Origin of the sequence: Virgibacillus sp. Bac330 (genome assembly GCF_003667845.1) — a bacterium.
GTDB lineage: Bacteria > Bacillota > Bacilli > Bacillales > Amphibacillaceae > Virgibacillus > Virgibacillus chiguensis.
In genome coordinates this window covers 2018499-2076169 of sequence record NZ_CP033048.1, presented here as the reverse complement: position 1 = coordinate 2076169, position 57671 = coordinate 2018499, and the positions used below count along the sequence as shown (strand labels likewise).

Sequence of the window (57671 nt, the reverse complement as noted above, 5' to 3'; positions counted from 1 at the left end):
GCGGGCAGAACGTCAAGGCTTAATCGTCTGGTTCCAGCATATGAAGAACTTAAAGCAAATTAAGCGATATGGACATTTGCTGTATAGTTCTAAAAAAATGAAATATGCGGTTATATATGTAAATCAACAAGAAGTAGAAAAAGTGGAAAAAAAACTACTGAAGCTAGCATTTGTTTCTAAGGTGGACAGGTCATATAAGCCGTTTGTAGAAACAAACTTTGAAAATGCTAAACCAGATAAAGCAAAACAATACGATTATAAAATGGGGATTTAAAAAAGAAAAAACCTGCAGAAATAGTTCTACAGGTCCCTTTGTTTCCTAGTAAAGAAAACAAAAAGGCAAAGGGAGAGGAGAAACCGGAAGAAGAACTTATGGGGAAGTGTAAGTCTTCTCCGTTTAATGAAACAGCCAAAGTTATTTATAGCTGATTCATTACATTAGTATGGACGTTTCTTTGAATAATATACATGATGCGGATTATTTTTAGGTTTCCCTGTTATTGTTTTTCGTTTTCCTATTTTTATGTTAGGATAAATGTCGAATAATGGTAAAGTGGAGGTGAAGCAATGCGAATAATTGCTGGAGAGCATAAAGGAAGGCAATTAAAGGCAGTTCCAGGCCGTATGACTCGTCCAACAACCGATAAAGTGAAGGAAGCCGTTTTTCAAATTATGGGTCCCTTTTTTGATGGTGGTAATGCACTAGACTTATTTGCTGGAAGTGGCGGTTTAGGAATAGAAGCATTGAGTAGAGGGATAGATCGAACGATTTTTGTGGATAAATCACCACAAGCGATACATATCATAAATGAAAATCTACAGAAATTGGATCTCGTTAGTCGATCTGAAGTGTTTCGTGCGGATGCATTTCGAGCTTTACATGCAGCTGCTAAGCGTCAGTTGTCTTTCCAGTTAGTCCTATTAGATCCTCCTTATGGGAAGGTAAAGCTTGAAGAATTGTTACAAAAAATGTTGGACTTGAACTTGATAACTACGAATACATGGGTATATTGTGAGCATGATCTATCCGAGCAATTACCTGTTGCACATCCTCGTCTTGCCATTGTCAAACAAGCGAGTTATGGAGGTACGATTTGTACGACCATCTACAAAAGTTAAATAGAAGGGAGCGCTTATCTTGACTAGATTGGCGATTTGTCCGGGAAGTTTTGATCCCGTAACCTATGGACATCTAGATATTATTCAGCGTGGCGCTAAAATTTTTGATCATGTTATCGTCACTGTATTTAATAATCAATCAAAAGACCCATTATTTACGGTGAAAGAAAGAATAGAACTGTTGAAAGCTTGTACAAGCGATTTACCCAATGTAACTGTAGATTCATCTAGTAGTTTACTTATGGATTATGCAAAATCCAAAAATGCTCAAGCTGTTATTCGTGGCTTGCGTGCTGTTAGTGATTTTGAATATGAAATGCAAATTACGTCAATGAATAGGCAGCTGTATGCAGACATAGAAACTTTTTTTATGATGACGAATAATCAGTATTCTTTTCTAAGCTCCAGTATAGTTAAAGAAGTTGCTAAATACCGTGCAAATGTTAGTGATATGGTTCCTAACGTTGTTGAGGAAGCTTTAGCTCGTAAATTTAAATAAAATTGCAATATTTAATATATGATAGGGTTACGAGTAACAAATACATAATGGTATCAGTATGAAATTTTCGAGGAGTATGTAATATAGAAAAATATACCATTTCACGCGTTTATGAAGCAACTAAATCATTTTCACTATATGTGATTTTCAGGGGATATAAGGTGCTGTAAGGTCCACTTCGAGAATGGAGAGATGAGCTTAGGCGAGTATAAATAAAGAGATAGCAGCACCGAATCCTTTTTTTCGCTGTAGATAATTGAAAAATCTAGGACTATTGTCAAAATCAATTTTTTGTCGTCTAGGATATTATCAAATTTAGCAGCTGTTGATAAACTTACTAAGTTATTTAGCCACGTCCAGCGCCCAGCAACTAGGCGACTTCACTCCATTGCTCTAAGCTAAGTCATCATCGGTTCGTTCTAAATAGGAAGGTCGACTAAAGACGGGCTTGCCGGAGGGCGAAGGCATACTCCTGTTGCAGGAGCATAATTCCTAAAACTTTTGTTGACTCGTTCCACTCGCTACGTTGTTAAACGGGCGCCCCGAGCCTTTGTTCAGACTACTACAATCCGCGTGATAATAGAAGCCGTAAAATGCAATCTTTTCTCCCACTGGAAGACTGTTTACACTATCCTGCTTCCAATCAGTTTTGTCTTCGGTTATATAAGAGGAACAGCGAAAATCCAATAAAAACGATTGTTACTAACGGCCCAATGGCTACTAATTTTTCCAAAATTACACTCCATGTATTCTCAGGCACATCAAGATGTACAGGTACTACGTGCATATCAAAAACTTTTCGGTCAATATATAAAGGTTTATACAGAAGAATCGTTAATATGCTTGCAAATAGACCGTGAAGAATACGGGCAAAAAAATATGGGGCAAATCGGATATCTGTTTTAGCAAGAATGCTCGCTACTTGAGCTTGGACAGAAAATCCATTAAAGCCAAGTATAAAACTGACAAAAACTGCTTGTAAAAATAATGTATCTTGAACAACCGAGATACTCTGAACACCGATGGTAATTTCAAACAGACCGGAAAGTATAGGTAAACCAAAATCGCTTGATATAGAAAAGAAAGTTAATAAATCTCCTAAAAACTGACCGATAAAAGCAGAAATGCCTGTTAAAAAAAGTAATTTCGTCAATACAGAGAATAATACAATGAATCCACCAACCATTACTAACGTTTTTACAGAATGAACCACTGCATCACCTAGAACTTCTCCCAATGGACGCTTATCTTCCAATCTTGTACGATGCATAGCGGAAAAAGCTTTACGTATAGAATAGTTGGGCGTTTCATCTATCCTTTCTTGTTGGGACCGGTCCTTCCTTTTTCCATAAAAACGCATGCAAATTCCGACAAATGTATTACCCAAATAATGGCATACTGCAAGTAAAATGCCTAAAGAAGCATTTTGAAAAAAACCTACAGAAATAGCAGCGAAAATAAATAGTGGACTTGACGCATTTGTAAAAGCTACTAATCTCTCGGCTTCAATTCTTGTTAATTGTTGTTCTTCCCTTAAACGAGTAGCTATCTTGGCTCCTGTCGGGTAGCCGCTAGCCATGCCCATAAACCAACCGAAACTGCCTGTACCAGGTACGTTAAACAAAGGGCGCATAACGGGCTCGAATAAAACACCTATGAATTGAACGACACCAAAACTAATTAGCAGTTCAGCGATGATGAAAAATGGAAGTAGCGAAGGGAACACGACCTCCCACCAAAGATTTAATCCGCGAATACTTGCTTCCAATGATTGATCTGGAAATCTTATTAAAGATATAGCAATAAATATAGTGGTCATAGAATAAAGGATTGTTTTTAATATTTGTGTCAAAAGTAGTGCCTCCCACCATTTTTTCCTTACTCTGTACTTATTTAAAGGTTAGTAGTAAAATTGGAATATCGTTTCTTGTGTAAATATGTTCACTCGGTTTTTTGTACTATATATAAAGCAGAAAGTTTTAAGGGTAGTAATATAAGAAAAACGGTAGCTTCCTTCATAAAGAATTAGCGGTAAGAAAGTTTATCAAATACGAGTATACTTAAATATACGCTTTAGTATCATGGTTTTATGCCAATACTTTCATAAGTAATGCAATATTTCCTTTGAAAATTGTTTTTAAAAGTTGGGGTAAAGATTTGAGTTTTTCGTTGAGCGATTATCTTGCATTTAAGGAGAAAACCTATGGAAAAGAATTGCAGCATGTTGTGATATAACGCATACATATTTGGAGTGGATGTTAGATATCACTATATTAGGGTAAGAATTCGTATGCGGAGGGAAGACAATGAAAAAAAAGTATATTATACATATATTGTTGGTTGTCGTAGCAGTATATTTTTTAGCAATATTTCAATTACCGTATTATATTTACAAACCTGGCGGAGCTGATGCCCTCAACCCGATTGTTAAAGTTGAAGATGGTTTTGCTAGTGAAGGAGATATGCATTTAGTAACAGTTAGTGGTGCTAAAGCCACCCCTATGCAGTTTCTTTTGGCGAAAATATTACCTCATCATGATGTGCTACCGATTGATGAAGTATTTCCTGAAGGGATCACAGATGATGAATATATGCACGTACAGTTACAAATGATGGAAAATTCTCAAGAGGCTTCCACGGTGGTAGCCTACCAATCAGCGGATAAGGATATTTCCATTGATTTTAACGGGGTATATGTTGCAATGGTTGTAGAAAACATGCCGGCAGAAGGTAAATTAGAGTTGGGCGATCGCATTATAGGGATAGACGATAAGAAGGTGAACCAAGCTGATGATTTGCTCGATTATATTGAAACGAAGCAAGTTGGTGACAGTATAACTGTGAAATTTGTCCGGGAAGAAAAAACGATGACGGAATCAATTACTTTAGAAGCATTAAAAGATTTAGATAATAAACCTGGCATTGGCATTCAATTAGTAACAGATCGTGCTGTTTCTGTTGATCCAGAAGTGAAATTCTCTAGTGGCCAGATTGGTGGTCCTAGTGCCGGTTTAATGTTTGCATTGGAAATTTATGATCAATTGACAGAAGAGGACATTACACACGGTTATGAAATTGCAGGTACTGGAGAAATTGATTATGATGGCAATGTGTATCGCATTGGTGGCATTGATAAAAAAGTAGTTGCTGCAGATAGGGAAGGGGTAGATGTATTCTTTGCTCCTAACGAACAAGGAAAAGAAGGGTCCAATTATCAAATTGCTTTAGAAAAAGCAAAAGAAATTGAAACGGATATGGAAATTGTTCCAGTAGACACGTTTGCGGACGCGATTACTTATTTAAAAGGATTAGAATAGTGAAAAGACCTGCCCCGAGTATGTTTGAAGGGTAGGTCTTTTGTTTTCTTTAAGAAATTCCCACGAAAAGTTCTGCTATAAAAATTTGGTGATAAGCCAAGTTTTTCTAATCTTAGCTACATAGAGGGGAGCGCTCTTGCTTGAGCAAGTTTAGTTTTATCGCTATGGGCAAAATACTATAATAGGCGTTGCTTGCTTTTTCTTCCATTTGTAGCATTGGATGCATGTTTCGGCTCATTTGATGGATAATAGGCGTTACCAAGGTCTTTTTTCGCTCATGCAAGTATTTTTGTCCTTGTTTCGTAAAACCGAGAATACGTACATACGGTATGGCAGTTAAATCATATAACGCTTCTATGTCACTTTTTTTTGTGTTGGTTAAGATATGTACACACATGCGTTGTAAACGTGTCCATGTATACCTTTTTGTTTTTAGCTTTTCCATCCAATCTTGAAATGTATGGGCATGTTTCGCGGTTTTTTTAATGCGATACTCTAACCCCTCGTCTACGCCTTGGATCAAAGAAAGTTCCTGAGCGCTCATCGTTGAAGCACGATAGTGAAGCAAAGGAAAATATGCTTCCCATGTATGCCAAGTAGAAGCTGTTCGTTTATAAGTAATTAACTGTTCATACATTGTTTGTGGGATGGCATTGCGAATAGATGCAGTAATCGAATCTTCTTTTTGTATCGCTTCTCGAATACTCGTAGCACTTGCAATGGATCCATGAATGGTTTTATCATGATAACCACTTTGCGTTCGTTGAATGGTCAGTGGTTGAATAGGTAAATGATAGTCATAAATTGTTTTCAAATAGCTAAAGCCTAGTATATTGTTTGGTTGAGTTAAATTCATAGAGGAAAGCCCAATTATTTCATACGCGTTTTTGCTTGCTTCAGGAAAAGCTAACCCTCTATTCAAATTCTGTTTAAGTGCAACTTGGTATGTATCCATATTTTTCGTTAGCTTTTGGTAACTTTCTTTGAAATGGTTAATGTCTCCTGATTCACTGCCAAAACAAATACTGGAAACTTGTAGCGCATGTAGTGCAAGAACTGCTCCTTTCGCGAACAACTCACTGCTTTGAACGGCGAAAGTGTAAGGAAGTTCAATTACAATATCAACGCCTTCTTTTAGAGCAGCTTTTGCTCGATGAAATTTATCTATCATTGCTGGCTCTCCACGTTGTAAGAACGAGCCACTCATAACAGCGATGATACAATCTGTTTTAGCTCGTTTTTTTGCATGTTGTACGTGATAAACATGTCCATTATGGAAAGGATTGTACTCAACAATTAATCCGCATGCGTTCATTTTATCAACTCCTACAATAGTTCTTAATTATCTGTTTAAATACGTACAAAATACATTATCAACCATTTGTTTTGTTGATAAAATCTTAAAGGATCTAAGTTTCTTTTAATTTTATCAGAATAAGATGATATGTGCATGTATGAAATCAGTGAATTAGAAAAGCTAACTGAACATAAGAATTTCACGATATGAAAATATTTTCTTGGTCGGATATGAAGACTAATGTCTAGCGGAAAAAGAGAAGGTGCTTCATTATAAAACGTATGCTTAGCTGGCACGCATATTTTGACAGGGGCCTTCTCATAAGGTTATATGAATGAAACAGAAACAAAGGAATATCAGGTTCTAGGTTTGTAGAACGTGATAGAAAAAGCAGACCAGCAATCGCGCAGTAGCTGTTAGGGTATGGGTTATTTAGAGCAAATATAGCACACTTGGTATGGTTAAGCTAGCTGCATTTTGCATGCATGGTTTTTCTTATACTATAAACCCAAAAAAACGTATACTTTACTATAACGCAAAACAATTGGTTTAAAACTAATTAGAGAAAAAATTGATACATACAGTTTCAATGATAAGTGTGTGTCTCGTTTATCTATATGTTATAGTGGAATAGAATTGGGTAAGATAGGAAATGTGTAAAGAGAATATGTTGACAAAATCATGTTTTTCTTTTAAAATTACTCTTGTTGCCTTGAGGTGAGAACTATGAAATTTGCGTTAGCTCAATTAAAGAAGAATGCTTATAAGGAACCTTTTACTTTTTCAGAAACGGAAGATGTTTCCGAATTGGAAGAGATGAACAACGATATTCGTCATATTGGCGAAGTAGAAGTTCAAGGAACGTGTTTTTTTCAAGGAGATAATATTATTTTTTCCTTACGTATTCATGGTGAAATGGTGCTTCCGTGTGCCCGAACGTTAGAAGATGTTCATTATCCGTTTGCTATCCAAACAGATGAAGTATTTACAACGTCGTTATATAGATCGGAAGCTGAAATCGAAGCTGAAATTCACCCAATTGATGGCGAGGTGCTTGATTTAACCCCGTTAATTAAGGAAAATATCTTGCTAGAGGTTCCGTATCGCGTATTTTCAGAGGAAGAAAACAGTCGACTTGATTATTTAACAGAAGGTAAAGGCTGGCAATTTACTTCTGAACAAAATAACGCAAAATCAATAGATGAGCGTTTTAGGAAATTGGAATCATTGTTTAATAAGGATGAGAAGAACGATTAAGTTTATCTTATCTTTCTATGAAGGAGGTGTAAGTCATGGCAGTACCTAAAAGAAGAACTTCAAAAAAGGTGAAAAACCAACGTCGTACACATAAAAAATTACATGTGCCTGGCATGGTAGAATGTTCAAATTGTGGGGAGTTGACGAAACCGCACTACGTTTGTAAAGCATGTGGTCACTACGATGGTAAAGAAGTAGTCAGCCAATAATAAATGTAATTCTAGCATGTTGAGTCAAAGATCTGAGAAACTTTATAATTCTTGGATCTTTTTCATTTCATATGCATTGTAAGATTAGGGCAGGTCACAAACGTGGCTTGCCTTTTATTCTAGCTGGAATATAATAAACGTATCTGTTACATGTTATTTGTTCCACTATAGGAACGTATAAAAATTTTTTGGTCGGTTATAGTGTAAGAAAAATAAAATCTTTCACCATTAGACTTGGGGAGAATCAAAGTTCTCTAATATTTTCATGTGCCTAGTTTATTATCTGATGGAATGGATTATAACTTTTGTAATTTGTAGCTTCACTTGCGCAGAAATGATCTTTTGGAGAAGATTACGGATAATTTTTAAAGAAAAACTCAAACCTTTTATTCTACCACTCCTAGTTTTTGCATACATTGATAGCAAATGTATAAGGAGGGGTGTTATGAATGTTACAAGACAAGACGCATGGACGAAAGATGAGGATGTCCTATTAGCAGAAACCGTTCTACGTTATATAAAAGAAGGAAAGACCCAGTTGGAAGCATTTAGAGAAGTAGCTCATAGACTGTCTAGAACTCCTGCAGCCTGTGGATTTAGATGGAATGCAACGATTCGAAAACAATATCAAAATGAGGTTCAACGAGCAAAAGAGGAGCGTAAGAGTGAAAATATTAATTATAGCTGGCCTGTTCCAGAATCAGGAAGCCAAGATCCGCTTCAAACTGTCATTTCGCTATTAGAAAGAATTAAAGCTGGGAATGAACAAATTGCATCGGAGCATCTGAATGAACATGAATTACATCTAAAAAAACTACAGAAAGAAAACGAGGAATTAAAATATATTTTGCTTCGCTATGACAAGGCATGGCAAGAGATGGCTACCTTATTGAAATCTGTTGTTACTGAAAAGCCTAACCAAGAATGAATGGCCTCTATTTGGCATTATCTATATTCCATTATGTACAACTGGAAAAAGGAACGAAAGACATGAATGCAAGATAATTCATGTCTCAAGTTCTTTACTAGCACTATAGGAAAGTATAAAGGTTTTAGGGTCTATAGTATAAGAAAAACTACAGCTTCCGCCATAAAGATGTGGCGGTAAGCCGCGTTTTTCTAAGCTTCATCTTGCTCCTTTGTGTGGTTTTCTTTCACACCTACTGGCATCCAAATCAGTGGGTTTTCTCCCAAATCTCGTTCCATTTTGTACTGTGCCTTTTGAAAGCCCATTTTTTCCCAAAAAGCATAAGAGTTAATTCTAGGGTTTGTCTTTATTGGTAATTGATAACTTTTCGCAAAATCTACTAACGCTTTGCCATATCCTTTTCCTTGGTATTCTGGAAGAACTTCTAATTTCCACAAAGTTAGATAATCTTGAGGTGGGGCAAAATAAAAGTCATACTTTCGATTGACTTTATAGAGGCTCATACGAGCAATTAAACTGTCGCCAATATAAATTCCGTAAAAAGGTGAATCACTTTGGTTTTCCACCAAATTATTCTCCAGATCTTCTAACATAGATAATTCTTGATTACCGTACTCTTTAAAATGTTTAAACTTCTCCAATGTTTTATAATTGATCAAAAGCTTTTCAACTTTCACTTTGTCCATCTTTCTACCCCCTTGCAAATAAAATAATTCTCTTGTCACACTATATAAAAGTTTAAAACTTGCACTATAGTATAAGGAAAACCTACAAGTTCCACCATGATGCCTTGGCTTAAACCCGGTTTTTCGAAGAATTATTTTTGCTTTTCTATGAATTTATTATAATATAAAAAAAGCAAAGATGAAAATAAAGTGAAGCGCATTCATATTTGTTGAACACATTTCTGTTCTTATTTATAGAAAAAAGGTGAATTAAAGTATTTCTATTAGTATAATAACAGCAGCGGTATATTGGAGGAAAAGATATTATGATGATTGGAATTATATATATTATTGCTTTTTTTATTTCTCTACCTTTTTTAGCGACATGGATTGTGTATGTTTGTAGTTATAAGTTAACAGAGCAAAAAATCAAATCTTTTCACCTGGCAGTATATGTAACTACTCCTTTATACTTAGTAGCTGTAACATTAATGATAGACATGGTTATAGGCATATCGTTGACGGGTGCTATTGTTATTCTTTTGCTACTCCTTTTGGTGGGTGTGCTTATTTTTCAGTGGAGGAAGGGAACGGAAGTCCTTTTAGGTAAGGCTATTAGATTAGTGTGGCGGCTGATGTTTTTACTGTTTATTACGTTATATGGACTGTTAATTGTTACAGGGATCATACAACGTATCTTTTTTTCTGTGTAGGAAATAATGATTTTTTAAGTTGATACTATTAGAAAAACTTGACTATCGCCAAGTTTTATGGCATTGAAACGTCATCGTCTTGCTTATACTGTTAACCATAGAAGTCCTATATTTTCTATGGCTTCTTCAAATAGACTTCTGAAGCAAGCTCGAACAGATCGCATGAAATTTTTAAAATTATTATGTACAATACATGGAGGAGATTACATATAAAGGAGCTTGAATCGATGCGGATCGAACCTATAAATTTAAAGCAACAAAGTAATTTAATGAAAGATTATCGTAATAATGAGGCGAGTATTCATTCGTTTTTTGATTACGCTGCATTCGGTGAATGGAAGCATAGGTATCATGATCTGCAAAAAAACGTTTTTAAGCGTCAGGAGTTATGTGATGTTTTACAGTCCATAAACAAACAATGGCAAGCCCCTGAAAGCACGCAAAAAAACATTCAAAGATTACGCCAGTCACAAGCTGTGACCGTTATCGGTGGGCAGCAAGCAGGTCTCCTAACAGGGCCGCTATATACGATTAATAAACTGATTTCAATTATTCAGCTAGCAAGGGAACAGGAAGTGGCGTTAGGCGTACCAGTCATACCTGTTTTTTGGATAGCAGGGGAAGATCATGATTTTGCAGAAGTGAATCATGTTTATATGTGTAAAGACCATCAAATGCAAAAACACATATTAAAGCAACAAGTGCACACCAAAACATCTTTGACGGATATGGAAATGGATCACGAGAAGCTGAAGCAGTGGCTAGATAAATTATTTGAACAATTAGGCGAGACGAATTATACAAAAACGTTGTACCATGAAATAAATAGCTGTTTATCATCTTCTAATACATTTGTTGATTTCTTTGCTAAACTTATTTTCTGCCTATTTCCTAAAGAGGGGGTAGTACTAATCGATTCTGGAAATAAGTCTGTACGCCAGTTAGAAAGTGATTACTTTGTGGAAATGGTGGAAAATCAACCAGAGATAAGTAAAGCGGTGTGCGATTCCTTAGATCAATTACACTCTTTAGGCTACACCGTAGATCTACCTGCGACACCTGTAGATGGCCATTTGTTCTATTATGAGAATGGTGAGCGCATATTGCTGCAACGATCGAAGGAAAAAGGATGGACGAACAAACAGAACAGTATATATTTTACAACGGAACAACTAAAGCAAATTGCTAAAGATACGCCAGAAAAATTAAATAATAATGTAGTTACTCGCCCCTTAATGCAAGAAAAATTATTTCCCAACCTTGCATTTATAGCAGGACCTGGTGAAATCAGTTATTGGTCTACATTGAAGGCAGCGTTTCATCACTTGCAAATGAAAATGCCGCCAGTGGTACCTAGGTTATCTTTATCCATTATTGATCGTACGACTGATAAATTATTATCCCATTGTCAACTAAGTGCAGAACAAGTGATTAATGAAGGTGTGAGTGAAGCAAAAGAGAAGTGGCTAGCAACAACATCGTACCCTTCCATAAAAAAAATTACTCAGGAAGTACAAGAACAAATAACTAAAGTCCATGCCCCCGTGCGTCATCTAGCTGCTTCTATGAGGAGTGATTTAGGGGCATTAGCAGATAAAAACTTGGACTATATTCAAAATCATATCCAATACTTAGAAAAACGTTTAATAAAGGAACTGCAATTACAGTATCAAAATGATTTAGCCACATTTGATTTACTGGAAAGTACGCTCCATCCAGAAAATGGATTACAAGAACGTATATGGAATCCTCTTCCGTGGTTAAATATGTATGGTATCTCATTCGCGAATCGATTGTTACAGCATACATATTCATTCAACAATTCCCACTATCTTATTTACCTTTAAGTTATTCATTCAAGGAGTTAAAGATAAGTTTACATTTTTGTTATTGAGAGGGGCTTGTTCTTAGCTTTGGAGGGCCGTTTTCTCCCACTTGAAATAAATTGTATAAAAAAGGCTGTCATTATGATTATGGCAGTCTTTTCTTTTTTAATTTAAATAGGTACAAATACCTATTTTCAAGCCAACTAAAGCAATAATGAAAAAATTGGTGGTGAATAGTGGGGGGATGTGGTAATATAGGGTATACGAAGGTGGGGCGGACTATATGTTTATGGGTGAATTCCAACATAACATTGATGCAAAAGGAAGAATAATTGTCCCTTCCAAGTTTCGAGACCAGCTTGGAGATAGCTTTGTTGTGACCCGAGGGCTCGATCAATGTTTGTTTGTTTACCCCATGGAAGAATGGAACATATTGGAAGGAAAGTTAAAAAAACTCCCACTAACGAAAAAAGATGCCAGAGCGTTTACAAGGTTCTTCTTTTCTGGCGCGGTTGAATGTGAGATTGATAAACAGGGAAGAATAAATATTCCACAATCATTACGAAACTATGCAGGCATTGAAAAAGAATGTGTTGTTATTGGTGTTTCGAATCGCATAGAAATATGGTCCAGTGAGCAGTGGGAATCTTATGTTACAGACTCTGAAGAATCTTTCGCTGAAATCGCTGAGAACTTAATGGATTTTGATATCTAAAGCATTGTGTTAGTTTTTTAGCAATAAATTGGACTAACCCACTAACTTGCTTGAAAAGGAACAGGGTGTTTATATGTTTGAACATAAAAGTGTGTTAAAAAATGAGACCATAGAAGGGCTTGCCATCAAACCAGATGGGGTGTATGTAGATTGTACACTAGGTGGCGGTGGACATGCAGAAGTGATAGCGTCCATGTTAAATGAAGATGGTTTGTTACTTGGTTTTGATCAAGATATCCATGCATTACAGGCGGCAAAAATTCGTTTGCAGCCTTATAAGGATCGGATAAGATTTATTCACGCTAATTTTAGTGAACTAGAGGTTGCATTATCAAAGGAGAATATTCACAAAGTAGATGGCGTTTTATTTGATTTGGGTGTATCTTCACCACAGCTCGATAAAGGAGATCGTGGTTTTAGTTATCAACATAACGCGAAGTTAGACATGCGGATGAATCAACAGCAAAAGCTAGACGCCTATTTTGTAGTTAATTACTGGGATTATCAAGCTTTAGTGAAGATTTTTTTTCAATACGGAGAGGAAAAGTTTTCTAAGCAAATCGCCCGAAAAATAGAAGAACATAGAAAGAAAGCGCCAATTGAGACGACATATCAATTAGTAGAAATAATTAAAGAAGCGATTCCTGCCCCTGCACGACGTAAAGGCGGCCATCCAGCTAAACGGGTGTTCCAAGCATTAAGAATTGCCGTCAATGATGAACTAGGTGTATTTAATGATGCGCTTCATCAAGCAGCAAAAGCAACAGGAATAAACGGACGAATAGCAGTTATCACTTTCCATTCTTTAGAGGATAGACTTTGTAAGCAAGCTTTTAAAAAATGGAGTACAGACAAAGAAACTCCACGTAATTTACCAGTATTACCAAAAGAAAATGAAGCCCCTTTTCGTTTAGTTACAAGAAAACCAATTGTTGCAACAGAGAATGAGCTGGATGTAAATAGAAGATCACGATCTGCTAAGCTTCGCGTTGCTGAAAAAGTAGCAGAATGGAGAGACGATTTTACTTATAAAGAAGGGTGGAGAAAATAATGAGTGCAAATCATGCAAGAAGCTGGGAGCAACTAAAACCGCAAAAGACCCAGGAACAATCGGTTCCAGTAAAAGTTACCAAGCAAGGTTGGATAACAAAAGGTGAAAAAATTATTTACAGTCTTATTGGGCTAATCATTATAGCGGCCAGTATCTACATGGTTTCATTTACTTCATCCACAGACTCGATTAATCGCGAGATGCAAGAGCTAGAGAATAAAGTGAAAGTACAACAATCTGAAAATGATTTATTAAAAGATGAAATTAATTCGTTGAGCCGACCAGAGCGAATCATCGACATTGCTAAGAAAAACGGTTTTCAAGTTCAGGATGCAAAAGTGAAGCAAGCAAAATCTATCGATGAATAATTATTCAAGGAGAATAGATAGGTTATGAGGAAAAACAAAACAACGCATTTTATGGCAGGTATTTTTATCATTCTTTTTGTGGGGATATTTTTAACATTATCAGGAAGATTTCTTTATATACAAGCTACTGCAGAAATTGATGGGGTTTCTTTAGAAGCATGGGCTGACAAGCAACGAACAACATCGTATGAACTCCCAGCAGAGCGCGGGAAGATCTTTGATAACAACGGAATGACACTTGCCTACGATCAAACAAGCTACAGAATGTACGCAATAGTCGATGAAACATATTCTGATGGGGCAGAAGAACCAAGACATGTTAAACAAGTAGAGAAAACAGCAGAAAAATTAGCTCCTCTATTAGATATGGAGGAAAAAGACATATTAGGTCGCTTGCAGGAAGGGATAGATAACAATCGCTTCCAAGTTGAATTTGGTAAGAAAGGTAGAGATTTGTCTTTACAAAAGAAAGAGGAAATTGAGGAACTTCATTTACCAGGGATTCTTTTTAGGGAAGAGTCTGTTCGCTCATACCCGAATGGTACCTTTGCTTCCCAAATAATTGGTTTTGCGAAAGAGATGGAAGTAAAGGATCAGAAAGAAAGTACTACAAAGCAAAAAATGCAAGGTGTTACGGGAATTGAGAAAGAAATGGATAAACATTTAAGTGGAGAAGATGGTTATATTGCTTTTCAACGTGATAAATATAATAAAAAACTACTTGATCCGAAAGAAATAGTAAAGAAAAATGAGGACGGCGGAAATATCTATTTAACGATTGACCAAAAAATACAGACTTTATTAGAAGATACCTTAACTCAAGTCGAAAAGAAATACGAACCTGAACGTATTTCGGCAGTAGTGATGAATCCTAAAACTGGAGAGGTTATAGCAATGGGAAATCGTCCAAGTTATAACCCGAATAATCCCGAAAATGTAGAAAATTGGTATAATGATGTTGTATCGACACCATTTGAGCCTGGATCTACAATGAAAATGTTTACTTGGGCGGCTGCGATAGAAGAAGGCGTTTATAATGGAACGGAAGCATATAAGTCAGGTCGCTATCAACCCAATGAGCAAATAACACCTATTCGTGATCATAATGGTGGAAACGGTTGGGGGGCTATTTCATACAATGAAGGTTTTGAGCGTTCTTCTAATGTTGCCGCGTCTAAACTTGTATGGGAAAAAATTGGATCTGATAAATATCTTGAGTATTTAAAAGCCTTTCATTTCGATCAAAAGACAAATATTGATCTACCAAATGAAGTGATTGGAAAAATATTATATAATTGGCCAGCAGAAAAGTTAACTACAGCATTTGGTCAAGGTACAACCATGACTCCTATTCAGCAAATGACGGCGGCTACTGCTATTGCCAACGATGGGAGAATGTTAAAACCTTATATTATTAATAAGATTACAAACCCTAATACAGAGAAGCCAACAAAAGAAAAAAAACCGGATGTGGTTGGTGAACCCATTTCTAAAAAAACGTCCCAACAAGTGCTGAAGCTTTTAGATCAAGCAGTTAATGGGGAACACGCAACAGGTAAAGATTACCAATTAGAAAGCTATAAAGTTGGTGGAAAAACAGGAACAGCGCAAATTCCTAATCCTAAAGGTGGATATTTAACAGGTAGAGAAAATTATATTTTTTCCTTTTTAGGAATGGCGCCCATTGATGATCCTCAATTAATGATGTATGTATCTGTTAAACAACCAAAGCTAGGTGAAAAAGAAGATGGATCTTTGGAAAGGGGTTCTGACCCGGTAGCATTTATTTTTAAAAATGTCATGGAAAATGGCTTGCATTATTTAAATATCGATCCAGATAAACAAGAATCAGATCAAATAAAACATATAAAAATCCCAGAACTCGTAGGGAAGAGTTCAGAAACGCTAAAACAAGAATTGATGAAAAAGGGATTACGTGTAACGTCAGTTGGTAAAGGTAAAGTCGTTTCAAGTAATGTACAAAAAGGAGATCGAGTGTTGCCGAATGATCATATTATTATGATTACGGAAAAGCCTAAGATGCCAAGCATAATCGGCTGGTCACTTCGCGATGCTCTAAAACTGTCTAGTTTGTTAGAATTAAAGACAGAAACGTTTGGTGATGGTTATGTGAAAACGCAAAGTATTAAAGCGGGAACAGCTGTTAAATCAAAAGACTACCTTGGTATAGAGCTGGAGCCACCAAACAATAAAAAAAATAAAGATTAGTGAGCGGATCTTCTTCCTATACGTTATAGAAACCGACAAATAACAAAGGAACAGTGTTCTAATCCTCTTTTATTATTCATATAGTGGATACAAGCATGTCTTTAAAAAGGAGATGTAGTATGAAACGTGTATCTGCTGTGACTACAAAAAAGAGGATTGTCACTGTTTTTCTTATTGGAATATTGGTGTTTGTTATTATCGATATTCGTTTAGGTTATGTCCAATTTGTAATTGGCGATGAGTTGATGGGACAAGCTACAGAATTATGGACGCGAGATATTGAATTTGAACCAGAAAGAGGAAAAATTCTTGATCATAATGGAGATGTACTAGCCGAAAATGTAACAGCTCCATCTGTGGTTGTTGTTCCTAGACAGATAGATGACGCTGAAAAAACAGCTCAAAAACTAGCCTCTATTTTAGAAATGTCAGAGGATGAAGCGTTTGAGTATGTTACGAAGAATGCTTCAAGTGTAAATATTCACCCAGAAGGTAGAAAAATTAACGAAAAACAAGAGCTAGCAATTAGAACATTAGATATGAATGGCGTATATTTATCAAAAGATTCAAAACGTCATTATCCGTTTGGAGATGATTTATCTCATGTGCTCGGTTTCGCAGGGATAGATAATCAAGGTCTAATGGGCTTGGAATTATTTTATGATGAACAACTTAGCGGTAAAAAAGGTAGTTTATCATTTTATTCTGATGCTAAAGGTAGAAGACTGGAACGCTTAGCAGATATATATTCCGAACCAGAAGATGGGCTTGATTTAAAAACAACGATTGATACACGCGTGCAAACGATTATGGAAAGAGAATTGGATTTAGTTGCCTCAAAATATAACCCAGATGGTGCGGTGGCCATTGCTGTTAATCCGAAGACTGGTGGTGTACTTGGGATGACATCTAGGCCAAACTTTCATCCGGAAAACTATCAGGAAGTGGACTCGGATATTTTTGACCGTAATTTACCAATCTGGAGTACGTACGAGCCTGGGTCTACATTTAAAATTATTACACTTGCTGCTGCATTAGAGGAAGAAGTGGTTGATTTAAATAAAGACCATTACCATGATGATGGCGATATCTCTGTGGGAGGTTCGAAATTACATTGTTGGAAAAGTGGGGGGCATGGACACCAAAGCTATTTAGAAGTAGTGCAAAACTCGTGTAACCCAGGATTTGTGAGTCTTGGTCAAATGCTAGGAAAAGATAAACTATTTTCGTATATTGATCTGTTTGGTTTTGGAAAGAAAACAGGAATTGATTTGCAAGGAGAGGGTACTGGGATTTTATTTAAACCTGAAAATGTTGGGCCGGTTGAATTAGCTACTACAGCTTTCGGTCAAGGTGTTTCGGTAACACCAATTCAGCAAGTAATGGCTGTATCTGCAGCGGTGAATGGAGGATTCTTATATGAGCCGTATATTGCAGAGGAATGGATTAATTCAACGAATCAGTCTGTCCAAAAGCAAGTTAAACCGACCATGAAAAGGAGAGTTATTTCTGAAGATACTTCCAATGAAATACGTCATGCTTTGGAAAGTGTAGTAGCTCAAGGAACTGGTCGTCCTGCATATGTCGATGGTTATAGAATAGGTGGAAAAACCGGAACAGCGCAAAAAGTTGGTCCGGATGGAAGATATATGGAAAATAACTATGTCGTTTCTTTTATCGGTTTTGCCCCAGCTGATGATCCTGAAATTGTTGTATATGTTGCTGTAGATAATCCAAAAAATGCAGTGCAATTTGGTGGGGTGGTGGCTGCTCCTGTGGTAGGGACAATTATTGGAGATAGCCTAAGGGCAATGGATGTAAAACCGCGAACAGAAGGTCTTGAAAAGGATTATCAATGGCCAGAACAGCCCAAAATTGAGGTGCCCGATGTAAAGGGAATGAAGAAGAAAGATTTGCAGGAATATATGACCAATTTATCCATTGAAACAAGTGGTGATGGCGACTATATTGTAGACCAAGCGCCTAAACCAGGGACGAAAGTGGAGCAAGGGTCAAAAATTAGAGTTTATTTAGCAGAAAATAATCGTTAAACACATTTAAATTTGCTATAATAGATAGGCGAAAAAGAAAGAGGGTGTTTCCACCCTCTTAAAAGTCATTTACAAGAAGAATGTTATAATAAGATAATTTAATGAAGAATGGGATGTTACGAATGAACTTAGAGCAATTATTAAGGAGTATACCTTTTTATCACACAACAGACCATATGGAAAATCTAACCGTTAACCATATTGTTATGGATTCACGTAAGGTAGAGCCTGGAGATGTATTTATATGTATATCTGGATATACGGTGGATGGTCATGATTTTGTCCCTCAAGCCGAAGCTAATGGCGCAGTAGCTATTATAGCAGAGAAATCTGTGAACACGGAGCTACCAACTATAGTAGTTCCAGATACACAACGAGCTCTATCCATGCTTGCTGTGAGATTTTACGATAATCCGACTGACAAGCTTGCCCTAATTGGTGTAACGGGAACGAATGGTAAAACAACAGTAACCTATTTACTAGAAACAATATTTCAGTTAGCAAAACAAAGAACAGGTGTTATTGGTACGATACATACGAAAATTGGCGATGAGACGTATCCGGTAGTTAACACCACTCCTGATGCGCTTTTTTTGCAACAGACATTTCACAAAATGGTTCAACAGAATGTAGATAAAGCAATTATGGAAGTATCTTCTCATGCACTTGTTCAAGGGAGAGTACATGGTTGTAATTATGATATTGCTGTGTTTACGAATCTTTCTCAGGATCACTTAGATTTTCATAAAGATATGGACGATTATTTGCGAGCTAAGAGCCTTTTGTTTGCACAAATGGGTAACAATTATAATCATACTAAACATAAATACGCCATTATTAATCAGGATGAAGCGGCGAGCGAGTTTCTAAAACAAAGTACAGCTCAACAAGTGCTAACGTATGGCATACATCGAGCTTCCCAGGTGATGGCGCAAGATATTGAACTAGGTGCTGCTGGAACCCATTTTCATTTAATCACTCCAGTAGGTAATATACGAATTAAAAGCAAATTAATGGGAATGTTTAACGTTTATAACATGTTAGCAGCTTCTGCTACAGCGATAGCTTCTAATATCCCTTTGGATACGATCCAACAAGCGTTCAAGCAAATTGAAGGCATTAATGGACGCTTTGAGCCCGTAAATGCAGGACAGTCTTTTGCTGTTATTGTAGATTATGCACATACACCTGATTCGCTAGAGAACGTATTACAGACGGTGAAGGAGTTTGCTAAAAATCGTGTTTTTGTCGTCGTTGGTTGTGGTGGTGACAGGGATCGAACGAAGCGCCCTTTAATGGCTGAAATAGCAGTGAAGTATGCTGATAAGCCGATCTTTACTTCTGATAACCCGAGAACAGAAGATCCATTAGCTATTCTTGAAGATATGACAAGTGGATTAGATCAAGATACAGCATTTGAGGTTATTGCTGATCGAAAAGTTGCTATTCAGGAAGCGATAAAGCAAGCAACAGAAGGTGACGTAATTATCATTGCGGGAAAAGGACATGAAACGTATCAGCAAATAGGCCATACAAAATATGATTTTGACGATCGTGAAGTTGCTCGTCAAGCCATTCTATCTAAGGAGCATGCCTAATGTTTACGGTGAATTGGCTTACTCATGTGTTTTTGGATTATAAAGGAAGTGTGAATCAACAAACGATTCATGGCGTTTATACCGACAGTCGTACAGAAATGACCAATGGTTTATTCGTACCGATCAGTGGTGAAAATTTTGATGGTCATGATTATGTATTGCAAGCAGTAGATAATGGAGCTATTGCTGTTTTATGGAGTAAGCAAAAAGAGCTTCCTGAAGCTCTATCTTCTTCATTAATGGTCTTCTATGTAGAAGATACGTTGGCTGCTTTACAAAAACTGGCTACTGCCTATCGCGAGAAAATCAACCCAGTTGTGATTGGTATTACGGGATCAAATGGTAAAACATCTACGAAGGATATGGTTGCAGCTATTATGCAAACGACCTATCGGACTCATTATACGCAAGGGAACCTTAATAATCATATCGGTGTCCCACTGACCATCTTATCAATGAAGCCAGATACCGAAGTTTTAGTTGTTGAAATGGGAATGAATCATGCTGGGGAAATAAAAGTATTAACCAATATAGCTAAACCAGATTATGCAATAATTACTAATGTTGGTGAATCTCATATTGAGTTTCTAGGTTCTAGAGAAAATATAGCGAAGGCTAAATTAGAAATTTTACTTGGCTTAAGCGATAAAGGAGCGTTTATTATAGATGGTGATGAACCTTTATTGCAGCATTGTCATGGTCAAAAAAGGTTGATTACTTGTGGTTTTGCAGAACATAACATATATCAAATAACAAAGGTCCATATACAAGACAACGCAACATCGTTTATAATAAACAAAGCTACGCCATATACGATTCCGTTTTTAGGAAAACACCATGCTAAAAATGCTACGCTAGCAATTTCAGTTGGAATTTGTATGAACATCGATGTAGAACAGATTCAATTGGCTTTTTATCATATTCAAAAGACAGGGATGCGCTTTGAAAAGATAAAGGGAAAAAACGGTGTGACATTAATTAATGATGCTTATAATGCTTCGGCAACTTCTATGAAGGCTGCCATTGAAGTAATAAAACAGCTTGAAGATTATTCTGAAAAAATTCTTGTTTTAGGGGATATTTTAGAATTAGGAGCACATACAGAGGCGATTCATAGATCTGTAGCTACTGTTATCGAAAATCCAATTACAAATGTCTACACATATGGTGAAGCTTCTAAATATATTACAGACGCAGTGATAGAACAAGGAAGCAATATTTCTGCTGCACATTATACGAATAAGACTGAATTGCTTCATGATATAAAACCCCATTTACATGAAGAGGCAATTATCTTATTTAAAGCATCGAGAGGCCTAAAATTTGAATCGATTTTAGCTGAATTAAAACGATAGTCAATGAATTGATGGACGGTTTCTAACGAAGGAGGAAAAGTAATGAATATCACTATGTTAATGGTAACTATTTTAATAGCGTTTTTAATTACCGTCCTTTTATCTCCTATTTTTATTCCATTTTTGCGTAGATTGAAGTTTGGGCAAAGTATTAGAGAAGAAGGACCTAAATCCCATCTAAAAAAAACCGGGACGCCAACAATGGGAGGGATTATGATTGTATTCAGTATTGTTATCACCTCTCTCATTATGAGTTGGAAAATAAATCCAGTTGGAGTTAGCTATGAAATGTGGATTTTGTTGTTCGTGTTAGTAGGATACGGGCTACTTGGATTTTTGGATGATTTTATAAAAATAATGAAAAAAAGAAATCTCGGATTAACTTCCAAACAAAAATTACTTGGGCAACTTATTATTGCGCTGGTTGTTTATTTTGTCTTAAAAGCACAAGGTTTTCCTACTTATATATCTGTACCCGGAACGACCTTCCAATTAGAGCTTGGCTGGGCATATGCTCTTTTAATTATAGTTATGCTTGTTGGAGCATCTAATGCAGTAAATTTAACAGATGGATTAGACGGTTTGCTAGCTGGTACTGCTGCCATTGCGTTTGGAGCATTTGCCGTGTTAGCATTGTATGGATATCCTCAAAGTGAGGTAGCAATCTTTGCGCTTGCCATCGTTGGTGCTTTACTTGGTTTTTTAGTATTTAATGCGCACCCTGCGAAGGTCTTTATGGGCGATACCGGCTCTTTAGCTTTAGGTGGAGCAATTGCGATTATTGCTATTTTAACTAAACTTGAAATTATTTTAGTTATTATTGGCGGCGTGTTCGTTATTGAAACATTATCTGTTATCATACAAGTTATATCGTTTAAAACAACTGGAAAAAGAGTTTTTAAAATGAGCCCATTACATCATCATTATGAGCTTTTGGGATGGTCAGAATGGCGAGTAGTTACAACCTTTTGGCTAGTAGGGCTTGTTTTTGCTGCGTTAGGAATTTATATTGAGGTGGGTATAAGTTGAAAAAATTAATACATTTCCCCTACGAGTCTATTCTAGTATTGGGGCTAGCGAAAAGCGGTACGGCAGCCGCAACTACATTACTCGAACAGGGAAAAAAAGTGCGAATAAATGATCAAAATGCAAAAGAATCGGATGCGAATGTAAAACAATTAAAAGAGATGGGGGCAGAGTTAATTCTTGGCTCCCATCCTATTCGTGTTCTAGACGGGATAGAGGTCATCGTTAAAAACCCCGGTATTTCCTATGATAACCCTATTGTTACAGCAGCGCAACAAAGGGGGATACCTGTAATAACTGAAATTGAAATAGCCGGTCAATTGGCAAGCGGACCAATTATTGGAATAACAGGCTCTAATGGCAAAACAACGACAACGACTTTGACTACTGAAATGCTAAAGCAAAGTGAGAAACCTGTTAAAGTTGCAGGGAATATTGGCATTGTTGCAACTGATGTGGCAAAAAATTTGCACCCAAATGAGAATCTTGTGCTAGAGCTATCTTCTTTTCAATTAATGGGTGTCGACCAGTTTAAACCGAAAATCGCTGTACTACTTAATATATTTAAAGCTCATTTAGATTATCACAAAACATGGGAAAACTATAAACAAGCAAAATATAATATTTTTAAAAACCAAAAGAAAGATGATTTTCTTGTTTATAACGCAGAAGATAAAAGTTTAATAGAGGCTATTAAACTTTCAAAAGCGCAAAAAATACCTTTTTCTGTTAAAAGAAAACAGAGCGACGGGGCTTGGCTTGACAACGAAGCGATCTATTTTAAAGAAGAAAAAATAATGGAACGTAAAGATATTGTCTTATTAGGATCGCATAATTACGAGAATATTTTAGCTAGTGTAGCAGCTGCTAAGTTAAGTGGAGCAACAAATGAAGGAATTCAAAAAGTGTTAAGTATGTTTACAGGTGTGAAACACAGGTTACAATTTGTAGAAAATCACTGTGAGCGATTGTTTTATAATGATTCAAAAGCTACCAATTGTCTAGCTACACAAAAAGCTTTATCAGCCTTTAATCAACCTATTATTCTACTTGCAGGAGGATTAGATCGTGGTAACGGTTTTGACGAACTCCTACCATATATGAAGCATGTGAAAGCAATGGTACTATTTGGAGAAACTGCTTCAAAACTAGAAAATTTGGGAATGAAAGCGCAAATTTCTAATATTCGTATAACTAAAAATGTGCAAACAGCAGTACAGGAAGCTTATGAAATATCTGAACCAAATGATGTCATATTGTTATCGCCTGCTTGTGCAAGCTGGGATCAATATCGCACGTTTGAAGAAAGAGGAGACATGTTTATACAAGCCGTGCATACATTAGTATAGGGGCTTGTTTAATAGATAATAAAAGGATGTAAGAAATTAGAAGTTATTTCAATGTGGAAATGTTTGTTTACGTATTGAGAAGTTAGGTTGCTTACCAGTAATTATCGAATGATGCAGGAAACTACTTACCTTGGCATATGTTATTGTCCACTCCGAAGCCTTTGGTAAATGAAAATACTTACTGGTTGATGGTTCTTTTTACAAACACGAACAAAAATGATCTTAGACGCATTTCTATGATTGATGCATCCTTTTTAAACACCTCCTGGTAATATTCAAAAGTGGGGTGTTATTTTTGTTACAAAAAACAAACCGTTCAACAAATGCTTCACCAGATTATATTTTAATGGGAGTTATTATTGGGTTGCTCGTAATTGGTGTTGTAATGGTTTATAGTTCATCTTACGTTTGGTCAGCGTATAAGTTTTCTGATTCCCTTTATTATGTAAAACGACAACTGTTATTCGCGGGTACTGGAGTAATAGCTATGTTGCTTATTATGAATGTTCCTTATACAACATGGAAAAAGTATGCGAAGTTGATTTTACTAGTTTGTTTCTGTTTATTATTTCTTGTTTTAATACCTGGCATTGGTATGGTAAGGGGAGGAGCGCAAAGTTGGATTGGAATTGGGGCATTTAGTATTCAACCGTCCGAATTTATGAAATTAGGTTTGATTATTTTCCTAGCTTCCCACTTAGCCAAGTATCAAAAATATATTACATCGCTTAAAAAGGGTTTTTTACCTTCGATTCTATTAATATTTACTGCTTTTGGTTTAATTATGTTACAGCCGGATTTAGGAACAGGTATGGTATTAGTATTAACTTGTATGGTGATGGTCTTTACTGCAGGAGCTAGATTATCTCATTTTTTTGGTTTAGGAGCTCTAGGGTTAGTGGGTTTTGTTGGTTTGATTGCTTCTGCGCCATATAGAATTAGTAGGATTACAGCTTTTTTGAACCCATGGGAGGATCCACTCGGAGATGGTTTTCAAATTATTCAATCATTATATGCGATCGGTCCAGGTGGTTTATTAGGGTTAGGATTTGGTAATAGTTTACAAAAATATTTTTATTTGCCAGAGCCCCAAACGGATTTTATCTTTGCTATCTTGGGTGAAGAATTAGGATTTATTGGCGGTACGGTTGTGATTTTATTATTTCTTTTGTTATTTTGGAGAGGAATCAAAATATCTTTAGAAGCACCAGATAGTTTTGCCCGTCTATTAGCCTTAGGCATCGTGTCCATGCTAGCAATCCAAGCAATGATTAATATTAGTGTTGTCATTGGGCTAATTCCTGTAACTGGAATTACTTTACCATTTTTGAGTTATGGAGGATCTTCCTTAACATTAATTCTTTGCTCTGCAGGTATTTTGTTAAATATTAGTAAGTATACAAAAATATAAACATGTCATCCTTCACCCTAAATCTATCATAGTAATAACTTGTTAATATATGGTACGCATATGCATGAAGACATATTATTAAGAAACCTCAGATGATTACATTTGGGGTTTTTATGTATATTATAGGAAACGATAAAATTTAGCGTTATAGTACATGCCAAGTTTTTTCTAAGTTTAAAATAGCATAAAAGGGGTAACGCTACAATGCAGGAATAAAATATGTAAGTTCTCCGGTAGTATTTTTTGGACTATAGCAGGACAAGATATTGAAATAAAAAACTTTACAATTCCCTAAGTCTCACTACATTTTTCCATGGATTATATGATATACTCATAGTAACAAGTTGAAATGGCATGTACATGCCATTTCTTGTTGTTAATTTAGGGATAAAGGAAGAAATAGAGATGGCTCAGAAGAAAGTCGTTTCAATTGAAGATCGAATTCCAAAATTAAAACAAGCAAGGAAAAAAAAGGCAAACCGCAGGCTGTTATTTTACCTGTCTATTTTTTTCATTTTAATTTCAATTATTGTTTATTTACAATCGCCGTTAAGTTATATACGTACGATTCAAGTAGAGGGCAATTCTTTTTTACAGGATAATGAAATTGTAAAGCAAGCGAATTTAACCGATAATAAAAACATATGGACAATTGATACTGATGCGGTAGAGTCGATATTAAATGATAGCCCAATTATTGCTTCTGCAAAGGTAAGTAGAAAATTACCTTGGACCGTTTCCATCACGGTTGAAGAATACGAACTTGTTGGCTACACACAAAAAGAATCGACTTACTATCCAGTATTAGGTAATGGAACAACACTTCAAAGTATGGCAAAAAAAACGTATAATGGAGATGCTCCACTATTAAAGGGATTTAATAAGGAAACGTATTTACATAGGTTAACGAATGAAATGGAAAAACTACCTGAAACGATTCGAAATCTAATTTCGGAAGTGCATTGGACACCAGAAAAAGATAATAACGATAAGATGCGGTTATATATGAATGATGGTTTTATCGTTGATGCCCGCATTCCAAACTTCGCTGATAGTATGGAAATATACCCTTCCATCGTGTCACAACTAGATGAAGAAAGTGAAGGAATTATTCATATTGGGGTTGGTGCATATTTCGAGTCATTTCACAATGGAAAGAAGGGACAAGAGGCTGAGAAGGGGGATTAGCGTTTTGTTTTTGCAATAAGAAACCATCATTTAAGGGTTCTTAACTTAAGAAGAATGTTTCTCAGTCAAGTGTTTTATAAAATTATCCTTTTTTATAAATCAATTTTTTCTAAACGACATATTTTGAATCTGTTTTACGAATAATTATATTGGCGTTTCTTATACGATTAAAAAATGTAGCGAACTTTATATTTTAGCATCCAAGAATAAGGAACTTAACATCTTCATTTTTGTTCATAAATGAAGAATAGGAGAAAAAAAGAGTCAGTTAAAATAGTGTTTAAATGTTGTTTGGTTTATTCAATTACTATGAAGTGATGCTTTTGTATATTAGAGTTCTCAAGCAGCTTAGAGATAAGTTATAGTGTATTTTTCATTTACAATCCATTTGTACGGCTGCCAATACTTCATTGCAATGGATAACTGCCTTATTAGAAAAACATGACTTTAAAGCCGTCGTTTTGCTTAAACCATAAATTCTAGAAATCATTACTTTCCTATAGTGTAAAAAAAGTACTAAAAAATAAAGGGAATTACTAGTTTTATGTGGAATAAATTTATATATTACGTTTTGTGCGTGTATTATAGGAAATGATAAATCTAAGAACAATACATCTGTCGCTAAAAAAGTATAGTAGATAAAAATATATTATGGAGAGAAGTTTGCTTTTGTGCAGCTTTTGAATTTGGGAGGTGCCTTGTTTTGAACAACAGTGATATTTTAGTAAGCCTAGATATAGGTACATCAAAAATAAAAGTAATTATCGGTGAAGTTTTAAATGATTCATTAAATATTATTGGTGTAGGTACTGCTAAATCGAATGGTATGAAAAAAGGAGCTATCATAGATATAGATCAAACGGTACATTCCATTCGTAATGCGGTAGAACAAGCAGAAAGAATGGTTGGTATGAAAATTGAACGCGTAGTTGTAGGAGTGAATGGGAATCACATTCAATTGCAACCATGCCACGGAGTTGTAGCAGTTCAAAGCGAAAATCGTGAAATAACGGATGAAGATGTTACAAGGGTAATTGATGGTGCGCAAGTAATGTCTATTCCTCCAGAAAGAGAAATCATTGATGTGATTCCTAAACAATTTATTGTCGATGGGTTAGATGAAATTAATGATCCTAGAGGGATGATTGGTGTACGTTTAGAAATGGAAGGGACTATCATTACTTGTTCAAAAACTATTTTGCACAATATCTTAAAATGTGTAGAACGTGCTAACCTCGAAGTAGCGGACATCTGCCTTCAACCGCTTGCCGCCGGAACAATTGCTTTATCGAAAGATGAAAAAAGCATGGGAGTCGCTTTAATAGATGTAGGCGGCGGTTGCTCCACAGTTTCCATCTTCGAAAATGACCATCTGGTTTCATCTAGTGTTATACAATTAGGCGGAAACAATATCACAAAAGATCTATCCATTGGATTACGTACGTCGACAGAAGAAGCTGAAGATGTAAAATTAAATTTTGGACATGCATTCTATGATGATGCATTGGAGGAAGAAGTATTCGATGTATCTATTATCGGTAGTAATTCTAAGCAAACGTCGAATCAATTAGAAATAGCAGATATAATTGAGGCAAGGATGGAAGAAATTTACGCCTTTGCTGAGAAAGAGATACGACAAATGGGTTATCAGGAATTACCTGGGGGTTATGTATTAACTGGTGGAACGATGGCAATGCCTGGTGTGCTTGAGTTGGCTGAAGACGTATTTCGTTCTAATGTTCGAATTGCTATCCCCGATTACATAGGTGTGCGGGAGCCACAATTCACTCCAGGCGTTGGTATCTTGCAATTTGCTTATTGGAATGCGAAAATACAGGGAAAAGATTTATTTCCAACTGTTATGTCACAAGATCCAGACGCTCAACCAAAACGTATAAAGAAACAAGCGAAAGCAAATGAAACGAAAGAACCAAAGAAAAAAGAAGCTAAAATTGCTAATTTGTTTAAGTATTTTTTTGATTAAAGTAGATCCTTTCTTTTATTATATGAAAGTTTTCTATTAATATACGAAAAATAACCTCTATTCAATTAGCTTATAGAACGTTTGTAATTTTGCACATTAGGAGGAACGAACTATGTTAGAATTTGATATGAATATGGAAGAATTAGCTACAATAAAAGTAATTGGAGTAGGTGGCGGAGGTAACAATGCTGTCAATCGTATGATTGAGCATGGTGTAGAAGGTGTAGAATTTATAGCAGTAAATACAGATGCGCAAGCATTGAACCTTTCTAAAGCTGAATTAAAGATTCAAATAGGCGAAAAATTGACAAGAGGTTTGGGTGCTGGAGCTAATCCAGAAGTTGGAAAAAAAGCAGCTGAAGAAAGTAAAGAGCAGCTGGAAGAAGTTTTACAAGGTGCAGATATGATCTTCGTTACTGCTGGTATGGGTGGGGGAACGGGAACAGGTGCAGCACCTGTTATAGCACAAATTGCTAAAGATTTGGGTGCCTTAACAGTCGGTGTAGTTACTCGACCATTTTCCTTTGAAGGAAGAAGACGCTCCACCCAAGCTATTTCGGGGATCGATGCGTTAAAAGGAAGCGTTGATACGCTAATTGTCATTCCAAACGACCGTTTGTTGGAAATAGTAGATAAAAATACACCGATGTTGGAGGCTTTCCGTGAAGCTGATAATGTATTACGTCAAGGTGTACAAGGCATATCTGATTTAATTGCCAAACCAGGGTTAATTAACGTCGATTTTGCTGACGTCAAAACAATTATGTATGATAAAGGTTCTGCTTTAATGGGAATTGGAGTCGCAACAGGTGAAACTCGAGCGACAGAAGCAGCTAAAAAAGCTATATCTTCACCATTACTTGAAACTTCCATCGATGGTGCACATGGTATTTTAATGAACATTACCGGTGGAACAAATTTAAGTTTATATGAAGTGCAAGAAGCTGCGGACTTAGTGACTTCTGCTGCAGATAATGAAGTGAACGTAATATTTGGTTCTGTTATTAATGAGAATTTAAAAGACGAAATTATAGTCACTGTAATTGCTACAGGTTTTGATGAATCTGTTCAAAAATCAGAACAACCTGCTAGACAGCAACGATCTGCACAGCAACAACATGCATCGACGCGTACACATGATACAGTTTCAAGAAGGGAAAGAGAAAGAGAGCCTGAACCTCAACAGCAACAGCGCCCTGCTCAAGAAGAGGATACATTAGATATTCCCACCTTCTTGCGAAACCGAAACCGAAATAGAAACCGTTAAAAGTGAAAAATAGTCCAAAAAAATCTTAGGGATATTCCCTAAGATTTTTTTAGGTTTATAGGAAATTATAATAGCAGCTGTGGACAACTTACTAATTTATTTAGCTACGTCCGGCTCCAGCGCCCAGCAATTAGGCGAATTCACGCCATTGCCCTACGCTAAGTCATCATCGGTTCGTTCTAAATAGGAAGGCCGACTAAAGACGGGCTTGCCGCCCTACGCCGGCATACTCCTGTTGCAGGAGCATGATTCCTAAAACTTTCGTTGATTCGTTCCACTCGCTACGTTGCTGAACGGGCGCCGAGCCTTTGTGCTATGTAGTATAAAAGAAAAAACAAAGGTTTTCTAACAATAGGAAGTTCTTTACATCTACAATTGGCATAAAATGAAGCTATACACATAAATGACAAACCTTCTAATAACTCGAGAAAATTAGTCAAATATACGATACAGAATATGACAGACTTTTCTTGTCTGCTTCGCTATACTATAATCACTATAATTTAACTCGCCTATAAGGTGCTGTAAGTCTTCTGCTTCAAGAATTGAAGATGTGAGATGAACAAGTCTAAACGGGCGGGACATAACAGCCTAGTTTACCGATTTTTTCAAAGGCCTTTATGTCCTATTCTTGGGCTACTAACAATCTGTGGGGAAAAGAAATCTTCACGAATTGAAGCTTTACTTTATGGCAAGCTTTTACTATTAAAAGCTAGAAAATGATGATTCCTGATAATTGAAGGGAAGTCAATATGACTATTTACTTGGATGCAGTTTGGGCGTTGAACTTTTTATTGGATTTTATGCTGCTAATGCTTACTCAAGCATTGGCTAGAGATGATACGAAAAAGCTTCGTTTAGCTATTGGAGCGTTCGTTGCATCCTTGACCGTACCTATTTCTATCTATTTTCCTGAATCTATTGCTACTAGTGTACCAGGGAAAATAGTAGCATCTGCTATTATTATTGTTGTTGCCTTTGGCTACAGAAATAAGTATCGATGGGTAAAGCTATTTGCATTATTTTACTTTGTAAGCTTTTCGATAGGAGGTGGTTTAACGGCTATCCACTTTTTACTCCAACAGCCATTTCATATGCATACAAATGGCTTTTTAACGTATAACAGTGGTTTCGGTGATCCGATAAGTTGGTTGTTTATAGTAATTGGTTTTCCAATAGTGTGGCTGTTTACAAAATTCCGTTTGGACAAGCACGTACAAGAAAAAATTCGTTATGACCAAATTTTACCAGTAACTATTGAAATGAAAGGAAAAAGTTATTCAACAACAGGATTTATTGATAGTGGAAATCAATTAACCGATCCAATCACTAAAAAACCAGTTGTCCTATGTGATGAAGTTTTTTTAAAGCAATGGTTTTCTGAACAGACTTGGGCCGATCTCGAGCGTTGCTATCATACTTTTCAAATGGAAGCATTACCAGCGGAGTGGGAGAAATATTTACAAATAGTACCTTATCAAGGTGTAGAAGGAAATAATATGTTTCTATTTACGCTACGTCCCGAACGAATCATTATTTACTATGAAGAAGAACGAATTACAACAAGAAAAGCGTTAATCGGGATTCAGTTTGGAGAATTAACAAAAGATGCAAGTTATCATTGTTTATTACATCCGAGAATGATTCAAACATCTACCATTCATAGTGCATAAAGGAGAGATAAATGTTGAGAATTTCTAAATTGCGTCTTCGTTTATGGTGGCTTAAATTATTAGTAAAGCTACGTATAAAATCAGAAGAGATTTATTACATTGGTGGTAGTGAAGCACTCCCTCCACCTTTGTCTAAAGAGGAGGAGCAGGAATTATTAGCTTTATTGCCTAAAGGGGATAAATCGGCTAGAGCCATCTTAATAGAGCGTAATTTGCGTTTAGTTGTTTATATAGCTAGAAAATTTGAAAACACGGGAATTAATATTGAAGATTTAATTAGCATAGGTACAATCGGTCTTATTAAAGCTGTTAATACCTTTAACCCAGAAAAAAAGATAAAATTGGCAACGTATGCATCGCGCTGTATTGAAAATGAAATTCTCATGTATTTACGACGAAATAATAAATTAAAATCAGAAGTTTCTTTTGATGAGCCATTAAATATAGATTGGGACGGAAATGAATTATTGCTTTCTGATGTTTTAGGGACGGATGAAGATATTATAACCCGAGATTTAGAAACGAATGTAGATAAACATTTGTTAAAAAACGCCTTATCACAGCTTAACCCTCGTGAAAAACAAATTATGGAATTGCGTTTTGGACTCATTGGTGAAGAAGAAAAAACACAAAAAGATGTAGCCAATATGTTAGGAATTTCCCAATCCTATATATCTCGGTTGGAGAAAAAAATAATTCGACGATTAAAAAAAGAATTTAATAAAATGGTTTAACCTTGTGCTGGTAAGTTTTCATGTTTTTTTCATCATGATTTTAAGATAACGCATTGCATAAAAACCCTCTATTACGGAGATACTGTCCATGAACAGCATCACCAACTGGGAGGGTTGAACATAAATGACGAGACATAAGGTTGAAATATGTGGTGTTGATACATCCAAATTACCCGTATTAAAGAACGAAGAAATGCGGAAGCTGTTTAAAAGAATGCAGGAGGAAGATGATTTAGCTGCTCGTGAAGAGTTGGTAAATGGAAATCTAAGACTAGTTCTAAGTGTAATACAGCGGTTTAACAATCGAGGAGAATACGTTGATGATTTATTTCAAGTAGGCTGCATCGGATTAATGAAATCCATTGATAATTTTGATTTATCCCATAATGTTAGATTTTCCACTTATGCTGTTCCGATGATTATTGGGGAAATCAGAAGATACTTACGAGATAATAATCCTATTCGTGTATCAAGATCCTTACGTGATATTGCGTATAAAGCATTGCAGGTGAGAGAAAATTTAATAAGCAAGACTTCAAAAGAACCAACTCCAATGGAAATAGCAGCAGAATTGGGGATTCCCCACGGAGAAGTCGTTTTTGCTTTAGATGCGATTCAAGACCCTGTATCTTTGTTTGAACCAATATATAATGATGGTGGGGATCCTATCTATGTCATGGACCAAATAAGTGATGACAAGGAAAAAGATTCCACCTGGTTGGACAAATTATCTTTAAAGGAAGGGATGCACCAATTAAATGATCGAGAAAAAATGATTTTAAACAAGCGCTTTTTTCAAGGAAAGACGCAAATGGAAGTTGCTGATGAAATAGGAATCTCACAAGCCCAAGTGTCTCGGTTGGAAAAGGCAGCTATTAAACAAATGAACAATGAAATGTTTGAATAGAACTGTTCTGTTCTTTTAGCGAGAATGAGGTTTCGAACTGTGATGATTTGTTAGTTCAAAAGAAAGGTTTAACCCAAAAGTCCTCCTCATCAATTTGAACATTCTGCTGTTGACGCGATTTAACGATGCTCATTATCAGCTTATGAAGGGGCTTGCGGTAACTTTATAATATTAAAAAAGTAGAAGAAGAGATAACTTGAGCTCTCTTCTATTTTTTGTATGATATAGCTTTTTCCCTAAAGGCTTGGCAATAAACCAATTCTTTCTCAAGTGGTAGATTTCATTCTCATTCAGTAATAAATGTATAGATTTAAATAAGAAATAAAGAAAGAATGCATTGATTTAGCATATATATAAATATCAGAGGTTGTTCAAAGAACTGATGAAAAAAAGCATGTTGAGAGAGGTGGAAAGATGGTTAGGTTATCGGAACTGCAAGTGAAAGAGGTTATTATTATGGATAGCGGAAGGAAACTTGGTCATATACATGATTTAGAAATAGATACAAAGTTGGGGAAAATAGCTGCTATTATTGTTATTCCAAGGGATAAGAAAAGCGGTCTATTTGGAAAATCGGAGGAGTTAGTGATTGACTGGCAACAAATAATTCGGATCGGTACCGATGTTATTCTTGTAAAAGAAGCGGAAAAGCCAGCATTATATTATAATTCAAGCACATAAACTTAAAATAGAAAACGTTTTTCTTGCACTATAGGAAAGTACAAGATTTTTGGTTATAGTATAAGAAAAAAGCTTTTTCCATAAGACTTGGCAACAAGCCAAGTTTTTTAACCCCTTCATACAGTTAAAATAACATAAGACGTTAAAAAATAATTGCAATGTATGATAAAATATGATCAGGACTTATAGGAGGTGCTGTATTGAGCGACGTCTTTCATTCATTGCAAACAACGTATTTACATATAGAGAAATGGCAACGATTAAACAAAAAAATTGTAGCTGGATTTACAACTAAAAAAGCTGGTGTTAGTGATGGGAGCTATTCTTCCTTAAATGTCGGCTTCCATGTAGACGATTTGTCAAAGAATGTATTATTGAATAGGGAACGTATTGCACGTCATGTTCAATTTCCTTTGGAGAACTGGGTATGTGGCGAGCAAGTACATCAAACGAATATTCATTTTGTTCAACCATCAGATAAGGGAAAAGGGGCTCAAAATTATCATTCTGCCATAAAGGGAGTTGACGGTCTCATTACTAATCACTCTAATATCATGTTAACGGCTTTTTTTGCAGACTGTGTCCCACTATATTTTTATGATCCTGTAACATCTTTTATTGGAATTGCTCATGCTGGATGGAAAGGAACGGTCCACCAAATGGCCAAGCATATGGTCGAAAAGTTACAACGATATGGAGTTGAGATAGAAAATTTACTTGTTACCGTAGGACCATGCATTTCGAAAATGTGTTATGAAGTGGATGCACATGTAGTAAAACAAATCCCCACCATGTTTAAAGCGAACGTAGTGGATACAAAAGCAGGAAACCGTTACTTTTTAGATTTGAAACAATTAAATGTGGATATCCTTTTACAAGCAGGGGTATTACGTAATAATATAGATGTAACAAATTACTGCACATATCGCGATGAAACACTTTTTTTCTCACATCGCAGAGATCATGGGAAAACAGGGCGAATGTTAGGTTTTATTGGCTTTTTACCATGGCTACATGAGGGGAGAGAATAAGAAACAATGGACGTAGCAAGCAATTTACAAACAATTCAGAAGAATATTGCGCATGCTTGTCAGGCATGTCAGCGAAAAAAAGAGGATATTACCATCATAGCAGTGACGAAATATGTTACAATAGAGCGAACTGAAGAAACGCTACAAGCAGGGATTACGGATTTGGGAGAAAACCGTTTGGAAGGCTTTTTAGAAAAATATAACCATTTCCATGATCGAGCGAATTGGCATTTCATTGGAACGTTACAGTCAAGAAAAGTGAAAGATGTCATTAACCATATTGATGTATTGCATTCGTTAGATCGGATTTCTTTAGCGAAAGAAATTGAGAAACGGGCTAATAAACAGATTGACTGCTTTATTCAAGTAAACGTTAGTGGAGAAGAATCAAAACATGGTGTACGTCCTGAAGCATTATTCTCCTTTATTGAAAAATTAAAAACGTATTCCAAAATACGGGTAATTGGTTTAATGACTATGGCGCCACATATTAAAGATGAGGCAAGATTGAGAAGTATTTTTCGTCATTTAGCTACATTACGCAATGACATTCACATGCAAAATTTGATACACGCTCCTTGTAACTTTTTGTCTATGGGGATGAGTAATGATTATACAATTGCTGTGGAAGAAGGTGCTACTCACATACGAGTTGGTACAAATTTAGTGGGGTGAGGTAATGAGTATAAAAAATAAGCTGAAGAATTATTTCACAATGGAAGATGAATATGAATACGAATATGTAGATGCTGACCAGTTTGAAGCTGAGCAAGCACTACCAAAAGAAAAACATAAAAACGTAGTAAATCTTACAAGTGTAAATAATCCAACTTCTAAAGTTGTTTTATGTGAGCCAAGAACGTATAGCGAGGCACAGGAAATTGCTGATAATATTGTGAACCGTCGTGCAGTGGTAATTAATTTACAACGCATGGAGAACCAACAGGCAATGCGCATCGTCGATTTTTTAAGTGGAACGGTGTATGCTGTTAACGGGGACATTCAAAAACTCGGAGCTAAAACATTCTTATGTACGCCTGATAATGTGAATGTTACTGGTTCCATTACAGATACACTTGAAGAAGAATACGGTAAAGGATGGTAATGGATACATGCAAGAAATTTTTCAAATAATAAATATGGCTTTTACGGTTTATACATTTGCATTAATTATTTATATATTCATGTCCTGGTTTCCAGGCGCTCGTGAATCGGCATTCGGTGAAGTTTTGACTAAAATTTGTGAACCATATTTAGAAGTGTTTCGTAAATTTATACCACCACTTGGAATGATAGATCTTTCTCCCATTGTTGCGATCATTGTTTTAAAATTTGCTCAAGGTGGTTTACAGCAATTGTATTGGATGTTAATTTAAGCGTACTTGAAATGGTGAATGTAACCTGAAAGTGGAAATGCGACTGTTTTTTGTGAACTATTTTTATGATATTTGTTTAGGAGTTTCGATGATGGAATTATATCAACATTTTCGTAAAGAGGAAGAAGCTTTTATTGATCAGATTCTGTCTTGGAAAGAGCAAGTAGAACGAACGTATCAACCTAAGTTGACTAACTTCCTTGATCCTCGAGAGCAACAGCTAGTTACCATGCTTATTTCAACGAAGGATAGTGATGTTAACCTGCTGTTTAATGGTGGGTATAAATTTGCGGAGCGCAAGCGGGCTGTGATTGCTCCATTATATGAAGATATACAAGCAGTGGATACGGGATTAACCTTACTTGAAGGTCATTTTCCAGACAAATTCATACATTTATCCCATCGCGATGTAATGGGAGCTTGCCTGTCGCTCGGCTTAAAACGGCAGATACTAGGGGATATTGTTGTAGACAATGGGCTTGTTCAATTGGTAGTTGCTTCAGAAATAGCCCTTTATGTAAAGTCTCACTTAACTAAGATAAAGCATGCCTCTGTTAAGTTGGAAGAACGCCCCTTAAATGAATGGAACATAAGAGAACCTATTTGGCTGGAACAAGAAACAACTGTTTCTTCATTAAGACTCGATGTTGTGGTGAAGGAAGCTTATCGCTTATCGAGAAAAGAAGCGACTGAATATATTAAAAAGCTATTGGTTAAAGTAAATTATAAACTTGTAGATGATGTGTCATTTACGCTCCAAGCAGGAGATGTCCTTTCATTGCGGGGAAAAGGCAGGAGTAAATTAGTACATGTGCGAGGCCGATCAAAAAAAGACAAGCAAAAAATTACATTAGCACGATTAAAATGAGATACAAACTCTTGATTTCTATGTAAGATGTTATGCTAAATCCTTTTATTATGCCATTAAATATAGAAATAAGTGTAGCTTTCTATAAAATTTTGCAGGAATTAAGTAGTTTTTGTTGAAATGAATAGTGTATAATAAACATTAGTGAACGAAAGATCATGGATGAAGTGAAGTTCAATTTTTATTTGAACAAACCGTTATTATAGCAATGTACATTGTGTGAATGGTAAATGAGATATAGTAAAATAGGAGGTGGCAATTGTGCCATTAACACCACTCGATATTCATAACAAAGAATTCACTAAAAAGTGGAAAGGTTATGATGAAGATGAAGTAAATGAATTTCTTGATCAAGTGATAAAAGATTATGAAATGGTAATAAGAGAAAAAAACGATCTGCAAGAACAAGTAAATCAATTGAATCAAAAAATAGGTCATTTTACCAACATTGAGGAGACGCTTAATAAATCTATTCTAATTGCGCAAGAAACCGCAGAAGAACTAAAAGGAAATGCTTCAAAAGAATCTAAGTTGATTATTAAAGAGGCAGAAAAAAATGCAGATCGAATTATTAATGAGGCGTTAACAAAGTCTCGTCGTATTTCTATGGATGTAGAAGAATTAAAAAAACAGGCAAAAGTATTTCGAACCCGTCTGAAAATGCTTGTAGAAGCGCAGTTAGATATGATTGAAACAGATGATTGGGATCAATTATTTGATGCAGAGCTAGGAGAGGATCTTGAATTGGAAGAAAGCGAAACGTAAATCTTGACGATTTTTTAATTTTTACATATAATTCATACACAGAACTGTTTTCTGTTCGATGAAGTGCTTATTATATAATAAACTTAAAAATGAATAAAACAAAGCATGGAAAGAGAGAGTATAAAAGCATGAACTGATTTAGCGAGTCAGCGGATGGTGGGAGCCTGATACAGTCGGACTTTTAGAAAATCACTCTTGAGTTGTCGTTATGAACAAATAGTAATAATGACCGGTTATTCCCGTTATCGATGTCGAGTGAATATGGAGAGATTTCCCATATTTATAAGGGTGGTACCGCGAGTCTTCTCGTCCCTTGAGGGATTGAGAGGATTTTTTTGTACAATAAAGCAGTAAAATTCTAGAAACTATAATAGAAGTAAACGCGGTTTTATAAGCCAAGTTTGTCTAGTATTATTCTTCGACAACGGGTCACGGAATGATTTTATAATTTAACGTTTAAGCATTTAATAACAACACCTTTAAAGGAGGAAGGCAATAATGGAATATAAAGATACATTATTAATGCCGAAAACCGCGTTTCCAATGCGTGGTAATTTACCAAATAAAGAACCAAACCGACAAACAGAGTGGGACGAAAACAAACTATATGAAAAAAGCTTGGAACGGACAAAAGGACGCCCAACGTTTATTTTGCATGATGGACCACCATATGCGAATGGGGATTTGCATATCGGTCATGCATTGAACAAAATTTTAAAAGATTTTATTATTAGATATAAGTCTATGAGTGGCTATTACGCTCCATATGTTCCTGGATGGGATACACATGGTTTACCTATTGAAACAGCATTGACAAAGAAGAAAAAAATCAATCGTAAAGCGTTAAGCATTGCTGAATTTCGTAAGCTCTGTGAAGAATATGCATTAAAGCAGTTGGATAATCAGCGTAATCAATTTAAAACATTAGGAATTCGTGGGGATTGGAACAATCCATATATTACGTTAACAAAGGATTATGAAGCAGCACAAATAAAAGTGTTTGGAGAGATGGCTAAAAAAGGCTACATTTATAAAGGACTTAAGCCGGTTTATTGGTCACCTTCTTCGGAGTCTGCTTTAGCTGAAGCTGAGATAGAATACCATGATAAACGATCTCCATCTATTTACGTTGCCTTTGAAGTAACGGATGGGAAAGGATTGCTAAATGCAGGAGATAAGTTGATTATTTGGACAACTACGCCTTGGACGATTCCTGCTAACTTAGGAATTAGTTTACATCCAGAATTGGAGTACATTGTTGTAGCAGTAGATAAAGAAAGGTATGTTATCGCACATGCATTGTTAGAAACCGTAGCTGAAGAGCTAGAGTGGGAAGCTTATCAAATAGAAAAAACATTTCGTGGTGAGCAAGCGGAACATATCTTAACGAAACATCCGTTTTACGATCGATCCTCGCTTGTAATGCTCGGTGATCACGTTACTACGGATGCCGGAACAGGCTGTGTACACACTGCTCCAGGTCATGGGGAAGATGACTTTTATGTAGCTAAAAAGTACGGTATTGATGCTTTATGCCCTGTTGATGAAAAAGGGGTGTTTACAGATGAAGCACCTGGATTTACTGGGATTTTCTATGATGAAGCAAATAAACTAATTACGGAAAAATTAGAAGAAACTGGGTCTTTGTTAAAATTACAATTTATTACTCATTCTTATCCGCATGACTGGCGGACAAAGAAACCAACTATTTTTCGGGCAACGTCACAATGGTTTGCGTCCATTAAAGATTTTCGCCAAACTATTTTAGAAGAAATTAAAAATATTCAATGGTACCCACAGTGGGGAGAAACGAGATTATATAACATGGTAAGAGATCGTGAAGATTGGTGTATATCCAGACAACGTACTTGGGGTGTTCCAATTCCGGTTTTTTATGGGGAAGATCGTACACCAATTATCACAGACGAAACGATCAGCCATGTATCCGAACTGTTTAAAGAGTATGGGTCAAATATTTGGTTTGAGTGGGAAGCGAAAGATTTATTACCAAAAGGGTTCACCTCAGAGCATAGTCCAAACGGTATTTTTACAAAGGAAATGGATATTATGGACGTTTGGTTTGACTCTGGTTCTTCTCATGAAGCTGTATTAATTGGTAGAGATGATCATCATCGACCAGCAGATGTATATTTAGAAGGAAGCGATCAGTATCGTGGATGGTTTAACTCATCCTTATCTACTTCTGTAGCCGTAACAGGTAAAACGCCATATAAATCGGTAATTAGTCACGGCTTTGCACTTGATGGTGATGGTCGTAAAATGAGTAAATCTTTAGGAAATGTCATCCAACCTACTAAAGTGCAGAAACAGCTTGGTGCTGATATTTTACGTCTGTGGGTTTCATCTGTAGATTATCAAGCAGACGTTCGTATTTCAGATGACATTTTAAAACAAATTTCAGAAGCATATCGTAAAATTCGTAATACGATTCGGTTTATGCTTGCAAACCTTAGTGATTTTCAACCATCGACGGATCGTGTTCCTTATGCTGATTTGGAAGAAGTAGATCAATACATGCTACATCGGTTGAAGAAATTAGTAGCCGGCGTAAGGAAAAATTATGACAACTATGAGTTTTCACCAATCTTCCATCAAATTCATAATTTCTGTGCTGTTGATTTAAGCTCATTTTACTTGGATTTTGCTAAAGATATACTGTACATTGAACAAGCAGATAATAAGCGTAGACGAAGTATTCAAACAGGTTATTATGAAGTTTTAACAGCGATTGTCAAGTTATTGACACCTATCATTCCACATACTGCAGAAGAAGTGTGGGAGTATATTCCTGAAACAGAAGCAGATTGGGTTCAGTTAACAGATATGCCGGAACCAAATGAAATGAATGAATGGAATGAAGTAGCTGAAAAATGGGATCATTTTATGCTTGTTCGTGATGATGTGTTGAAAGCTTTAGAAGCAGCAAGAAATGAAAAAGTGATTGGTAAATCATTAGAAGCTAAGTTAACGATCATTCCAAAAGATGTGCAAACAAAAGAAGTATTACAAGCGATGGACCATCTTCACCAATATTTTATTGTTTCAGAAGTAAACCTAGCGGAAACAAGCGAGCATGCTAAGGTGTATACGCATGTCGATGTATATGTAGAGAAGCATCCTGGAGACAAATGTGAGCGCTGCTGGGTCGCCTCCAGTACCGTTGGAGAAGACGCAGAACACCCAACACTTTGTACCCGTTGTGCAGATGTAGTAAAAAACCTTACATCCCTTTAAATATGAAAAAGGTTAAACTCCTTCTTGGGGGTTTAACCTTTTTTACACCAGTATGAAAGTCGTAAATATATTGCTATTTTTGCTTGTAACGTTTACCATTAAACTAAAGTTTGAAAACAAAATTTCGGAGGAAAGAACATGTATTGGTATTATATGATTGCACTATTAATTATTGTACTTGATCAGGCTAGTAAATGGCTAATAGTGACGAGAATGGAACTGGGAGAGCAGATCACCCTGATAGAGAATTTCTTCTACATTACTTCCCATCGTAATACAGGGGCTGCTTGGGGAATACTAGAAGGACAAATGACCTTCTTCTATATTGTTACGGTGATTGTTGTAGCTGTTGTTGTCTATTACATACAAGCATATGCAAAAGAGAGTAAACTATTAGGAATTGCATTAAGTTTTGTGTTGGGAGGCGCGATTGGTAACTTTATTGATCGCTTGTTTCGCAAAGAAGTAGTTGATTTTTTTGATTCTATTATCTTTGGTTATGATTTCCCAATTTTTAATATAGCAGATGCCAGTTTAGTCGTAGGCGTTTTTTTCATAATTATTACCATGTTTCTTGATGAACGAAAGAAAGGGAAAATCGCATCATGACAAAGAATAAATATATAGTTGGTGAACATGAGCATAAGACACGCGTTGATAAGTTGTTAGCAGAGCAAAATAATAATGTTTCTCGTTCGCGTGTACAATCATGGATTGAAGAAGCTTATGTTAAAGTAAATGGTGAATGTGTAAAACCAAATTATAAATGTCAGCAAGGTGATCGGATTGAATGGATGGTTCCAGAGACACAACCTTTATTATTAATACCCGAAGCCATTGATTTGGATATTGTTTATGAAGATAAGGATATTTTAGTCGTAAATAAACCTAAGGGGATGGTTGTCCATCCTTCTGCTGGTCATCAGAGTGGGACGTTAGTACATGCTTTACTTTATCATTGTACTGATTTATCTGGAATAAATGGAGTAGAAAGGCCCGGTATTGTTCACCGGCTTGACAAGGATACGAGTGGGTTACTTGTAGTAGCAAAGCATGATGAGGCACATCAACAATTGGCTAATCAGTTAGTTCAAAAAACAATGAAGCGAACATATCAAGCCATTGTGCACGGTCAAATTCCTCATGAAAAAGGATTAATAGAAGCTCCCATTGGCAGAGACCCGAAAGATAGGCAAAAAATGGCTGTTGTTGACAATGGTAAGCAAGCTATTACGCATTTCCGCGTCCTTCAACCTTACCAAGATTTTTCTCATGTGGAATGTCAATTAGAGACAGGAAGAACGCATCAAATACGTGTTCATATGAAGTATATTGGTTATCCGATTGTAGGAGATCCAAAATATGGACCAAGAAAAACATTGCCTACAAATGGGCAAGTATTGCATGCGAAAGAGCTACGCTTTAACCATCCAATCAATAATGAAGAAATGCATTTTACTACAGAGTTACCGACTTATTTTCATGATTTGCTTGTTTATATTCAAAAAATGTATTGACAAATGAAACGTAATTTGCCATACTTACAAGGAAGAATTAAATAGCTCCTTTAAACATAGTCCAGTGAGGCTAAAAAGGTTACGGAATGACTCTAAAACAGTATGCCCTTTTTCCTCATGGATAAAAGGGCTTTTTGTATGTCGTCTACTCGGAGCATATTGAGTCCCGAATGAGAAAAGCAGTATGGAGTGGAAACAACTATTTAAAATGGGACGGTGATAAAAATGAAGAAAAAAGCAGATTTACTTGATGCATCAGCAATTAATCGAGCGTTAACGAGAATTGCCCATGAAATATTAGAAAAAAATAAGGGCGGAGAAGATTTGGTCCTTGTTGGTATAAAAACACGAGGTGTACCAATCACAAAGCGTTTGCAAAAAAAGATTAACCAAATTGAAAACATGGAAGTGCCAGTCGGTGATCTTGATATTACATTATACCGAGATGACTTGGATAAAGCAATTGAAGGAGAAGATCCAGACCTAAAAGCAACCCACATTTCAACGGATATCAATGGCAAAAATGTAGTGTTAATTGATGATGTTCTATATACAGGGAGAACCGTACGGGCAGCAATGGATGCGGTTATGGACATTGGAAGACCAGCACAAATTCAATTAGGTGTTTTGGTTGACAGAGGTCATCGTGAGCTTCCAATACGCGCTGACTATGTAGGAAAGAATATCCCTACCTCCGAAAAAGAAGTAATTATGGTAAAACTTGAAGAAATTGATGGGACTACAGACACAGTTTCTATATACGAGAAATAAGCATTTTGATTAGACCTTTAATCAGGTACGAGAGATCTGAAAGGTTGTCCAAGATAATACGTGTATACACTACACGTTTACCTCTTTGCGACCTTTTAGCGCAAAGAGGTTTTTTTATACTTATAGGAAAGTATAAGTTTAAAGGTTTAGATAAGAAAAACTACAGCATTCGCCACGTTGCTAAACGGACGCTTACGCCATTGATCGATAATACATTTTTTTCAACAGGATAAAAAACGTGAATTGCTTAAAAAAGTTTGTTTCAAATATAACTAAAGGAGTGAAGAAAGATGGTGCGACATTTTATTTCATTAGATGATTGGACAGAAACGGAGATTATGAGTTTTTTACAATTAGCGGAGCATTATCGTAAAGCTTCATTTTATATCGATCAGCAACTCTTTGCAGCAAATTTATTCTTTGAACCGAGCACTCGGACAAAGATGAGCTTTATCGTTGCACAGCGCAAATTAGGGTTGGATATTTTAGATTTTAACGAAGAGTTTTCCAGCACGCAAAAGGGTGAGTCGCTATACGATACAGCTAAAACGTTTGAGGCTATTGGTGCTAACCTGTTAATTATTCGACATCAGGATGATTGTTGGACGGATGAATTAAGGAGTAAATTATCTATTCCAATCATTAACGCAGGAGCAGGAAAGAAAGAGCATCCAACGCAATGTTTGTTAGATTTACTAACGATTTATCAAGAATTTCATCGATTTAAAGGAATAAATATAGCCATTGCAGGGGACATTTCACACAGCCGCGTAGCCAAATCGAATGCGTATACGTTACAAAAAATGGGCGCCAATGTGTATTTAACTGCAGCTGAAGGATGCAAAGACTACTCACTCCCTTTTCCTTATATATCTATGGACGAAGCCGTAGAGATGACAGATGTACTTATGCTATTACGCATTCAGCATGAAAGACATCAAGTAGCGTATGACAAAACAACAAGCTATTTAGATAAATATGGCTTAACGAAGCAACGAGAAAAAAGAATGCAATCACATGCTATTCTTCTGCATCCTGCACCAATAAATAGAAATGTGGAAATTGATACAGATTTAGTAGAGTGTGAGCGCTCAAGGATTTTTAAGCAAATGAATAATGGTGTTTATGCAAGAATGGCAATAATGAGTAGTGTACTAAAAGAATGGGGGATTATGGATGAAAAAATTAGTGAAAAACATCAAACATCTTTTACCTACGGGGGAGTTAGTTAAAAGAGATATTCTGATTGAAAATGATAAGGTAATGAAAATAGCTATTGAAATAGATGAACAGACCGACATGGAAATAGACGGAAAGGGACGATTGGCTCTTCCTGGTTTCGTCGATGTCCATATCCATTTACGCGAGCCCGGAGGTGAACATAAGGAGACCATTCTTACAGGAACGAAGGCAGCTGCTCGAGGTGGATACACTACTGTTTGTGCGATGCCAAACACGAATCCTGTTCCTGATGAAGTTGAGACAGTTCAAAAATTGCAGCAAAGAATTGAGGAGGATGCTGTCGTTCGTGTTCTTCCATATGCTGCAATTACGAAACAACTGTACGGTAAAGAACTAACAGATATTCCTGCATTAGCGCAGGCGAGTATTTTTGCGTTTACAGACGATGGTGTCGGAGTCCAAACAGCTGATTTAATGCTTCAAGCAATGAAATTGGCAAAGGCACAAAATAAAGCAATTGTTGCTCATTGTGAAGATAATTCCATTGTTTATGGTGGTGTAGTCCATGATGGAGAAGTGAGTAAACGATTAAATGCTCCTGGTATTCCATCTCTAGCTGAGTCTGTGCAAATTGCTAGAGATGTACTATTGGCAGAGGCCACGGGTTGCCATTATCACGTATGTCACGTTAGTACAAAAGAGTCTGTACGAATAATTCGAGATGCAAAAAGAGCTGGAATTCGTGTAACAGCGGAGGTAACACCACATCATTTATTGTTAAATGAAACAGATATTCACACTGCTAATACGAATTTTAAAATGAATCCCCCATTACGATCTAAACAGGATCAAGAGGCGCTTTTAAATGGATTAATCGACGGTACGATTGACTTTATTGCAACGGATCATGCACCACATGCAAAGGAAGAAAAAGAACAAGGACTCTTAACTGCTCCGTTTGGAATTGTAGGTTTAGAACATGCATTTTCCTTACTCTATACACATCTTGTTTTGACAGAAAAAGTCAACTTGCAACAACTTGTTTCTTGGCTCGCAACAAAACCAGCGGAAATATTTGCATTACCATATGGTACATTGCAAGCAGGCTCTATAGCTGACCTTGTACTTATTGATTTACAACAAACAGAAATAATTGATAAAAATAATTTTTATTCTAAAGGAAAAAATACACCGTTTCATGGGTGGGAAGTGCAAGGTGTTCCAACGCTAACGATAGCAGCTGGAAACATCGTTTATGAGGGGGTAAAATAATGGGCAAACGTCAGTTAGTATTAGAGGATGGAACTGTTTTTATCGGTGATGGATTTGGTAGTACCCAAGAAGCTATAGGAGAAGTCGTGTTTAATACAGGAATGACAGGATACCAGGAAGTAATAACGGACCCGTCCTATTGCGGACAAATTGTTATGATGACTTACCCGTTAACAGGTAATTATGGAATTAATCGTGATGATATGGAAACTGTAACACCATTTATCCATGGGTTTATTGTGAAAGAGGTTGCTGAATATCCTTCTAATTTCCGCAGTGAAGAAACGTTGGACGATTATTTAAAAGCAAACCATATTCCTGGAATAGCTGGAATTGATACGAGAAAATTAACCAAAACAATTCGTTTACAGGGGACAATGAAAGGAGCAATTGCTGACATTACTATTCCTTCAGAAGAAATAGTGCGGAAACTACATAAGACAGATTTAGCGAAAAATCAAGTACAAAAAACATCTACTTTAAAGCCTTATGTTGTACCAGGACGAGGTAAACGGATTGTTGTGGTCGATTGTGGAATGAAACACGGAATTTTACGTGAATTAACGAAGCGAAATTGTCATATTACAGTTGTTCCTTACAATTATTCAGCAGAAGACATCCTCCGTTTAAAAGCAGACGGATTACTTGTTACAAATGGGCCGGGAGACCCTAAAGATGTACCAGAGACGATGAATATGTTGCAACAAGTTGTCGGGAAGCTTCCTGTATTCGGTATTTGTCTAGGCCATCAGCTGCTTGCTTTAGCTTGTGGAGCAGACACAGAAAAAATGACTTTTGGGCATCGTGGTTCAAATCATCCCGTAAAAAACTTACTTACAAATAAAACGTATATTACTTCACAAAACCATAGTTATGCAGTACAACGAGCATCGCTTGCAAAAACAAATTTAGAGTTAACACAAATAGCGTTAAACGATGGTACCGTAGAAGGCATAAAACATAAATTATTTCCAGCTTTTTCCGTACAATATCATCCAGAGAGTTCTCCAGGCCCAGAAGATACGAACCATCTATTTGACTCATTTTTAAAACTGACCGAGCAAGTGATGAAGGGGGAAGAAGTATATGCCTAAAAGTAAGTTGATGTCTAAGATTTTAGTAATTGGATCGGGGCCAATCGTGATTGGTCAAGCAGCTGAATTTGATTATTCAGGAACACAAGCGTGCCAAGCATTACAAGAGGAAGGTTATACTGTTGTATTAGCTAATTCTAACCCAGCAACAATTATGACGGATCATACAGTAGCAGATAAAGTATATATGGAGCCGTTAACCGTTGAATTTTTAACCAAAATTATACGAATGGAGAAACCAGATGCTTTATTACCAACTCTAGGTGGCCAGACAGGGTTGAATTTAGCCGTTGCATTAGATGAAACAGGGATTTTAGAAGAATATAATGTCACTTTATTGGGAACCTCCTTGCAAGCTATCCAAAAAGCAGAGGACCGTGAAAGATTTAGAGATTTAATGTATGAACTAAATGAGCCTGTGCCTGCGAGCCAAATTGTTCATACTGTGGAGGAAGCTTGTGCATTTGCCGATAAAATAGGTTACCCTGTTATAGTTCGTCCTGCCTATACATTAGGAGGAACTGGCGGAGGTATGTGTAATACGAAGGATGAGTTGCTAACAATTGCTCAAAACGGTTTAAAACTTTCTCCGGTTCATCAATGTTTAATCGAAAAGAACATTGCTGGATTTAAAGAGATCGAATATGAAGTAATGCGTGATAAGAACGACCAGGCTATCGTTGTGTGTAACATGGAAAATATTGATCCAGTTGGTATTCATACAGGGGACTCTATAGTCGTTGCTCCATCGCAAACATTAAGTGATCGTGAATATCAGCTATTACGTAATGCTTCCTTGAAAATTATCCGTGCTTTAGAAATAGAAGGTGGATGTAATGTTCAGCTTGCACTAGATCCGAATAGCTTTCAATATTACATTATCGAAGTGAATCCACGAGTGAGTAGATCATCTGCATTAGCATCAAAAGCTACTGGTTACCCCATTGCAAAGATGGCAGCAAAAATTGCTGTTGGTTTAACACTTGATGAAATTATTAATCCGATTACTGGTAAAACATATGCATGCTTTGAGCCAACACTTGATTATGTGGTTACGAAAATTCCACGTTTCCCATTTGACAAATTTACTACAGGAGATCGGAAATTAGGAACACAGATGAAAGCAACTGGGGAAGTAATGGCAATTGGAAGAAATTTTGAAGAATCTCTGCTAAAAGGCGTTCGTTCGTTGGATATAGGAACAGATGAACTGTGGCTAGAAAACTTAACGACATTAGATGAACAAGCTTTGCAAGCACGAATGAAAAAAGCGGATGATGAACGAATCTTTGTATTAGCAGAAGCACTTCGAAGAAACATGACGATTGAAGATATTTTTCAAATTACGAAAATTGACCGATTTTTCTTAGTGAAATTACAAAAATTAATTGCAATGGAAGAGGCTTTGCTGGAGTATGTAGGATCTCCTGACATACTAAGACAAGCAAAAGAGCGTGGGTTTTCTGATCCACATATCGCCCGCTTATGGGGAAAAGCGGAAGATGAAGTCTACGCTTTGCGGAAAAAACATGAGATTTTTCCTGTATATAAAATGGTAGACACCTGTGCGGCTGAATTTGCTTCGGAAACGCCTTATTTTTACAGCACCTATGAATTGGAAAATGAATCCCTTGTATCTAATCGTAAAAAAGTACTGGTACTTGGTTCAGGTCCAATTCGAATTGGGCAAGGAATTGAGTTTGATTACGCTACGGTGCACTCCGTATTGGCTTTAAAAGAAATGGGATACGAAGCAATCATTATGAATAACAACCCTGAAACGGTATCAACGGATTTTAGTATTTCAGACAAATTGTATTTTGAACCGCTCACTTTAGAAGATGTCATGCATGTCATTGAACTGGAACAGCCTGAAGGAGTTATTGTTCAGTTTGGCGGTCAAACGGCTATTAATCTTGCAGCTGGGTTAGAACGCCGAGGGGTAGAGATATTAGGAACGAGCTTACGAGCCATTGATCAAGCAGAAGACAGAGACAAATTTGAATTACTTGTGGATCAGTTACAGTTATTACGCCCTAAAGGGAAAACAGTCATGAAGATGGAGCGGGCTAAAGAAGTAGCTATGTCTATAGGTTATCCTGTACTTGTTCGTCCATCTTATGTCATTGGTGGAGCGAGAATGGAAATTGTATACAATGATGCAGAGCTTGCAGCTTATTTAGCAAAAACAGGGCATATAAATGACCAACATCCGATATTAATTGATAAATATATTACTGGGTTAGAAGTAGAAGTAGATGCAATTAGTGATGGGGAAACAGTTATTGTTCCTGGAATTATGGAGCATATTGAACGAGCGGGAGTTCACTCTGGAGATTCTATTGCTGTATATCCACCGCAACGATTAAGTCAAAACGTAAAAGATCAATGCTTACACGCAGCTACAAAAATTTCTCATGCATTACAAGTAAAAGGGTTAATTAATATTCAATTTATTGTTAGTGAAGGCCAAGTATACGTATTGGAAGTGAATCCAAGAGCAAGCCGGACAATCCCATTTTTAAGTAAAATTACTGGTGTAACGATGGCAAATTTAGCAACCAAATGTATCCTAGGGGAGAAGCTTACGGATATGGGGTATGAAACAGGTATATTGCCAGAAGATGACCAAGTGTCGGTAAAGGTTCCGGTTTTTTCCTTTGAGAAGTTACGCAGTGTAGATACGATCTTAGGACCAGAAATGAAATCAACGGGTGAGGCAATTGGTTATGATAAAACATTAGAAAAAGCACTATACAAAGGCTTAATTGCTTCTGGGCTTACATTACCGCAGGAAGGAAGTGTATTATTAACGGTAGCAGACAAAGATAAAGAAGAGATGATTCATATTGCTAAGCGATTCCATCAACTAGGCTTTCAATTGTATGCAACAGAAGGTACCGCCGACTATATTCAACGAAACGATATTCCTGTAACAAAAGTAGGTAAAATTGGTTCGCAACAACCAAATGTGCTTTCTGTTATTGAGAATGGGGAAGTTCAATATGTTATTAACACATTAACTTCTGGAAAACAACCACGCTCTGACGGTTTTCGGATTCGGAGAGAATCTGTAGAACATGGCATTGCTTGTTTAACGAATTTAGATACAGCAAATGCAATTTTGTACATTATAGATTCGATGACGTTTCAAGCTAAACCAATGGAACAGAAAAAGGTCGTGATTTAATGCAACAACTTTTAAAGATTAAATCAAAACAAACCGTTGCCCTTGATACAGTTGAGATGGTGCTTGAAAATAAGGCTGTCAGTCAAATAGCAGTTCCTGGGCAATTCCTTCATTTACATGTTGATGGACATATGCTCAGACGTCCCATTTCCATTGCTGATGCTGATCCTTCTGTTCATACAGTTACGATTTTATTTAAAATACTTGGCGAAGGTACAAGAAAGTTATCCACTTATCAAATTGGTGATGTCATTGACGTGTTAGGTCCGAATGGAAATGGATTTCCACTAATGAACGCTACCAAGAATTCGGTTTTAATCGTCGGAGGAGGCATAGGTGTGCCACCACTTTACTACTTAGCTAAAAAGTTAACAGAAAGCGGAGTGACGATAACAGCTGTACTAGGTTTCCAATCAAAGGAACATGTGTTTTATGAAGGGGAGTTTGAAGAGTTAGGGAAAACGATTGTTGTAACGAATGACGGTTCTTACGGTGAAACAGGATTTGTTACCAATATTTCCAAGGAGGCACTACCTTCTATTGACGAGTATTACTCCTGTGGGCCACTGTCAATGCTGCAGGCAGTGAAAGAACGTTGGAATAATATTCCAGGATATCTATCTCTTGAGGAACGGATGGGATGTGGAGTAGGAGCATGCTTTGCTTGTGTCATTCCAACAGATGATCATGGAGGATATAAAAAAATATGCCAGGATGGCCCTGTTTTCTCAGCAGAGGAGGTGCAACTAAAATGAGTCTAGCAGTGGAATTACCAGGTTTATCACTAAAGAATCCAATCATGCCAGCTTCTGGCTGTTTTGGATTCGGTAGAGAATATAGTGATTTTTATGATCTTAGTATACTGGGCGCAGTTATTATGAAAGCAGCAACAATGGAGTCTAGGTTTGGTAACCCCACGCCTCGGGTAGCGGAAACGTCTGCTGGAATGTTAAATGCTATTGGACTACAAAATCCTGGCGTAAAAAAAATAATTGCAACAGAGGTGCCATTTCTCGCTTCATTTTCAATACCAATAATTGCTAATATAGCAGGAAGTACGATTGAAGAGTATCGGCAGGTTGCCAAAGCTTTTCAGCATACGGATCAAGTAGCTGCTTTGGAGTTGAATATTTCTTGCCCTAATGTAAAAGAAGGAGGTATTCAATTTGGTACAGATCCCTTTATGGCGCAGAAAGTCACTGAAGCTGTAAAAGAAGCTACAAATCTCCCAGTCTATGTTAAATTATCACCGAATGTTGCTGATATTGTAGGCATGGCAAAAGCGGTTGAAAAAGCAGGAGCAGACGGTTTGTCTATGATTAATACACTGACAGGTATGCAAATTCATTTAGCCACAAGAAAACCAGTCATTGCGAATAAAACGGGCGGGTTATCTGGACCTGCCATTAAACCAATCGCTATACGAATGATTTATGAGGTGAAACAACATGTTTCTATTCCAATTATTGGCATGGGTGGCATTATGCACGCGGAAGACGTATTGGAATTTCTATTAGCAGGAGCAAGTGCTGTTGCTGTTGGTACAGCTAATTTTCAAAACCCGTACGTATGTAAGGAAATTATTGATCAATTACCACATACGCTAATGCAGTATGGTTTTAGCTCCGTAAAAGAAGCCATTGGAAAGGGGTTTGTTTAATGACTGCATCAATTTATCTGGCATTAGATTTTCCAAACTGGCATACAACGAATCAATTTTTAACAAAGCATGATTTAATTGGTGTTCCAGTAAAAATAGGGATGGAGTTATTTTATCGTGAAGGCCCAGCGTTAATAGAAAAATTAAAGCAAAATGGGCATTCCATATTTTTAGATTTAAAACTACATGATATACCAACAACAGTAAAAAAAGCGATGCGTAATTTGGCAAAATTAGAAGTAGATATGGTCAATGTTCATGCTTTAGGTGGAAGTGCTATGATTCAGGCAGCAAAGCAAGGATTAGTGGAAGGAAATACGCGTTTTCAGACCAAGTTATTAGCAGTTACGATTCTAACATCTATGGATCAGACAAATATGGAACAGAATTTGCGACTACCTGGAACGTTAGAAAGTAATGTACTTCATTTTGCAAAGCTTGCTGAACAAAGCGGCGCGGATGGTGTAGTATGTTCCGTTTACGAAGCAAATGCTGTAAAGAATGTATGTGGCGATTCTTTTTTAACGGTCACGCCTGGGATTCGATTGGTGGATGCACAAGATAACGACCAAAAAAGAATTGCTACCCCAAGCTATGCCAAACAACATGGAGCTAGTGTGATCGTTGTAGGGAGAACAGTAACGCAAGCTGACTCACCGAAACAAGCATATGATCAAATTAAAGGAGCGTGGGCAAATGGCAACAGGTGAAGAGATTATACGTGAGTTACTACAAATAAAAGCCGTACAGATTAAAACAGAAGGATATTTTACATGGACATCAGGAATTAAATCACCAATCTATTGCGATAATCGTTTAACGATGTCGTACCCAATTGTACGCCGAAAAATCACCCAGGCATTTGCAAGGATTATAAAAGAACAACAAATTCAATTGGATTGTATTGCTGGTTGTGCAACAGCAGGTATACCGCATGCCGCATGGTTAGCTGAAGCGCTTGATTTGCCAATGGTGTATGTTCGTTCCAAGCCGAAAGCGCATGGGAAAGGTAATCAAATTGAAGGAGAAGTGGAGCAAGGCCAAAAAGTAATTGTGATTGAAGATTTAATTTCTACAGGTGGCTCAGCTATTGCGTCAGCCAAAGCTTTGCATGCAGCTGGAGCTGAGGTGACAGGTGTGTTAGCCATTTTTACATATGGGTTGAGAAAAGCGGAGGTGGCTTTTCGTGAATCTGGTTTCCATTATCATACGATTACAGGATTTGATGCATTCATTCAAGTGCTAGAAGCTGATGGCAAGATTAATCAAATGGATAGCAAACAATTATTGGCTTGGAGAGAAAGTCTCAACTAGTAAAAGGTTACGTATGGAAAGGAGGGCTATTGTATTGAATCTTACATTAGACCTCCGTTTTTATATGGCTAAGAGCAATCCGTGAGGAAGAAAAGGTCATACTTTATTTTTCATGTTTCATTAAAACTGACCATTCATCAATAGAAAACTGCAGTGGTTTCTCATTTCTGTTTTTAATTTGATAATAGTTTGTTATATCTGTATCTGCTTGTAATAGACGTTTGATGACGTTGTTTTTTTCATCTTCATGACATAAAGTGCGATCTAGCCACTTATTAACAGATAACGTCTTTTTATGAGTATGTTGCTGACTTATTTTTAGTCCATGTTGCTTAAACAGACAACCCCACTCTTCTTTCGTAAGGAATCTGACATGGCTTTCATCTCGCATTTTCTCCACCTGATTCATGAATATCGCGTGCTGTTTATTGTTTGGAACGATATTGTCAATGAACAGGAATTTTCCATCCTTTTTTAATACGCGCTTTACTTCACAAATAAATTGGTCAGGATTTGGAAAATGATGTGCGGCAATTCGACATGTGATGAGGTCAAATGAAGCATCTAAAAAGGGCAGTTGTTCTGCGTCTGCCATAATATATATAAGGTTAGTTAGTGCTTGTAAATGTTGTTTCGTATTTGCAAGCATTTCTTTGGTTAAGTCCGTTGCGTATACGATACGTACATACGGGGATAATTGTTTAGCAACATGTCCCCCTCCTGTTGCTATATCTAACATTTCCATTGTAGGTGCAGGGTTTAGCCATGTACTTATTACTTCTTGACTAATTCCCAATGCATGCGTAGTACTTGTTACATAATCTTGTGGACGTTTAGCAAACGTTTTTTTTACTAATTCCTTTTCCAGCATAAACTCCTCCCTAGGTCATTATTTTATCTTGTATCTTAAGCATAAAACATGTCATGATATAATTAAAATATTGAATAGTTATAGTATTTGATAAGCCATTTTTATCAGATTATTTAAAGAAAAACAAAGTGAGGAAGTGGAGTTTATGAAAATAGACGACTACAAACTATTGTTAAAGTTGCAAGAAATTGGAACCATTCGCGGTACAGCAAAAACAGTACTGATTTCTCAGCCTGCAGTAACCCAACGTTTGAAATATATGGAGGAATATTTTGGACATAATGTATTTATTCGTACCCCGAAGAAGCTTATTCCAACACCAGAAGGGGAAATAATTTTACAACACGCTATGGAGGTAATACAACGAGAAAATGCATTGCAAAATCAATTAGCTATATCTAGTAACGATGTGCAAGGAACATTATCGATTGCTTGCTCTTCCCTTATCTCGCAACGGTATTTACCAGCTTTGTTAGGAAGATTTACAGCCAAATTCCCTAAAGTTGCCATCGATCTAGTGACAGGTATTAGTGAAGACATTAAACGAAATCATAAAGATTATCATGTTTGTATTATCCGTGGTGAAAAATTGAAAGAGACTACTTGTCTTCCATTATTTGATGATCCATTATATATTTTTGATACAGAAGCGTTTCCTGCAGATTCTATTAAAGAACGTCCACTCATTGCATTTAGTTCTGATGATAGTATGCATGAATTAGTAGATCATTGGCTTTATGTACATCAAGATAAAATAAAACCGATTAAAACAATGACGGTTGATCAAATAGAGACGTGCAAGCAATTAATGAAGCAAGGGTTAGGAATGGCTGTGTTACCTGAAAGTGTCTCTGATTTTATGAAAGAAGACTATCCTTATTTACCGCTTCTGTTAAATGGGGAACCTGTCTCTAGAAAAACATGGGTTTGTTTTCAAGAGGGAATTCGTTCTTTACCACAAGTGAATCATTTTATAGAAGAATTGACATCCTTTTTAACGCCATCTAAATTTTGATGTTTAAAAGTGCGAATAGGAAGGTATATTACTAGTACGTGGTTTCTAATGGCACCCTGTTACTTGCAAATCATAAAGTAATGGTGACATACAGAGATCAAGTGTTTAAGTAATTTTGATCATGGGATTATGGTCTATAAAAAAGGAGTGCTTAAAGATGGCAAATGTAATTTTTACATCGAAGGCGACAGCAAAAAATGGACGTGATGGTCATGTACAATCAGATGACGGTTTAATTGATCTTAAACTAGTAAATCCAGCTACGAATAAAGAAGACAAGGGGTCAAACCCAGAACAGCTTTTTGCAGCAACATATGCATCCTGTTTTGATGGTGCCTTAAATTTAGTTGCTTCCAAAGAAAAGAAAGAAATTGATTCCTTGACGACAGCAGCTGTTAGCTTTCTAAAAGATACGGACGATAATGGCTTTAAAATCGGTGTAGAGTTAACAGTGAAAATAAAAGGTGTTGACCAAAACGAAGCAGAGGAGCTTGTGGAAAAAGCGCATCAAGTATGTCCTTATTCCAAGGCGACTAGAGGAAATATCGATGTACACTTAAAACCACAAGCTGTTTAAATTTGAAAACATTCATCTTGCTAAATAAGTTAGCGATCAAAGAAGGCTTTCGCCACTATACTTGGCGATTAGCCTTCGTTTTTTATGGTGTTAATTTGTGGATGAGTTGTTCATTAGGCGTAACAAAAACTGTTTTTTGATTATCATACGTTACAAAGCCTGGTTTTGCACCATTCGGTTTTTTTACGTGACGAATTTTTGTATAATCTACTGGAACGGATGAGGATTGACGTGATTTACTAAAATAAGCTGCAAGTTGAGCTGCTTCCAATATGGTGTCTTCTGAAGGAGTAGCGGAACGAATAATAACATGTGAGCCAGGTATGTCTTTCGTGTGCAACCAAATATCATCACGAGCAGCTAATTTCATCGTTACATATTCATTTTGTTTATTATTTTTACCGACTAATATTGTTGTTCCGTCAGATGCAATATATTTTTCAGGTACTGGTTTGGCTGTTTTTGCTTTCTTTTTCTTGGTTGCTTTCTGTTTTTTTAAATAGCCTTCATCGCGAAGTTCTTCACGAATCTCTTCAATATCCTGTATGCTTGCTGTTTCAATTTGCTGTAGTAATCTCTCCAAATACTCCATTTCCTGCTCTGTTTTTGCTATCTCCTCCTTCACCTTTAATTCTGAAGTTTTTAGTTTTTGATATGTCTTAAAGTATGCCTGTGCATTTTCACTTGGTGTTTTCAACGGATCTAAATCAATGGTTAACTGTTTTTGTTCAGGATCATAATAGTCTACCACGGTTATTTGCTTGTCACCCTGCGTTACGAGATGTAAGTGAGCTGTCAGCAATTCTCCTGCTTTCTGGTAGTGTTCTTTTCGTTGTGCTTTTTGCATCGTTTGTGCATGCTTTTTTTGTTTCCGTTTATTTTTAGCTAATTCATTTTTTAACAAGCGTGCTAAATCCTTCGTTTGCTGTTTCACTCGATCTCTTTCTGCTTTTCCAGTGTAAAACTGGTCAAGCATGCTATTTGTTGTCAAGAAAGTTTGTTTTTCTCCTTTTAAATGCGTTAGTGGGAGAACATGATAATCTTCTTTTTGATTTCGATAGATCACAGGAGTAAAGTCTTTATCTAACAGTTGTTGCTGCATGTCAGTAAATAGTTGCTCATATACTTTCTCATTACCTAAATGGGCTTGATGAACAATCTCTTTGGCAACGACAGGTGAAAATCCACTAAGTAGGTTTACAATTTGGGTGTCTAATTTTCCAGCATTAAAGTCTAACTTTTTAATAAGTTGTTCTGGACGGATTAAAAGCGGATTTAATTTATTTTGTTCTGGTGGCAGCTGATAAGTTTGTCCAGGTAAAATGGTCCGGTGGCGATTTTGCCAGCTGGAAACATGTTTTAAACTATCGATAATATGTCCATCTTCCCCGTCTACAAGCAATAAATTGCTATGGCGCCCCATAATTTCCATTATTAATTTTTTCTCGGTTATGTCTCCAATTTCATTTCGTGAATGTATTGTGAATTGGATAATTCTTTCCAAACCCCGTTGTTCAATTTTTTTAATGATGGCTCCAGATAAATATTTTCTCAACACCATACAAAACATTGGTGGTTCTTTTGGGTTTTGAAACATTTCTTCGGTTAGGTGTATTCGGGAGTAAGTAGGGTGGATAGAACATAAAAGAACCGTATTCTGTCCACGATTTCGAATGGTAAATAATACTTCCGTTTCCGTTGGTTGATAGATTTTTGTTATTTTTCCCGCTGTTAATTTGGTATGCAGTTCGTTCGTTGTCGCGTACGTTACTATACCATCAAATGGCATCTTAATCACCTCAATGGTAATTATAGCATTTTTGTGGACAAGTCTGCATACATATCATATATGGAAAGAGGTAGTACAAAGGAGCAACCGATCGAATAGAACTTTTTTAAAAGATTGAAAGGTAAGAATCTGGAGGAATGCAGGATGAAATGGTATCAGTTAGAAGTAGAAGATGTAGAAAAAAAATTGCACGTTACTGCTAACCGTGGTTTATCTGTTAAGCAAGTGGAAAAAAGACGTAAGCAATACGGGGAAAATGTTTTAGAAGCGCAGAAAAAAATGTCAAAATGGTTGATTTTTATAAAGCAATTTCAAGATTTTATGGTACTTGTTCTGTTAGCAGCGACATTAATTGCGGGTCTGTTAGGTGAATATATTGATGCAATTGCAATTATGGTTATTGTAATCGTCAATGGCTGTATCGGTTTTTTTCAAGAGCAAAAGGCAGAAAAATCACTTGATAAATTAAAAGAATTATCAGCCCCTATGGCTTATGTTCTACGTGATAAAAAATGGGAAAGAATTCCTTCCAAAGATGTAGTTGTTGGCGATATTGTTCGGATTTCAAGTGGTGACCGTATACCAGCAGATATACGGATTATTCGTTCAGATAGTTTAGAAACGGAAGAATCAGCACTAACCGGAGAATCGCTTCCAGTATCAAAACATGCTCAAGCTATCCACCGTGCTAAATTAGATGCGCAAGA

At 36.5% G+C, this 57671-nt stretch carries 52 protein-coding genes and 1 other annotated feature (2 of these 53 cut by a window edge); of the genes, 47 read left to right on the top strand and 5 right to left on the bottom strand.

Annotation, left to right across the window (positions count from 1 at the left end; all coding sequences use genetic code 11):
- From D9780_RS09695 to coaD, 3 genes are all read left to right on the top strand, one after another.
- On the top strand, positions 1–274 hold the 3' portion of the coding sequence (locus tag D9780_RS09695; protein ID WP_073005732.1) for a YlbG family protein. Its footprint begins 2 nt before the window's first position; the window shows 274 of its 276 coding nt (coding positions 3–276); its start codon straddles the left edge of the window (only 1 of its three bases is visible, at position 1); it ends in the stop codon at positions 272–274.
- A 293-nt stretch (positions 275–567) separates the two neighbouring features.
- A complete protein-coding gene (gene rsmD, locus D9780_RS09690) occupies positions 568–1119 on the top strand; it encodes a 16S rRNA (guanine(966)-N(2))-methyltransferase RsmD (protein ID WP_121639960.1) in 552 nt (183 codons plus the stop codon).
- A gap of 19 nt (positions 1120–1138) precedes the next feature.
- Positions 1139–1618 carry a pantetheine-phosphate adenylyltransferase gene (gene coaD / locus D9780_RS09685; protein WP_073005312.1) on the top strand — a complete coding sequence of 160 codons (480 nt, stop codon included), beginning with the start codon at positions 1139–1141 and terminating at the stop codon, positions 1616–1618.
- A gap of 643 nt (positions 1619–2261) precedes the next feature.
- Here the strand turns inward: coaD and ylbJ are convergent.
- A complete protein-coding gene (ylbJ, locus tag D9780_RS09680; protein ID WP_205601122.1) occupies positions 2262–3470 on the bottom strand; it encodes a sporulation integral membrane protein YlbJ in 1209 nt (402 codons plus the stop codon).
- Between the two features lie 454 nt (positions 3471–3924).
- On the opposite strand from ylbJ, the gene D9780_RS09675 reads away from it, so the two are divergent.
- Positions 3925–4935 carry a SepM family pheromone-processing serine protease gene (locus tag D9780_RS09675; protein WP_121639959.1) on the top strand — a complete coding sequence of 337 codons (1011 nt, stop codon included), beginning with the start codon at positions 3925–3927 and terminating at the stop codon, positions 4933–4935.
- Between the two features lie 112 nt (positions 4936–5047).
- Here the strand turns inward: D9780_RS09675 and D9780_RS09670 are convergent, their stop codons facing one another.
- Entirely contained in the window at positions 5048–6250 is a 1203-nt protein-coding gene (locus D9780_RS09670) for a nucleotidyltransferase (RefSeq protein ID WP_121639958.1), read from the bottom strand.
- A 708-nt stretch (positions 6251–6958) separates the two neighbouring features.
- Here D9780_RS09670 and D9780_RS09665 point away from each other — a divergent pair.
- The 3 genes from D9780_RS09665 (at position 6959) to D9780_RS09655 (ending at position 8626) form a co-directional block, all read left to right on the top strand.
- Positions 6959–7489 (top strand): YceD family protein, encoded by a 531-nt coding sequence (locus D9780_RS09665; protein WP_121639957.1) that lies wholly within the window; start codon positions 6959–6961, stop codon positions 7487–7489.
- Between the two features lie 35 nt (positions 7490–7524).
- Complete coding sequence (gene rpmF / locus D9780_RS09660) at positions 7525–7698, top strand: 50S ribosomal protein L32 (RefSeq protein ID WP_073005294.1); 174 nt, start codon at positions 7525–7527, stop codon at positions 7696–7698.
- Between the two features lie 445 nt (positions 7699–8143).
- Entirely contained in the window at positions 8144–8626 is a 483-nt protein-coding gene (locus D9780_RS09655; RefSeq protein WP_073005292.1) for an RsfA family transcriptional regulator, read from the top strand.
- A gap of 191 nt (positions 8627–8817) precedes the next feature.
- On the opposite strand, the gene D9780_RS09650 is transcribed toward D9780_RS09655, so the two are convergent.
- Positions 8818–9312: an N-acetyltransferase gene (locus D9780_RS09650; protein WP_121639956.1), complete on the bottom strand. Its 495-nt coding sequence runs from the start codon at positions 9310–9312 to the stop codon at positions 8818–8820.
- 305 nt (positions 9313–9617) lie between these two features.
- On the opposite strand from D9780_RS09650, the gene D9780_RS09645 reads away from it, so the two are divergent.
- The 37 genes from D9780_RS09645 to pyrE all read left to right on the top strand — a co-directional run bounded on the left by D9780_RS09645 (position 9618) and on the right by pyrE (position 52712).
- Positions 9618–10004 (top strand): DUF3397 domain-containing protein, encoded by a 387-nt coding sequence (locus D9780_RS09645; RefSeq protein ID WP_073005288.1) that lies wholly within the window; start codon positions 9618–9620, stop codon positions 10002–10004.
- Between the two features lie 227 nt (positions 10005–10231).
- Positions 10232–11851: a bacillithiol biosynthesis cysteine-adding enzyme BshC gene (gene bshC / locus D9780_RS09640; RefSeq protein WP_121639955.1), complete on the top strand. Its 1620-nt coding sequence runs from the start codon at positions 10232–10234 to the stop codon at positions 11849–11851.
- A gap of 262 nt (positions 11852–12113) precedes the next feature.
- On the top strand, positions 12114–12545 hold the full coding sequence (mraZ, locus tag D9780_RS09635) for a division/cell wall cluster transcriptional repressor MraZ (RefSeq protein ID WP_121639954.1): 432 nt from the start codon (positions 12114–12116) through the stop codon (positions 12543–12545).
- Between the two features lie 73 nt (positions 12546–12618).
- On the top strand, positions 12619–13596 hold the full coding sequence (rsmH, locus tag D9780_RS09630) for a 16S rRNA (cytosine(1402)-N(4))-methyltransferase RsmH (RefSeq protein WP_121639953.1): 978 nt from the start codon (positions 12619–12621) through the stop codon (positions 13594–13596).
- Positions 13596–13964 carry a cell division protein FtsL gene (gene ftsL, locus D9780_RS09625; RefSeq protein ID WP_073005281.1) on the top strand — a complete coding sequence of 123 codons (369 nt, stop codon included), beginning with the start codon at positions 13596–13598 and terminating at the stop codon, positions 13962–13964. The genes rsmH and ftsL overlap by 1 nt, the downstream gene beginning before the upstream one ends.
- Before the next feature lie 24 nt (positions 13965–13988).
- Positions 13989–16193 (top strand): penicillin-binding protein, encoded by a 2205-nt coding sequence (locus D9780_RS09620; RefSeq protein WP_121639952.1) that lies wholly within the window; start codon positions 13989–13991, stop codon positions 16191–16193.
- 119 nt (positions 16194–16312) lie between these two features.
- Positions 16313–18244, top strand: coding sequence for a stage V sporulation protein D (locus D9780_RS09615; protein WP_073005277.1), 1932 nt, complete (start codon positions 16313–16315; stop codon positions 18242–18244).
- Between the two features lie 122 nt (positions 18245–18366).
- Positions 18367–19842, top strand: a complete 1476-nt coding sequence (locus D9780_RS09610; RefSeq protein ID WP_121639951.1) for a UDP-N-acetylmuramoyl-L-alanyl-D-glutamate--2,6-diaminopimelate ligase — start codon at positions 18367–18369, stop codon at positions 19840–19842.
- A complete protein-coding gene (gene murF / locus D9780_RS09605) occupies positions 19842–21197 on the top strand; it encodes a UDP-N-acetylmuramoyl-tripeptide--D-alanyl-D-alanine ligase (protein ID WP_121639950.1) in 1356 nt (451 codons plus the stop codon). Before D9780_RS09610 ends, murF begins: the two co-directional genes overlap by 1 nt.
- A 42-nt stretch (positions 21198–21239) precedes the next feature.
- Complete coding sequence (mraY, locus tag D9780_RS09600; RefSeq protein WP_073005262.1) at positions 21240–22226, top strand: phospho-N-acetylmuramoyl-pentapeptide-transferase; 987 nt, start codon at positions 21240–21242, stop codon at positions 22224–22226.
- Positions 22223–23572: a UDP-N-acetylmuramoyl-L-alanine--D-glutamate ligase gene (gene murD / locus D9780_RS09595; RefSeq protein WP_121639949.1), complete on the top strand. Its 1350-nt coding sequence runs from the start codon at positions 22223–22225 to the stop codon at positions 23570–23572. Before mraY ends, murD begins: the two co-directional genes overlap by 4 nt.
- A 346-nt stretch (positions 23573–23918) precedes the next feature.
- Complete coding sequence (gene spoVE, locus D9780_RS09590; RefSeq protein ID WP_073005716.1) at positions 23919–24983, top strand: stage V sporulation protein E; 1065 nt, start codon at positions 23919–23921, stop codon at positions 24981–24983.
- A gap of 405 nt (positions 24984–25388) precedes the next feature.
- A complete protein-coding gene (locus D9780_RS09585) occupies positions 25389–26171 on the top strand; it encodes a cell division protein FtsQ/DivIB (protein ID WP_121639948.1) in 783 nt (260 codons plus the stop codon).
- Between the two features lie 703 nt (positions 26172–26874).
- Positions 26875–28155: a cell division protein FtsA gene (gene ftsA / locus D9780_RS09580; protein ID WP_073005257.1), complete on the top strand. Its 1281-nt coding sequence runs from the start codon at positions 26875–26877 to the stop codon at positions 28153–28155.
- A gap of 112 nt (positions 28156–28267) precedes the next feature.
- Positions 28268–29422, top strand: a complete 1155-nt coding sequence (gene ftsZ / locus D9780_RS09575; RefSeq protein ID WP_121639947.1) for a cell division protein FtsZ — start codon at positions 28268–28270, stop codon at positions 29420–29422.
- A 752-nt stretch (positions 29423–30174) separates the two neighbouring features.
- Positions 30175–31095 carry a sigma-E processing peptidase SpoIIGA gene (gene spoIIGA / locus D9780_RS09570; RefSeq protein ID WP_121639946.1) on the top strand — a complete coding sequence of 307 codons (921 nt, stop codon included), beginning with the start codon at positions 30175–30177 and terminating at the stop codon, positions 31093–31095.
- 14 nt (positions 31096–31109) lie between these two features.
- On the top strand, positions 31110–31829 hold the full coding sequence (gene sigE / locus D9780_RS09565; protein ID WP_073005714.1) for an RNA polymerase sporulation sigma factor SigE: 720 nt from the start codon (positions 31110–31112) through the stop codon (positions 31827–31829).
- 124 nt (positions 31830–31953) lie between these two features.
- A complete protein-coding gene (gene sigG / locus D9780_RS09560) occupies positions 31954–32736 on the top strand; it encodes an RNA polymerase sporulation sigma factor SigG (protein WP_073005252.1) in 783 nt (260 codons plus the stop codon).
- Between the two features lie 414 nt (positions 32737–33150).
- The gene (locus tag D9780_RS09555; protein WP_073005250.1) at positions 33151–33417 is read left to right on the top strand and encodes a YlmC/YmxH family sporulation protein; all 267 of its coding nucleotides are present in this window, start codon (positions 33151–33153) and stop codon (positions 33415–33417) included.
- A gap of 200 nt (positions 33418–33617) precedes the next feature.
- A complete protein-coding gene (gene pgeF / locus D9780_RS09550; protein ID WP_121639945.1) occupies positions 33618–34448 on the top strand; it encodes a peptidoglycan editing factor PgeF in 831 nt (276 codons plus the stop codon).
- 6 nt (positions 34449–34454) lie between these two features.
- The gene (locus D9780_RS09545) at positions 34455–35123 is read left to right on the top strand and encodes a YggS family pyridoxal phosphate-dependent enzyme (RefSeq protein ID WP_121639944.1); all 669 of its coding nucleotides are present in this window, start codon (positions 34455–34457) and stop codon (positions 35121–35123) included.
- Between the two features lie 4 nt (positions 35124–35127).
- Positions 35128–35553 carry a cell division protein SepF gene (locus D9780_RS09540; RefSeq protein ID WP_073005244.1) on the top strand — a complete coding sequence of 142 codons (426 nt, stop codon included), beginning with the start codon at positions 35128–35130 and terminating at the stop codon, positions 35551–35553.
- Positions 35554–35560: 7 nt separating this feature from the next.
- Positions 35561–35824, top strand: coding sequence for a YggT family protein (locus tag D9780_RS09535; protein ID WP_073005242.1), 264 nt, complete (start codon positions 35561–35563; stop codon positions 35822–35824).
- Between the two features lie 88 nt (positions 35825–35912).
- Positions 35913–36692 carry a YlmH family RNA-binding protein gene (locus D9780_RS09530; RefSeq protein ID WP_371413721.1) on the top strand — a complete coding sequence of 260 codons (780 nt, stop codon included), beginning with the start codon at positions 35913–35915 and terminating at the stop codon, positions 36690–36692.
- 261 nt (positions 36693–36953) lie between these two features.
- Positions 36954–37457: a DivIVA domain-containing protein gene (locus tag D9780_RS09525; protein ID WP_073005238.1), complete on the top strand. Its 504-nt coding sequence runs from the start codon at positions 36954–36956 to the stop codon at positions 37455–37457.
- 97 nt (positions 37458–37554) lie between these two features.
- Positions 37555–37774: a binding site (T-box leader), on the top strand.
- 181 nt (positions 37775–37955) lie between these two features.
- Complete coding sequence (gene ileS, locus D9780_RS09520; protein ID WP_121639942.1) at positions 37956–40712, top strand: isoleucine--tRNA ligase; 2757 nt, start codon at positions 37956–37958, stop codon at positions 40710–40712.
- A 138-nt stretch (positions 40713–40850) separates the two neighbouring features.
- Positions 40851–41321, top strand: a complete 471-nt coding sequence (gene lspA, locus D9780_RS09515; protein WP_073005225.1) for a signal peptidase II — start codon at positions 40851–40853, stop codon at positions 41319–41321.
- On the top strand, positions 41318–42229 hold the full coding sequence (locus D9780_RS09510) for an RluA family pseudouridine synthase (protein ID WP_073005224.1): 912 nt from the start codon (positions 41318–41320) through the stop codon (positions 42227–42229). Before lspA ends, D9780_RS09510 begins: the two co-directional genes overlap by 4 nt.
- A gap of 225 nt (positions 42230–42454) precedes the next feature.
- Positions 42455–43000: a bifunctional pyr operon transcriptional regulator/uracil phosphoribosyltransferase PyrR gene (pyrR, locus tag D9780_RS09505; protein ID WP_073005222.1), complete on the top strand. Its 546-nt coding sequence runs from the start codon at positions 42455–42457 to the stop codon at positions 42998–43000.
- A 293-nt stretch (positions 43001–43293) separates the two neighbouring features.
- Positions 43294–44232, top strand: a complete 939-nt coding sequence (locus D9780_RS09500; protein WP_371413742.1) for an aspartate carbamoyltransferase catalytic subunit — start codon at positions 43294–43296, stop codon at positions 44230–44232.
- Complete coding sequence (locus D9780_RS09495; protein WP_121639940.1) at positions 44177–45454, top strand: dihydroorotase; 1278 nt, start codon at positions 44177–44179, stop codon at positions 45452–45454. Before D9780_RS09500 ends, D9780_RS09495 begins: the two co-directional genes overlap by 56 nt.
- A complete protein-coding gene (carA, locus tag D9780_RS09490) occupies positions 45454–46548 on the top strand; it encodes a glutamine-hydrolyzing carbamoyl-phosphate synthase small subunit (RefSeq protein ID WP_121639939.1) in 1095 nt (364 codons plus the stop codon). The genes D9780_RS09495 and carA overlap by 1 nt, the downstream gene beginning before the upstream one ends.
- A complete protein-coding gene (carB, locus tag D9780_RS09485) occupies positions 46541–49738 on the top strand; it encodes a carbamoyl-phosphate synthase large subunit (protein ID WP_121639938.1) in 3198 nt (1065 codons plus the stop codon). The genes carA and carB overlap by 8 nt, the downstream gene beginning before the upstream one ends.
- Positions 49738–50493: a dihydroorotate dehydrogenase electron transfer subunit gene (locus D9780_RS09480; RefSeq protein ID WP_121639937.1), complete on the top strand. Its 756-nt coding sequence runs from the start codon at positions 49738–49740 to the stop codon at positions 50491–50493. The genes carB and D9780_RS09480 overlap by 1 nt, the downstream gene beginning before the upstream one ends.
- Entirely contained in the window at positions 50490–51398 is a 909-nt protein-coding gene (locus tag D9780_RS09475; RefSeq protein WP_121639936.1) for a dihydroorotate dehydrogenase, read from the top strand. The genes D9780_RS09480 and D9780_RS09475 overlap by 4 nt, the downstream gene beginning before the upstream one ends.
- A complete protein-coding gene (gene pyrF / locus D9780_RS09470; protein ID WP_121639935.1) occupies positions 51398–52108 on the top strand; it encodes an orotidine-5'-phosphate decarboxylase in 711 nt (236 codons plus the stop codon). The genes D9780_RS09475 and pyrF overlap by 1 nt, the downstream gene beginning before the upstream one ends.
- A complete protein-coding gene (gene pyrE / locus D9780_RS09465) occupies positions 52095–52712 on the top strand; it encodes an orotate phosphoribosyltransferase (protein ID WP_121639934.1) in 618 nt (205 codons plus the stop codon). Before pyrF ends, pyrE begins: the two co-directional genes overlap by 14 nt.
- Positions 52713–52815: 103 nt before the next feature.
- Here the strand turns inward: pyrE and D9780_RS09460 are convergent, their stop codons facing one another.
- Positions 52816–53583, bottom strand: coding sequence for a class I SAM-dependent methyltransferase (locus D9780_RS09460; RefSeq protein WP_121639933.1), 768 nt, complete (start codon positions 53581–53583; stop codon positions 52816–52818).
- 145 nt (positions 53584–53728) lie between these two features.
- Here D9780_RS09460 and D9780_RS09455 point away from each other — a divergent pair, with 145 nt between their 5' ends.
- Positions 53729–54598 carry a LysR family transcriptional regulator gene (locus D9780_RS09455; protein ID WP_121639932.1) on the top strand — a complete coding sequence of 290 codons (870 nt, stop codon included), beginning with the start codon at positions 53729–53731 and terminating at the stop codon, positions 54596–54598.
- Positions 54599–54755: 157 nt separating this feature from the next.
- Positions 54756–55175 (top strand): organic hydroperoxide resistance protein, encoded by a 420-nt coding sequence (locus tag D9780_RS09450; RefSeq protein ID WP_073005204.1) that lies wholly within the window; start codon positions 54756–54758, stop codon positions 55173–55175.
- A gap of 82 nt (positions 55176–55257) precedes the next feature.
- Here the strand turns inward: D9780_RS09450 and D9780_RS09445 are convergent, their stop codons facing one another.
- Complete coding sequence (locus D9780_RS09445) at positions 55258–56964, bottom strand: Rqc2 family fibronectin-binding protein (protein ID WP_121639931.1); 1707 nt, start codon at positions 56962–56964, stop codon at positions 55258–55260.
- A gap of 144 nt (positions 56965–57108) precedes the next feature.
- Here D9780_RS09445 and D9780_RS09440 point away from each other — a divergent pair, with 144 nt between their 5' ends.
- Positions 57109–57671: the 5' end (the start) of a calcium-translocating P-type ATPase, SERCA-type gene (locus D9780_RS09440; protein ID WP_121639930.1), read on the top strand. The gene runs 2092 nt beyond the window's last position; the window shows 563 of its 2655 coding nt (coding positions 1–563); its start codon is at positions 57109–57111; its stop codon lies beyond the right edge, outside the window.

Coding starts and splice junctions, on each gene's coding strand:
- rsmD (WP_121639960.1), top strand. CDS start 568: ATGCGAATAATTGCTGGAGAGCATAAAGGAAGGCAATTAAAGGCAGTT.
- D9780_RS09675 (WP_121639959.1), top strand. CDS start 3,925: ATGAAAAAAAAGTATATTATACATATATTGTTGGTTGTCGTAGCAGTA.
- D9780_RS09670 (WP_121639958.1), bottom strand. CDS start 6,250: ATGAACGCATGCGGATTAATTGTTGAGTACAATCCTTTCCATAATGGA.
- D9780_RS09665 (WP_121639957.1), top strand. CDS start 6,959: ATGAAATTTGCGTTAGCTCAATTAAAGAAGAATGCTTATAAGGAACCT.
- rpmF (WP_073005294.1), top strand. CDS start 7,525: ATGGCAGTACCTAAAAGAAGAACTTCAAAAAAGGTGAAAAACCAACGT.
- D9780_RS09655 (WP_073005292.1), top strand. CDS start 8,144: ATGAATGTTACAAGACAAGACGCATGGACGAAAGATGAGGATGTCCTA.
- D9780_RS09650 (WP_121639956.1), bottom strand. CDS start 9,312: ATGGACAAAGTGAAAGTTGAAAAGCTTTTGATCAATTATAAAACATTG.
- D9780_RS09645 (WP_073005288.1), top strand. CDS start 9,618: ATGATGATTGGAATTATATATATTATTGCTTTTTTTATTTCTCTACCT.
- bshC (WP_121639955.1), top strand. CDS start 10,232: ATGCGGATCGAACCTATAAATTTAAAGCAACAAAGTAATTTAATGAAA.
- mraZ (WP_121639954.1), top strand. CDS start 12,114: ATGTTTATGGGTGAATTCCAACATAACATTGATGCAAAAGGAAGAATA.
- rsmH (WP_121639953.1), top strand. CDS start 12,619: ATGTTTGAACATAAAAGTGTGTTAAAAAATGAGACCATAGAAGGGCTT.
- ftsL (WP_073005281.1), top strand. CDS start 13,596: ATGAGTGCAAATCATGCAAGAAGCTGGGAGCAACTAAAACCGCAAAAG.
- D9780_RS09620 (WP_121639952.1), top strand. CDS start 13,989: ATGAGGAAAAACAAAACAACGCATTTTATGGCAGGTATTTTTATCATT.
- D9780_RS09615 (WP_073005277.1), top strand. CDS start 16,313: ATGAAACGTGTATCTGCTGTGACTACAAAAAAGAGGATTGTCACTGTT.
- D9780_RS09610 (WP_121639951.1), top strand. CDS start 18,367: ATGAACTTAGAGCAATTATTAAGGAGTATACCTTTTTATCACACAACA.
- murF (WP_121639950.1), top strand. CDS start 19,842: ATGTTTACGGTGAATTGGCTTACTCATGTGTTTTTGGATTATAAAGGA.
- mraY (WP_073005262.1), top strand. CDS start 21,240: ATGAATATCACTATGTTAATGGTAACTATTTTAATAGCGTTTTTAATT.
- spoVE (WP_073005716.1), top strand. CDS start 23,919: ATGGGAGTTATTATTGGGTTGCTCGTAATTGGTGTTGTAATGGTTTAT.
- D9780_RS09585 (WP_121639948.1), top strand. CDS start 25,389: ATGGCTCAGAAGAAAGTCGTTTCAATTGAAGATCGAATTCCAAAATTA.
- ftsZ (WP_121639947.1), top strand. CDS start 28,268: ATGTTAGAATTTGATATGAATATGGAAGAATTAGCTACAATAAAAGTA.
- spoIIGA (WP_121639946.1), top strand. CDS start 30,175: ATGACTATTTACTTGGATGCAGTTTGGGCGTTGAACTTTTTATTGGAT.
- sigG (WP_073005252.1), top strand. CDS start 31,954: ATGACGAGACATAAGGTTGAAATATGTGGTGTTGATACATCCAAATTA.
- D9780_RS09555 (WP_073005250.1), top strand. CDS start 33,151: ATGGTTAGGTTATCGGAACTGCAAGTGAAAGAGGTTATTATTATGGAT.
- D9780_RS09545 (WP_121639944.1), top strand. CDS start 34,455: ATGGACGTAGCAAGCAATTTACAAACAATTCAGAAGAATATTGCGCAT.
- D9780_RS09540 (WP_073005244.1), top strand. CDS start 35,128: ATGAGTATAAAAAATAAGCTGAAGAATTATTTCACAATGGAAGATGAA.
- D9780_RS09535 (WP_073005242.1), top strand. CDS start 35,561: ATGCAAGAAATTTTTCAAATAATAAATATGGCTTTTACGGTTTATACA.
- D9780_RS09530 (WP_371413721.1), top strand. CDS start 35,913: ATGATGGAATTATATCAACATTTTCGTAAAGAGGAAGAAGCTTTTATT.
- ileS (WP_121639942.1), top strand. CDS start 37,956: ATGGAATATAAAGATACATTATTAATGCCGAAAACCGCGTTTCCAATG.
- lspA (WP_073005225.1), top strand. CDS start 40,851: ATGTATTGGTATTATATGATTGCACTATTAATTATTGTACTTGATCAG.
- D9780_RS09510 (WP_073005224.1), top strand. CDS start 41,318: ATGACAAAGAATAAATATATAGTTGGTGAACATGAGCATAAGACACGC.
- pyrR (WP_073005222.1), top strand. CDS start 42,455: ATGAAGAAAAAAGCAGATTTACTTGATGCATCAGCAATTAATCGAGCG.
- D9780_RS09495 (WP_121639940.1), top strand. CDS start 44,177: ATGAAAAAATTAGTGAAAAACATCAAACATCTTTTACCTACGGGGGAG.
- carA (WP_121639939.1), top strand. CDS start 45,454: ATGGGCAAACGTCAGTTAGTATTAGAGGATGGAACTGTTTTTATCGGT.
- carB (WP_121639938.1), top strand. CDS start 46,541: ATGCCTAAAAGTAAGTTGATGTCTAAGATTTTAGTAATTGGATCGGGG.
- D9780_RS09480 (WP_121639937.1), top strand. CDS start 49,738: ATGCAACAACTTTTAAAGATTAAATCAAAACAAACCGTTGCCCTTGAT.
- D9780_RS09475 (WP_121639936.1), top strand. CDS start 50,490: ATGAGTCTAGCAGTGGAATTACCAGGTTTATCACTAAAGAATCCAATC.
- pyrF (WP_121639935.1), top strand. CDS start 51,398: ATGACTGCATCAATTTATCTGGCATTAGATTTTCCAAACTGGCATACA.
- pyrE (WP_121639934.1), top strand. CDS start 52,095: ATGGCAACAGGTGAAGAGATTATACGTGAGTTACTACAAATAAAAGCC.
- D9780_RS09460 (WP_121639933.1), bottom strand. CDS start 53,583: ATGCTGGAAAAGGAATTAGTAAAAAAAACGTTTGCTAAACGTCCACAA.
- D9780_RS09455 (WP_121639932.1), top strand. CDS start 53,729: ATGAAAATAGACGACTACAAACTATTGTTAAAGTTGCAAGAAATTGGA.
- D9780_RS09450 (WP_073005204.1), top strand. CDS start 54,756: ATGGCAAATGTAATTTTTACATCGAAGGCGACAGCAAAAAATGGACGT.
- D9780_RS09445 (WP_121639931.1), bottom strand. CDS start 56,964: ATGCCATTTGATGGTATAGTAACGTACGCGACAACGAACGAACTGCAT.